At 48.9% G+C, this 55402-nt stretch carries 70 protein-coding genes (2 of these 70 only partly in view); 58 read left to right on the top strand and 12 right to left on the bottom strand.

Going from position 1 to position 55402, the window contains the following annotated elements; genetic code table 11:
- Positions 1-869, bottom strand: partial view of a sensor histidine kinase gene (locus EV209_RS04425; RefSeq protein WP_130433432.1) — the 5' end (the start) only. Its footprint begins 928 nt before the window's first position; the window shows 869 of its 1797 coding nt (coding positions 1-869); the start codon lies at positions 867-869; the stop codon falls past the left edge of the window.
- A gap of 449 nt (positions 870-1318) precedes the next feature.
- On the opposite strand from EV209_RS04425, the gene EV209_RS04420 reads away from it, so the two are divergent.
- From EV209_RS04420 to EV209_RS04210, 43 genes are all read left to right on the top strand, one after another.
- Positions 1319-2665, top strand: a complete 1347-nt coding sequence (locus EV209_RS04420) for an ABC transporter substrate-binding protein (RefSeq protein WP_130433430.1) — start codon at positions 1319-1321, stop codon at positions 2663-2665.
- Between the two features lie 105 nt (positions 2666-2770).
- Complete coding sequence (locus tag EV209_RS04415; protein ID WP_130433428.1) at positions 2771-3709, top strand: carbohydrate ABC transporter permease; 939 nt, start codon at positions 2771-2773, stop codon at positions 3707-3709.
- Between the two features lie 15 nt (positions 3710-3724).
- Complete coding sequence (locus tag EV209_RS04410; RefSeq protein WP_330520816.1) at positions 3725-4585, top strand: carbohydrate ABC transporter permease; 861 nt, start codon at positions 3725-3727, stop codon at positions 4583-4585.
- Positions 4586-4603: 18 nt separating this feature from the next.
- Positions 4604-5458: a sugar phosphate isomerase/epimerase family protein gene (locus tag EV209_RS04405; protein ID WP_130433426.1), complete on the top strand. Its 855-nt coding sequence runs from the start codon at positions 4604-4606 to the stop codon at positions 5456-5458.
- A gap of 14 nt (positions 5459-5472) precedes the next feature.
- Positions 5473-7209, top strand: a complete 1737-nt coding sequence (locus tag EV209_RS04400) for a heparinase II/III family protein (RefSeq protein ID WP_130433424.1) — start codon at positions 5473-5475, stop codon at positions 7207-7209.
- 9 nt (positions 7210-7218) lie between these two features.
- Positions 7219-9246, top strand: coding sequence for a DUF2264 domain-containing protein (locus tag EV209_RS04395; RefSeq protein WP_130433422.1), 2028 nt, complete (start codon positions 7219-7221; stop codon positions 9244-9246).
- Between the two features lie 94 nt (positions 9247-9340).
- Positions 9341-9526, top strand: coding sequence for a hypothetical protein (locus EV209_RS04390; RefSeq protein WP_130433420.1), 186 nt, complete (start codon positions 9341-9343; stop codon positions 9524-9526).
- Positions 9527-9572: 46 nt separating this feature from the next.
- Positions 9573-9827, top strand: a complete 255-nt coding sequence (locus EV209_RS04385) for a hypothetical protein (protein ID WP_130433418.1) — start codon at positions 9573-9575, stop codon at positions 9825-9827.
- Positions 9828-10083: 256 nt separating this feature from the next.
- Positions 10084-10344, top strand: a complete 261-nt coding sequence (locus EV209_RS04380) for a type II toxin-antitoxin system RelB/DinJ family antitoxin (RefSeq protein WP_130433416.1) — start codon at positions 10084-10086, stop codon at positions 10342-10344.
- A gap of 4 nt (positions 10345-10348) precedes the next feature.
- Entirely contained in the window at positions 10349-10609 is a 261-nt protein-coding gene (locus EV209_RS04375) for a Txe/YoeB family addiction module toxin (protein ID WP_130433414.1), read from the top strand.
- A gap of 325 nt (positions 10610-10934) precedes the next feature.
- Positions 10935-12485: an ABC-F family ATP-binding cassette domain-containing protein gene (locus tag EV209_RS04370; RefSeq protein WP_130433412.1), complete on the top strand. Its 1551-nt coding sequence runs from the start codon at positions 10935-10937 to the stop codon at positions 12483-12485.
- Between the two features lie 389 nt (positions 12486-12874).
- On the top strand, positions 12875-13192 hold the full coding sequence (rpsJ, locus tag EV209_RS04365; RefSeq protein ID WP_130433410.1) for a 30S ribosomal protein S10: 318 nt from the start codon (positions 12875-12877) through the stop codon (positions 13190-13192).
- A 121-nt stretch (positions 13193-13313) separates the two neighbouring features.
- Positions 13314-13949 (top strand): 50S ribosomal protein L3, encoded by a 636-nt coding sequence (gene rplC / locus EV209_RS04360; protein WP_130433408.1) that lies wholly within the window; start codon positions 13314-13316, stop codon positions 13947-13949.
- Between the two features lie 25 nt (positions 13950-13974).
- A complete protein-coding gene (gene rplD, locus EV209_RS04355; protein WP_130433406.1) occupies positions 13975-14595 on the top strand; it encodes a 50S ribosomal protein L4 in 621 nt (206 codons plus the stop codon).
- Positions 14595-14894 carry a 50S ribosomal protein L23 gene (rplW, locus tag EV209_RS04350; RefSeq protein ID WP_130433404.1) on the top strand — a complete coding sequence of 100 codons (300 nt, stop codon included), beginning with the start codon at positions 14595-14597 and terminating at the stop codon, positions 14892-14894. Before rplD ends, rplW begins: the two co-directional genes overlap by 1 nt.
- A gap of 128 nt (positions 14895-15022) precedes the next feature.
- On the top strand, positions 15023-15871 hold the full coding sequence (gene rplB / locus EV209_RS04345) for a 50S ribosomal protein L2 (RefSeq protein WP_130433403.1): 849 nt from the start codon (positions 15023-15025) through the stop codon (positions 15869-15871).
- 30 nt (positions 15872-15901) lie between these two features.
- Positions 15902-16177, top strand: coding sequence for a 30S ribosomal protein S19 (rpsS, locus tag EV209_RS04340; protein WP_130433401.1), 276 nt, complete (start codon positions 15902-15904; stop codon positions 16175-16177).
- 28 nt (positions 16178-16205) lie between these two features.
- Positions 16206-16592: a 50S ribosomal protein L22 gene (rplV, locus tag EV209_RS04335; RefSeq protein WP_130433399.1), complete on the top strand. Its 387-nt coding sequence runs from the start codon at positions 16206-16208 to the stop codon at positions 16590-16592.
- 13 nt (positions 16593-16605) lie between these two features.
- A complete protein-coding gene (gene rpsC / locus EV209_RS04330) occupies positions 16606-17262 on the top strand; it encodes a 30S ribosomal protein S3 (protein ID WP_130433397.1) in 657 nt (218 codons plus the stop codon).
- A 2-nt stretch (positions 17263-17264) separates the two neighbouring features.
- Positions 17265-17702 (top strand): 50S ribosomal protein L16, encoded by a 438-nt coding sequence (gene rplP / locus EV209_RS04325; protein WP_130433395.1) that lies wholly within the window; start codon positions 17265-17267, stop codon positions 17700-17702.
- Positions 17692-17898, top strand: a complete 207-nt coding sequence (gene rpmC, locus EV209_RS04320) for a 50S ribosomal protein L29 (RefSeq protein ID WP_130433393.1) — start codon at positions 17692-17694, stop codon at positions 17896-17898. Before rplP ends, rpmC begins: the two co-directional genes overlap by 11 nt.
- Before the next feature lie 17 nt (positions 17899-17915).
- Positions 17916-18173 carry a 30S ribosomal protein S17 gene (gene rpsQ / locus EV209_RS04315; protein WP_130433391.1) on the top strand — a complete coding sequence of 86 codons (258 nt, stop codon included), beginning with the start codon at positions 17916-17918 and terminating at the stop codon, positions 18171-18173.
- Positions 18174-18239: 66 nt separating this feature from the next.
- The gene (gene rplN / locus EV209_RS04310; RefSeq protein WP_130433389.1) at positions 18240-18608 is read left to right on the top strand and encodes a 50S ribosomal protein L14; all 369 of its coding nucleotides are present in this window, start codon (positions 18240-18242) and stop codon (positions 18606-18608) included.
- A 9-nt stretch (positions 18609-18617) separates the two neighbouring features.
- A complete protein-coding gene (rplX, locus tag EV209_RS04305; protein ID WP_130433387.1) occupies positions 18618-18941 on the top strand; it encodes a 50S ribosomal protein L24 in 324 nt (107 codons plus the stop codon).
- A gap of 23 nt (positions 18942-18964) precedes the next feature.
- Positions 18965-19504, top strand: a complete 540-nt coding sequence (gene rplE / locus EV209_RS04300) for a 50S ribosomal protein L5 (protein ID WP_130433385.1) — start codon at positions 18965-18967, stop codon at positions 19502-19504.
- Positions 19505-19518: 14 nt separating this feature from the next.
- On the top strand, positions 19519-19704 hold the full coding sequence (locus EV209_RS04295) for a type Z 30S ribosomal protein S14 (RefSeq protein ID WP_130433383.1): 186 nt from the start codon (positions 19519-19521) through the stop codon (positions 19702-19704).
- Between the two features lie 16 nt (positions 19705-19720).
- Complete coding sequence (rpsH, locus tag EV209_RS04290; RefSeq protein ID WP_130433381.1) at positions 19721-20122, top strand: 30S ribosomal protein S8; 402 nt, start codon at positions 19721-19723, stop codon at positions 20120-20122.
- A 53-nt stretch (positions 20123-20175) separates the two neighbouring features.
- On the top strand, positions 20176-20718 hold the full coding sequence (gene rplF, locus EV209_RS04285) for a 50S ribosomal protein L6 (protein WP_130433379.1): 543 nt from the start codon (positions 20176-20178) through the stop codon (positions 20716-20718).
- A gap of 18 nt (positions 20719-20736) precedes the next feature.
- Positions 20737-21105: a 50S ribosomal protein L18 gene (gene rplR / locus EV209_RS04280; RefSeq protein ID WP_130433377.1), complete on the top strand. Its 369-nt coding sequence runs from the start codon at positions 20737-20739 to the stop codon at positions 21103-21105.
- Between the two features lie 15 nt (positions 21106-21120).
- The gene (gene rpsE / locus EV209_RS04275) at positions 21121-21630 is read left to right on the top strand and encodes a 30S ribosomal protein S5 (protein ID WP_130433375.1); all 510 of its coding nucleotides are present in this window, start codon (positions 21121-21123) and stop codon (positions 21628-21630) included.
- Positions 21631-21643: 13 nt separating this feature from the next.
- A complete protein-coding gene (gene rpmD, locus EV209_RS04270; protein WP_130433373.1) occupies positions 21644-21826 on the top strand; it encodes a 50S ribosomal protein L30 in 183 nt (60 codons plus the stop codon).
- A 26-nt stretch (positions 21827-21852) separates the two neighbouring features.
- The gene (rplO, locus tag EV209_RS04265) at positions 21853-22293 is read left to right on the top strand and encodes a 50S ribosomal protein L15 (RefSeq protein ID WP_130433371.1); all 441 of its coding nucleotides are present in this window, start codon (positions 21853-21855) and stop codon (positions 22291-22293) included.
- A complete protein-coding gene (gene secY / locus EV209_RS04260) occupies positions 22293-23624 on the top strand; it encodes a preprotein translocase subunit SecY (protein WP_130433369.1) in 1332 nt (443 codons plus the stop codon). Before rplO ends, secY begins: the two co-directional genes overlap by 1 nt.
- Before the next feature lie 71 nt (positions 23625-23695).
- Entirely contained in the window at positions 23696-24340 is a 645-nt protein-coding gene (locus EV209_RS04255; RefSeq protein ID WP_130433367.1) for an adenylate kinase, read from the top strand.
- Positions 24341-24343: 3 nt separating this feature from the next.
- The gene (map, locus tag EV209_RS04250; RefSeq protein ID WP_130433365.1) at positions 24344-25111 is read left to right on the top strand and encodes a type I methionyl aminopeptidase; all 768 of its coding nucleotides are present in this window, start codon (positions 24344-24346) and stop codon (positions 25109-25111) included.
- Between the two features lie 11 nt (positions 25112-25122).
- The gene (locus EV209_RS04245) at positions 25123-25389 is read left to right on the top strand and encodes a KOW domain-containing RNA-binding protein (RefSeq protein WP_130433363.1); all 267 of its coding nucleotides are present in this window, start codon (positions 25123-25125) and stop codon (positions 25387-25389) included.
- A gap of 12 nt (positions 25390-25401) precedes the next feature.
- Positions 25402-25620 carry a translation initiation factor IF-1 gene (gene infA, locus EV209_RS04240; RefSeq protein WP_130433361.1) on the top strand — a complete coding sequence of 73 codons (219 nt, stop codon included), beginning with the start codon at positions 25402-25404 and terminating at the stop codon, positions 25618-25620.
- A 101-nt stretch (positions 25621-25721) separates the two neighbouring features.
- Positions 25722-25835 (top strand): 50S ribosomal protein L36, encoded by a 114-nt coding sequence (gene rpmJ, locus EV209_RS04235; protein ID WP_003497809.1) that lies wholly within the window; start codon positions 25722-25724, stop codon positions 25833-25835.
- A gap of 180 nt (positions 25836-26015) precedes the next feature.
- Positions 26016-26384 carry a 30S ribosomal protein S13 gene (gene rpsM, locus EV209_RS04230; RefSeq protein WP_130433359.1) on the top strand — a complete coding sequence of 123 codons (369 nt, stop codon included), beginning with the start codon at positions 26016-26018 and terminating at the stop codon, positions 26382-26384.
- A 37-nt stretch (positions 26385-26421) separates the two neighbouring features.
- Positions 26422-26820 carry a 30S ribosomal protein S11 gene (rpsK, locus tag EV209_RS04225; RefSeq protein ID WP_130433357.1) on the top strand — a complete coding sequence of 133 codons (399 nt, stop codon included), beginning with the start codon at positions 26422-26424 and terminating at the stop codon, positions 26818-26820.
- 17 nt (positions 26821-26837) lie between these two features.
- The gene (gene rpsD / locus EV209_RS04220) at positions 26838-27431 is read left to right on the top strand and encodes a 30S ribosomal protein S4 (protein ID WP_130433355.1); all 594 of its coding nucleotides are present in this window, start codon (positions 26838-26840) and stop codon (positions 27429-27431) included.
- A 96-nt stretch (positions 27432-27527) separates the two neighbouring features.
- A complete protein-coding gene (locus EV209_RS04215) occupies positions 27528-28487 on the top strand; it encodes a DNA-directed RNA polymerase subunit alpha (protein ID WP_130433353.1) in 960 nt (319 codons plus the stop codon).
- Between the two features lie 21 nt (positions 28488-28508).
- On the top strand, positions 28509-29033 hold the full coding sequence (locus EV209_RS04210; RefSeq protein WP_130433351.1) for a bL17 family ribosomal protein: 525 nt from the start codon (positions 28509-28511) through the stop codon (positions 29031-29033).
- 442 nt (positions 29034-29475) lie between these two features.
- Here EV209_RS04210 and EV209_RS04205 read toward each other — a convergent pair whose 3' ends face one another.
- From EV209_RS04205 to EV209_RS04190, 4 genes are all read right to left on the bottom strand, one after another.
- The gene (locus tag EV209_RS04205; protein ID WP_130433349.1) at positions 29476-29688 is read right to left on the bottom strand and encodes a hypothetical protein; all 213 of its coding nucleotides are present in this window, start codon (positions 29686-29688) and stop codon (positions 29476-29478) included.
- The gene (locus EV209_RS04200; protein WP_130433347.1) at positions 29672-29995 is read right to left on the bottom strand and encodes a hypothetical protein; all 324 of its coding nucleotides are present in this window, start codon (positions 29993-29995) and stop codon (positions 29672-29674) included. Before EV209_RS04200 ends, EV209_RS04205 begins: the two co-directional genes overlap by 17 nt.
- Positions 29996-30173: 178 nt before the next feature.
- Positions 30174-30740, bottom strand: a complete 567-nt coding sequence (locus tag EV209_RS04195) for a sugar O-acetyltransferase (RefSeq protein ID WP_130433345.1) — start codon at positions 30738-30740, stop codon at positions 30174-30176.
- Positions 30727-32127, bottom strand: a complete 1401-nt coding sequence (locus tag EV209_RS04190; RefSeq protein WP_130433343.1) for an MATE family efflux transporter — start codon at positions 32125-32127, stop codon at positions 30727-30729. The genes EV209_RS04195 and EV209_RS04190 overlap by 14 nt, the downstream gene beginning before the upstream one ends.
- 158 nt (positions 32128-32285) lie before the next feature.
- On the opposite strand from EV209_RS04190, the gene EV209_RS04185 reads away from it, so the two are divergent.
- The gene (locus EV209_RS04185; protein WP_130433341.1) at positions 32286-33236 is read left to right on the top strand and encodes a helix-turn-helix transcriptional regulator; all 951 of its coding nucleotides are present in this window, start codon (positions 32286-32288) and stop codon (positions 33234-33236) included.
- Positions 33237-33771: 535 nt separating this feature from the next.
- The gene (locus tag EV209_RS04180) at positions 33772-34248 is read left to right on the top strand and encodes a GNAT family N-acetyltransferase (protein WP_330520814.1); all 477 of its coding nucleotides are present in this window, start codon (positions 33772-33774) and stop codon (positions 34246-34248) included.
- Between the two features lie 84 nt (positions 34249-34332).
- Here EV209_RS04180 and EV209_RS04175 read toward each other — a convergent pair whose 3' ends face one another.
- From EV209_RS04175 to EV209_RS04165, 3 genes are all read right to left on the bottom strand, one after another.
- On the bottom strand, positions 34333-34740 hold the full coding sequence (locus tag EV209_RS04175; RefSeq protein ID WP_243647485.1) for an HD domain-containing protein: 408 nt from the start codon (positions 34738-34740) through the stop codon (positions 34333-34335).
- Positions 34741-34802: 62 nt separating this feature from the next.
- Positions 34803-35735: a GNAT family N-acetyltransferase gene (locus EV209_RS04170; RefSeq protein WP_130433337.1), complete on the bottom strand. Its 933-nt coding sequence runs from the start codon at positions 35733-35735 to the stop codon at positions 34803-34805.
- An 18-nt stretch (positions 35736-35753) separates the two neighbouring features.
- Positions 35754-36200 (bottom strand): GNAT family N-acetyltransferase, encoded by a 447-nt coding sequence (locus tag EV209_RS04165; RefSeq protein ID WP_165388807.1) that lies wholly within the window; start codon positions 36198-36200, stop codon positions 35754-35756.
- Positions 36201-36547: 347 nt separating this feature from the next.
- On the opposite strand from EV209_RS04165, the gene EV209_RS04160 reads away from it, so the two are divergent.
- The 6 genes from EV209_RS04160 (at position 36548) to aspS (ending at position 44129) form a co-directional block, all read left to right on the top strand.
- Complete coding sequence (locus EV209_RS04160) at positions 36548-37351, top strand: prolipoprotein diacylglyceryl transferase (protein ID WP_130433333.1); 804 nt, start codon at positions 36548-36550, stop codon at positions 37349-37351.
- A gap of 26 nt (positions 37352-37377) precedes the next feature.
- Positions 37378-38781, top strand: a complete 1404-nt coding sequence (locus tag EV209_RS04155) for an immunity protein Imm33 domain-containing protein (protein WP_130433331.1) — start codon at positions 37378-37380, stop codon at positions 38779-38781.
- 19 nt (positions 38782-38800) lie between these two features.
- The gene (locus EV209_RS04150; RefSeq protein ID WP_130433329.1) at positions 38801-40093 is read left to right on the top strand and encodes an MFS transporter; all 1293 of its coding nucleotides are present in this window, start codon (positions 38801-38803) and stop codon (positions 40091-40093) included.
- A 15-nt stretch (positions 40094-40108) separates the two neighbouring features.
- Positions 40109-40945 carry a glycerophosphodiester phosphodiesterase family protein gene (locus tag EV209_RS04145; protein WP_130433327.1) on the top strand — a complete coding sequence of 279 codons (837 nt, stop codon included), beginning with the start codon at positions 40109-40111 and terminating at the stop codon, positions 40943-40945.
- A 121-nt stretch (positions 40946-41066) separates the two neighbouring features.
- Positions 41067-42329, top strand: a complete 1263-nt coding sequence (hisS, locus tag EV209_RS04140) for a histidine--tRNA ligase (RefSeq protein ID WP_130433325.1) — start codon at positions 41067-41069, stop codon at positions 42327-42329.
- Positions 42330-42338: 9 nt separating this feature from the next.
- Positions 42339-44129: an aspartate--tRNA ligase gene (aspS, locus tag EV209_RS04135; protein WP_130433323.1), complete on the top strand. Its 1791-nt coding sequence runs from the start codon at positions 42339-42341 to the stop codon at positions 44127-44129.
- 182 nt (positions 44130-44311) lie between these two features.
- On the opposite strand, the gene abc-f is transcribed toward aspS, so the two are convergent.
- The 3 genes from abc-f to EV209_RS04120 all read right to left on the bottom strand — a co-directional run bounded on the left by abc-f (position 44312) and on the right by EV209_RS04120 (position 47847).
- Entirely contained in the window at positions 44312-45808 is a 1497-nt protein-coding gene (gene abc-f / locus EV209_RS04130; RefSeq protein ID WP_130433321.1) for a ribosomal protection-like ABC-F family protein, read from the bottom strand.
- A gap of 433 nt (positions 45809-46241) precedes the next feature.
- Entirely contained in the window at positions 46242-46556 is a 315-nt protein-coding gene (locus tag EV209_RS04125) for a hypothetical protein (protein ID WP_130433319.1), read from the bottom strand.
- Positions 46540-47847, bottom strand: a complete 1308-nt coding sequence (locus tag EV209_RS04120) for an AI-2E family transporter (protein ID WP_130433317.1) — start codon at positions 47845-47847, stop codon at positions 46540-46542. Before EV209_RS04120 ends, EV209_RS04125 begins: the two co-directional genes overlap by 17 nt.
- A gap of 178 nt (positions 47848-48025) precedes the next feature.
- On the opposite strand from EV209_RS04120, the gene EV209_RS04115 reads away from it, so the two are divergent.
- The 3 genes from EV209_RS04115 to EV209_RS04105 all read left to right on the top strand — a co-directional run bounded on the left by EV209_RS04115 (position 48026) and on the right by EV209_RS04105 (position 51392).
- Positions 48026-49102, top strand: coding sequence for a Gfo/Idh/MocA family protein (locus EV209_RS04115; protein WP_130433315.1), 1077 nt, complete (start codon positions 48026-48028; stop codon positions 49100-49102).
- 124 nt (positions 49103-49226) lie between these two features.
- A complete protein-coding gene (locus EV209_RS04110; RefSeq protein ID WP_130433313.1) occupies positions 49227-50594 on the top strand; it encodes a citrate/2-methylcitrate synthase in 1368 nt (455 codons plus the stop codon).
- A gap of 18 nt (positions 50595-50612) precedes the next feature.
- On the top strand, positions 50613-51392 hold the full coding sequence (locus EV209_RS04105; RefSeq protein ID WP_130433311.1) for an amidohydrolase family protein: 780 nt from the start codon (positions 50613-50615) through the stop codon (positions 51390-51392).
- Positions 51393-51744: 352 nt separating this feature from the next.
- On the opposite strand, the gene EV209_RS04100 is transcribed toward EV209_RS04105, so the two are convergent.
- On the bottom strand, positions 51745-52029 hold the full coding sequence (locus EV209_RS04100; protein ID WP_130433309.1) for a DUF1294 domain-containing protein: 285 nt from the start codon (positions 52027-52029) through the stop codon (positions 51745-51747).
- Between the two features lie 154 nt (positions 52030-52183).
- On the opposite strand from EV209_RS04100, the gene EV209_RS04095 reads away from it, so the two are divergent.
- The 4 genes in view from EV209_RS04095 to folK are tightly spaced (at most 58 nt apart) and all read left to right on the top strand, a layout consistent with a single transcriptional unit that may run on beyond the window.
- Positions 52184-53521 (top strand): bifunctional folylpolyglutamate synthase/dihydrofolate synthase, encoded by a 1338-nt coding sequence (locus tag EV209_RS04095; protein ID WP_130433307.1) that lies wholly within the window; start codon positions 52184-52186, stop codon positions 53519-53521.
- Positions 53508-54068 carry a GTP cyclohydrolase I FolE gene (gene folE / locus EV209_RS04090; RefSeq protein WP_130433305.1) on the top strand — a complete coding sequence of 187 codons (561 nt, stop codon included), beginning with the start codon at positions 53508-53510 and terminating at the stop codon, positions 54066-54068. Before EV209_RS04095 ends, folE begins: the two co-directional genes overlap by 14 nt.
- Positions 54069-54126: 58 nt before the next feature.
- A complete protein-coding gene (gene folP, locus EV209_RS04085; protein WP_130433303.1) occupies positions 54127-54951 on the top strand; it encodes a dihydropteroate synthase in 825 nt (274 codons plus the stop codon).
- Positions 54938-55402: the 5' portion of a 2-amino-4-hydroxy-6-hydroxymethyldihydropteridine diphosphokinase gene (gene folK, locus EV209_RS04080; protein WP_130433301.1), read on the top strand. It continues 354 nt past the right edge of the window; 465 of the gene's 819 nt are visible here — the first part of the coding sequence; its start codon is at positions 54938-54940; its stop codon lies beyond the right edge, outside the window. The genes folP and folK overlap by 14 nt, the downstream gene beginning before the upstream one ends.

Raw genomic sequence — 55402 nt, 5'->3', positions numbered from 1 at the left:
ACATTGGCAAAAGGCAGGGCGATTCCTGCTTTTGGCAGGGGATTCAGCAGGTAAAGATCCATGGTAGGCGAACCGGACAAGATCATTTCAGTACCATCGGCGGCGGTAATCAGAGGCCGGCTGCCCTGATTGACCATAGCGCTCTTGTAAGCGGAAATATCTTCTTTGATCGGAATCTCTACAGTCTGGAATTGCCCGTCGTGTACATAATAGCAGTAATCCCCCAGGATCAGATAATACTCCTGAAAAGATTCAAAGGCGTCTGCAAAAAAGTCTGTATTCAATGCAATATACAGATCCCCGGCATATTTCGAGTAATTTGTATATACCCGGAATTTGACAGGAAGAACAGTGCTTTCTCTGGAACGATAGATAAAAGGGCTCTCTGATATCTTATAAGGAAAAAGAGACATAGAATCAGTAGGAGGGCAGAGCCGGTAGAAATCATAAATATCGCTCTGGCTGCCGGACAGAGAACCGCTCAGGATACAGTGATAATGGCGCCGGGAAGAAAGCATCATTTTATCAATATATCTGACGCTGTTTGACGAGGAAATTGTCTGAACGGCAGTAACTGCTTTAACTACTTTATAAGTAAAATCTTCTTCATAAATAGACAGGCTGTTCAGGTAAGCGGAAATATCTGCGTCGTTGGACATCAGATATGCGTAACGCTGAAGCTGCTGAAAAGAGGAACTCACGCTCAGCAGAGAATTTTCCTGCGTATATCTGATATGGTCAATCTGCTGGGAACGGTATTGGGTCTGCGTGGTATGGTACAGCCACACCCCAAAGGAAAGAGACAACCCCAGTGTGAGAATACAGCAAAAAAATATCAGTTTAAACTTCAGGCTATGCCACAGTTCCATCCATATCACCCTGTCTGTTCTTTATTTTAACACGTTTTCAATTCAAAAAAAAGTTAAATTTAGTATAGAATAATAATAGAAGAAAGTCAATGAAAAATGCAAGTTTTATAAAGCTCTTTATAAAACATTGAATAATTATATAAAAATATGAAAGAAAGCGGGGCGGACAGGTTAGAATACTGGCAAATTATATCAATAAATTCTTCTACATGAACAGGTTAAAGTGAAAAAGAAACAAACAAAGGAGAATATAACACATGGAAAAATAAAATTTTACATGTAAAAATGAAAAAACAGGTTAGGAAAATAAAATAGGACACAAAATCATATAATATTTCCTTGAGATTTCCTTGTGAAAAATATACAATACTAACTGTAAGAGACGTTCGGGTTTGTGCAAAAAGGTAAGGACCGGACAAAAACATTCAAGAGAGTGGAGGGTAAGAATTATGAAATTCAAAAAAGCAGTAGCGTTAGGCCTGTCTGCTACCATGGGACTTGGTATGCTGGCAGGATGTGGAAGCGACGGAAAGACTGAGAGCACAGCAGCTCCCACGGCATTACAGCCGTCTACCGTTGACACGGCAGAGGAGGTTACACTGAAGGTTTCTCTGTGGGACTATTCCAAGACACAGTACTACAAAACCATGATCGACGGATTTATGAAAAAGTATCCGAACGTGAAGGTTGAAGTTACAGAGTTCGACGCTGACAACTATGAGGACGTTGTTACCACACAGCTCAGCGGCAAGAGCGACCTGGACGTAGTGTTCATGAAGGGTCTTCCCGGACTGTCCGCTCTGATCGAGCAGGGACATGTACTGGCTCTGGACGATCTGCTGGCAGCTGACGAGACATGGGATGCCAAGGCTTATTCCGGTCTGGTTGAGGCTACACAGGTTGACGGCAAGACATATTGTGTTCCTTTCCGTAAGGACAACAACCTGATTTTCTACAACAAGCGCATCTTTGATGAAGCTGGCGTGAAGTATCCTGAAGATGGCATGACCATGGAAGAGTACTATGAACTGGCCAAGCAGGTGACTTCTGGTGAAGGATCAAACAAGGTATACGGACATTTCACACATACCTGGTCTTCCAACGTATATATGTATGCTCGCAGAATCAAAGAGTTTAACCAGATGGATACTTCTACATATGACGCTCTGAAGCCTTACTATGAAGTAATGGTTAAGATGCAGGATGAAGGTGTTGCAATGGACTTTGGTACTGCCAAGGCTTCCAGCGCACACTACAGAGACGTGTTCCAGCATGAGCAGGCAGCTATGATCCAGATCGGTACATGGCAGATCAACAACCTGCTTGAAGAAGAGAAGCTGACAACTGAAGATAAGATCACCTTTGACTGGGGCGTATGCGCACTGCCGAACGACAAGGGCGAAGGCAATACTACTGCAGTAGGCGGCGTTACTCCTGTTGCTGTAGGCGCTTATGGCAAGAACCCTCAGTGGGCATGGAAGTTCGTTCAGTATGTATGTGGTGAAGAAGGTGCTAAGGTTCTGGCCGCTACAGGTATCGTTCCTGGTTATAATTCTCCTGCAGTACTGGATATCTTCGATGGATTTGCTAAAGATTATGAGCATTGCCCTGAAGGCCTGTCCAAGTATCTGGATCTGGAAGAGTATGTTGTAGAGCAGCCTATGGTTAAGAATGGTAAGGCAGCATCTAAGGCATTTGATGACCAGCACAGCGCTATCATGACAGGAAGCGTAGGCATTGATGAAGGCATTGAACTGCTGAAGTCTAAGGTTCAGGAACAGCTGGACGTCAAGTAATAAAAGGAACTTAATTTCCGGAAGGAAATAGATCACAGAGATAATGTTCCGGGAGGCAATTCCGGAACATTATCTTTGAAAAAAAGAAACGAGAGGAGGCAGCTTATGAGCGAAGCCAATGCAACTGCCCTGCAGCCTAAAAAAAAGAAGAATCCTTCCAGCGGAAGCTATAAGAGAAAGAAAGCGCTGGTTGCATATTCTTTTATTTTGCCGAATTTTCTGGGATTCTTAATCCTGACATTCGTGCCGATTGTATTTTCGGTCGCACTGAGCTTTTGCCAGTGGGATTCCAGCAACCCGATTCAGTTTGTGGGTCTGGAAAATTTCGTTTACATGTTTACCAAGGACAGTAGTTTTACTATTTCCCTGCTGAACACCCTGTATTATACGGTTGTAACCGTGCCGATTACACTGATTTTGTCACTGTTACTGGCAATTTTAATGAACTGCAAGATCAAAGGACGCGTGATCTTCCGTTCGATTCTGTTTTTCCCTTATGTAGCGTCTCTGGTTGCAATTGCTGCTGTATGGATGGCTCTGTTTAACCCTACGATGGGTCCGGTGAATGAAATTCTGCGGGCTATTGGTATTGCAAATCCTCCTAAGTGGGCGGCCTCTACGACATGGGCAATGCCTACCATCATCGGTCTGACTGTATGGAAAGGCATTGGTTATTATATGGTAGTGTACCTGGCAGCTCTGCAGGGCGTGCCTGGTGAATTGTATGAAGCAGCGAAAATCGATGGCGCCAACAGTGTAAAACGTTTCTTTAACGTAACCTGGCCCACGGTAACTCCTACCACCTTCTTCGTATTGATGATGCTGATCGTGAGCACCTTCAAGTCTTACGATATCATGTTCATCACTACCCAGGGCGGTCCTGGTGAGGCGACCAAGGTGTTGGCTTATCACATCTATAACAGCGCGTTTGTCAGCTATCGTTATGGATATGCCAGTGCTTTGTCTGTTATTCTTTTGATTATCGTAATCATTGTAACATTGATCCAGTTCCGCGTGGAGAAACGCTTCACGAGCTATTTATAATAGGAGGTGAGGAAAATGGCTGAAACAAAAGTAAGAGTTAAACCAAAAATGACAGCTGGCAAGCTGATAGGAAAAATTTTCCTCTACCTGGCGCTGATTTTAGGCGCATTGGTGATGCTGGTGCCTTTCATCTGGATGTTGTCCGCGTCCCTGAAAACTTCCAGCACAGTATTTGAGATCCCCTTCCGTCTGATTCCGGAAACTCTCCATTGGGAGAACTATTCCCGTATCTGGACCGCACAGCCTCTGGGCCTGGGTTTCTTCAATACTACAAAGCTGACACTGTGTACCATGATCCTTCAGATCACTACTTCCAGTTTTGCCGCGTATGCGTTTGCAAAGCTGGAGTTTAAGGGAAGAGACCTGCTGTTTATGCTCTATGTAATGACCATCTCTATTCCCTGGCAGGTATACATGGTGCCTCAGTTCAAGATGATGACTGCATTCAGTCTGACCAACAGCCATCTGGGCATTATCCTGATGCATGCGTTTACAGCAATGGGCGTGTTCATGATGCGTCAGTTCTATATGGGTATTCCGAATGAACTGATTGAGGCGGCCAGAATTGACGGCCTTAGCGAGTACGGCATCTGGTGGAGAATTATGCTGCCGCTGTCCAAACCCGCAGTTGCCACACTGGCTATCACATCCTTTACCTTTGAGTGGAATGACTTCATGGGTCCGTTGATCTATTTAACAGATTCTAAGCTGAAAACTCTGCAGCTGATGCTGCGTTCCTTTAATACTCAGTATACCACAAGCTATGAGTTGATCATGGCCGCGGCTACTGTAGCCCTGATTCCTGTGTTCATCGTATTCATCTTCACGCAGAGATATTTCGTGGAAGGCGTTGCGACCAGTGGATTGAAGGGCTGATATCAGGAGGCATAATATATGAAATACTCGGTATTTACCGTAGGCGTTCCGGAGATGACTCCGGAAGAAGCATTGGTTAAAATGAAAGAATATGGCTACGACGGCGTGGACTTCCGTGTGACTGCGATCCCTACTGACCCCGAAATTCTGGCAGAAGATCCGTCCTATTGGAGAAATAACCGCTGTACCTATGACATTGAAAAGATCGATGAACTGGCGCCTGAAATTAAAGCGCTGTGTGAAAAGCATGGTCTGGAAATCAATGCGCTGGCTACATATCTGGAATGCTCTGACGATCCTGAGAAGATCGCAAGATGTATGAAGGCCGCCAGGATCATGGGCTGCTCCAGAATCCGTGTGAACTGTCTGAGATATGATCCTGAGAAGGGTTATCAGAAGCTGTATCAGGAGGCTGTAGAAGGTTTTACAAAGGTACAGGAACTGGCCAAAGAGTACGGTGTGAAGGCGGATTTCGAAATGCACATGGGTACGATTACCCCTTCTGCCAGCGCTGCTTACCGTCTGGCTTCCAACTTTGACCCCAGGTATATCGGTGTGATTTATGACACCGGCAACACCATTTATGAGGGTCTGGAAGAATACAAGATGGCTTTTGAAATCCTGGGAGAGTATCTTGACCTGGTTCATATTAAGAACGCCCAGTGGATTAAGAAAGAAGTGGACGGTAAGGAGAAATATGCTCCTGACTGGGCTCCCTTCTCTGACGGGTACGCAGATTTTGAGCGGATCTTTAAGGCACTGAAGGAAGTGGGATATGATTCCTATGTGACATTTGAAGACTTCTCTTCCGAAGAGACCTCAGATGAAAAGCTGAAAAACGATCTGGAATACATCAAAAAGATTGTGGGTTGAGACGGGGAGGCGCCATGAAAAGAATTCTGTTGGAAAGCAATGAGCAAAAATGGAAGGAAATTTCTGAGAACGCCTTTTACCGGAGTTATATTGATGAGATGAAGGAGGCGGCTGACCGCCTCCTTTTTTTACCGGTAGAACCGTTTCGTTACTCAGAATATCACATGTATCAGGTGGATGGAAACCGCCTGATTTATGAAAACAATTATTTTGCGAGGCGCAGGCGTCTGTGCGTGTTCTCTATCATATACAAGATAACCGGAGAAAAGAAATATTTGGAAGCGCTGGAAGACGCAGTGTGGGCTGTATGCGATGAATTTACCTGGTCTCTGCCTGCCCATGTGCCATCGGAGTTACCCGTTCAGCGCCAGGAAGTATTTCTGGATCTGTTTTCCTGCGAAACCGGGGCTGCCCTTGCAGAGATAGACTATCTGCTCCATGAGGAACTGTCCGCTCCTGTACAGGAAAGGCTAAGGTATGAGGTACGAAGAAGGATTGTGGATGCGTTCCTGTTTCAAAACCTGGATAACAGGTGGGAGCACATGGACAATAACTGGGCTGCGGTTTGCGCAGGAGCAGTCGGAATGGCCTTTTTGTATCAGGGATCTGAGCAGGAAGTGGATGCTGCAATGCCCAGGCTGATGGAATGCCTGAAAAATTTCCTGTCCGGATTTACTGAGGATGGGGCGTGTCTTGAAGGATACACATATTGGTGGTATGGGTTTGTGTTTTATACCATGTTCGCCAGCCTGTACCAGCAATATACAGATGGTAAGGTCAACCTTCTGAAAGGAGAAAAGGTTCATAAAATAGCGCAGTTTCAGCAAAAAGTGCTGATCGGCAGAAATCTGAGCCTGACCTTTTCGGATAATAATATTTTGAAATTCAGCCATGACAGGGCGCTGAGCCATTTTCTCTATCACCATTTTGATGATATCCAGGTTCCTCCGGATGAATTTCACAACCATTTTGGGCAGGATCACTGCTTCCGGTACGGGCCGTGTCTGCGCAATTTTCTCTGGACAGATCCGGAACTGTCCAAAGCTGAGTGGAAGAAAAGGAGTTTCTATTTTCCTGACGCCCAGTGGTATATCAAAAATACGTGCTGCTATTCGGTGACTGCAAAGGGCGGAGACAATGGAGAACCCCATAATCATAATGATCTTGGAAGCTTCTGCATCAGCACTCCTTCTGAGTATCTGCTGTGCGATCTGGGGGCCGGGGAATATGTGGCCGATTACTTTAAAGATGAAACCCGGTATTCTTTCCTGGTCAATTCTTCCCGCGGACACAGTGTGCCGCTGATCGGTTCTCATGAACAGGCTGCGGGTAAAAATGCCCGGGCAAAGGTTCTGAATGCTTCAGAGGACTGTTTTGAGCTGGAGCTCGCCGGGGCGTATGGCCTGCCGGAGCTGAAAAGCTTTGTTCGAAAGCTGGAATGTGCGTCCAGCCGCAGTATTGTGTTGGAAGACCGTTTCTGGTTTCCGGATGCTTCCCTCCCTGTTACAGAACGTTTTATTACGACGCTGAAGCCTGTTGTGACCGCCGAGGGTGTGAAGATTGCGGCGAAGGGCCTGGAGAACAACGGTGAAGAGCTTCTGATTGTATGTGAAAATGAAGAGATGTATCCCGTGATCACAGAGGAAGTTTACACGGGACACCATGGCGAGCCTTTGAAGGCTTACAAAATTGATTATGTTGCGGCTGCGTCTGGCGAACTGTCATGCAGATTTTGCTTTGTGCTGAGTTAGGAGTATAAGATGAAATTTTCAGTGAATGATCCGGATTATATAACCAGCCCATATACCGGAATGACAAGAAAGCATTGGCTGGAAGCGGCTAAGATGGTATTGATCGGGGTATTTTCCCATATTCATTCTCTGGATGACCCGGTGATGCCTCCCCGTTCTGAAAACAAAATCAGTTATCCCCGGCCTGATTCAAAGCCCGGCGTAGTGGGGGCCGCCCGGTATGAGGGGCTGGCCCGTACCATGTGCATGGCAGTTCCGCTGATGCTGGAGGATGAGACGCTGGAGCTGGGCGGCATCAATCTCCGGGATTATTATGCCCATCAGATTGTGACAGGCATGCAGGCCGGAACACCCAATACATTTGGAACGCTGCAGGAGCTTCTGAAGGAAAGGCCGGATGGAGGCCCTTACCAGCAGACGGTAGAATGCGGGATTATGGCGATTAATCTGATGAACAGCCGCAGTGTGATCTGGGACCGTTATACCCAGGAAGAAAAAGATATTGTGGCGAAGTTCATGTCTGACTTCGGACATTACAGAACCCATGAAAGCAACTGGAGATTTTTCAACCTGCATGCGCTTACCTTTTTGAAATGTGTGGGGTATCCGGTGGATGAAACGATTTACCAGGACCATCTGGAATATCTGTTTTCTCTCTATGCCGGTGACGGCTGGTACAGGGACGGGAACTTATTCGACTATTATTCCGCCTGGGAATTCATGGTGGACGCCAACTGCTGGTGCGACTGGTACGGTTATGAGCATGAGCCGGAAATGGCGGAAATGATCGAGCGCAATCATGATGCGTTTATCCGCAGCTATTGGAGAATGTTCGGCAGAAACGGAGAAAGCATTCTCTGGGGCCGGAGCGGCACCTACCGTTTTTGTACCTGTTCCCCTTTTGCCGCCAGTTTTTGGCTGAAGCATACCAATTTACATCCTGGGCTTGCGCGCCGTGTGATGTCCGGCAACCTGCTCCAGTTTTTGACCAGGGAAGAGATGTTTATGAATGGCGTGCCCTGCCTTGGGTTCTATGGGCCGTTTTCCGCAATGGTACAGAACTATTCCTGTTCGGGGAGCCCGTTCTGGATGAGCAAAGCGTTTTTGTGCCTTTGTCTGCCGGAGGATCATCCTTTCTGGACGGATAAGGAGGAAGACGGCTGGGACGGGCTGGAGGACAACGAATGTTCTGCTGCAGGGGCGCAGGGCGTTTCATCAGTGACAGTTGACGGTTCCGGAATGCAGTTTGTAAATCACAGGGAGAGCGGGATTACAGAAATTAAGACCTCAAAGTTCATCCTTTCTCCGGAAAGTGATTATCTGCCTGCCTATTCCAGAGTGGCGTTCTCTTCTGCTCTGCCCTGGGAAAAGTTTTCCGGCGGGCCTGCGGAAGCGATGGCATATTTCTGCAAATGTTCCAGATATCCGGATGGCGCTGTGCCTACGTCTATGGCTTATTGCGGCCGGGACGGCGGCGTGCTGTACCGGAGGGCGTATTTTGACCTTCCTGCCACGCGCATGGACCGGGTGGATCTGGCGGATATTGAGGTGCCTTACGGTACAGTCCGGGTGGACCGTTTCCGCATGTCAGACAGGCCTTTTACCGTAACCCTGGGGAACTACGGGCTTCCGGTGGAAGAGAACCAGGTTCAGGTGGAAGAAGGAGAAGTGCAGGGGCATCCTTATCGGATCGCGGTGAGCGGAGGAATGCAGACGGCTGTGGTACTGCTGCAGGGGTGGCAGCAGGTGAACAGTGTGATCAGAGAAGGGGTCAGCGCTGTTTCGGACAAGAGCTGTCTGCTGTATGCCGAAGCTTCCCGCAAGGAGTGGTACGACGCGATGCCGCCTCTGGCCTGCGTGATGCTGCAGAAGCCTGCGGACGTGCCATTTACTGAGGAAGAGCTGCTGCCGGTGGTTTCACTGGAGATGAAGAAATCCTCTAAATGGGATAATCCTTTTGTCTGCGAGTTGAAGATGAGAGATGGGAGATGCCTGACGGTGAATTACAGTGAGCTGGACGGGCGGACGGTGATTTGATTTTCAGAAGAGCCGTATGGTATAGGATATAATAAAAGCCGGAGGCATGGCAGCATGTCTCCGGCTTTTAAGAAGAGAAGCGGGGGAATTCAAGATGAAAAAATACAAGCTGATAACCGGGTGCATTTCAATTCTGGCAGTGATCCTTCTGGGTATTTGTATTGTCCAGGGGTATACTTTGAACCGAATGAAAGAAACTTCAATATCCGGGATTGCGGACAGCTACCAGAATTTCAGGACACTGATATACAACGGGATTCACAGATATCAAAAAAGCTGACACCCACATTGTAGGGCTTGCGTTAGGAAGTGCAGACGGGTGCAGGATGGAAATTTATGCGCATTACAGGTATTTGGAGAAGGGGTACAACAGCAATGCAGTAAGCGGAGATTCTATAGCAGCTTTAGCACTGATTCAGGAGAACGTTGAGCGGCTTGTACAGATGCCATATTCAGAAGAGATATCGGAACAGCTGGGCGAGATCAATAACTGGCTTCAGGACCCTGTACGGAGTGATCTGAACCAGCTTTCCACAGAGGAGATCCGGCAGTTTCTGAAGGGTATAGGAATGGAAGAGTAGTGAGCGGTAAAAGTAACAGCGTTGGGTGATCAGGTATGGATATATTTGTTCTGATCGCCCAACGCTGTTTTTGTGATATAGGTACGCCGGGCATCGTGACGACAAAATTTGACAAAATAGATAATTTAGCATAATTTTCTAATTTGAGGATTTAGAGTTGTGCATGATTTTCGTAAAAGTGCATATATTACTGTAAAGCAATATATTGACTTGTGCTTTACAATGTGCTAAGATAAAAAAGAAGGAGGTGACATTTATGGCACAGACAATGGTTAATTTCCGCATGGACGAAGATTTGAAAAAAGGTATGGAACAGGCTTGTAAAGAAATGGGACTTTCAATGACAACTGCTTTTACCATGTTTGCAACCAAAGTTAGCAGGGAAAAAAGAATACCATTTGAGGTTTCAGTTGATCCATTCTATTCAGAGAGCAATATGAATTATTTGCGCTCTATTGTCGCTGATATTGAATCGGGGAAAGCCAAGTTGGTTGAGCACGATTTGATAGAGGAATGAGTGTATGAGACTACTTTGGGAAGAAAAAGCGTGGAATGAATATTGTGAGTGGCAAACCGAAGATAAAAAAACATTAAAGAGAATCAATGCTATTATTAAAGATATACAAAGAGGCTCTTATGACGGCATTGGTAAGCCTGAACCACTTAAAGATAATCTGAGTAGGTGGTGGAGCAGAAGAATCGACGAAACAAATAGAATTGTTTATTGTGAAAAGGAAGAAGCAATTATTATTGCATCTTGCAAAGGACATTATAATGGTTAAAGAACAGGCGAGGATGATTCCACCTGTTCTTTTTTTGTCGTAGGTTTGACATAAGGGTCCCAATATCGTAAAACCCACAGAAGTCTGCCAACTTTGTTGCATAGGAAACAACGTTCCCTATGAAACAAAACCCTCCGGGGGATCGCACTGCGGCGTAAGGAATTACGTCGCTAAAGCGACACGCCGCAGGCGGAGAATCCCGCCAGCGGGATTCTTATTTCCTGGACTAAGCGTTCTTAAATTCATTATTGATAGAGGCGGTATATTTGTGTATAATACCTCTGATACTCTTAGTAATTAAGGGGAAATGATTGGAGAACGAAAGATGAGTATTTTAACCGTAACAAATCTGAGCCATGGTTTCGGAGACCGGGCGATTTTCAAAGATGTATCCTTCCGGCTGCTGAAAGGCGAGCATGTGGGGCTGGTGGGGGCAAATGGGGAAGGAAAATCCACTTTTATGAATATCATCACCGGAAAGCTTCAGCCGGATGAAGGTAAGGTGGAGTGGGCTAAATATGTGCGGACGGGCTATCTGGACCAGCATACCGTGCTGGAGGCGGGCATGACCATCCGGGATGTGCTTAAGTCAGCTTTTGCTTATCTTTTTGAAATGGAACAGCAGATGAACGAAATCTGTGAGAAAATGGCAGAGGCTTCGGAATCAGAATTAGAGACCCTGATGGAGGAAATGGGGACCATCCAGGATCTTTTGATGGCCCATGACTTCTATATTATAGATGCAAAGGTGGAAGAAGTGGGACGCGCCCTGGGGCTGGATGCGGTGGGCCTGGATACGGATGTTACGGAACTGTCGGGCGGCCAGCGCACCAGAGTGCTGCTGGGAAAGCTGCTGCTGGAAAAACCGGATATTCTGCTGTTGGACGAGCCTACCAATTATCTGGATAAAGAGCATATTGAGTGGCTGAAACGGTATCTTCAGGAATATGAAAATGCGTTTATCCTGATTTCCCATGACATCCCGTTTCTGAACAGTGTGATCAACCTGATCTACCATATGGAAAACCAGCGCCTGGACAGGTATGTGGGGGATTACGATAAATTCCTGGAAGTCCATGAAATGAAAAAAGCGCAGCAGGAAGCTGCGTTCAAGCGGCAGCAGAAGGAAATTGAAGAGCTGCAGGATTTTGTGGCCAGAAATAAAGCCAGGGTGGCCACCAGAAATATGGCCATGTCCAGGCAGAAGAAGCTGGACAAGATGGAAGTGATCGAACTGGCCAGAGGGCGGGTGAAGCCGGAGTTTCATTTTAAAGAAGCCAGAACCCCGGGACGATATATTTTTCAGACAACGGACCTGGTGATCGGATACGATCAGCCTTTGAGCCCTCCGCTGAACCTGTCCATGGAGCGGGGCCAGAAGCTGGTGCTCACCGGGGCAAACGGCATCGGGAAGACCACCTTATTAAAAAGCATTCTGGGACTGATCCCTCCCTTATCCGGCAGCGTGGAGCTGGGGGATTATCTGGAAACCGGGTATTTTGAACAGGAGATTGCGCCGTCCAATAAGACCTGCCTGCAGGAGCTCTGGGACGAATTCCCGTCTTTCACTCAGTATGAGGCCCGGGCGGCCCTGGCCAAGTGCGGGCTTACCACCAAGCACATAGAAAGCCTGGTGCGCGTGCTTTCCGGGGGAGAGCAGGCTAAGGTCCGGCTGTGCAAGCTGATCAACAGGCCCAGCAATGTGCTGCTGCTGGACGAGCCCACCAATCATCTGGATACGGATGCAAAGGACGAATTGAAGCGGGCGCTTTTAGAATACAGGGGCAGCCTGCTGCTGATCTGCCACGAACCTGAATTTTATGAGGGGCTGGCTACGGAGGTCTGGGACTGCATGGAATGGAGCCTGAAAAAATAGAAAAGGAACCGGCCGGGAGAATGATCCCCATTCCGGCCGGGAAAATCCTGCTGTGGCATGATTTTTGAATGCAAGAAACACACGGGAGCGTTGATTAGAGAAAAATCTGCATTTTTTTGAAAAAAGTGCTTGATTTTTTAAAAAGCATATAGTATAGTAAATAATGCTGTGGCATGATAGCGTAGAAGCGAGAGGTTGCTGCCCCATTGTGGCAGGTTTTCCGTGGAGCGAATGTCAAGTTAGGAAACTGGCGACAAGTCACTGTACAGAATGAAACATCTACAGATAACAGTAGGTTCTTGTGTGTGGAGCGATGCGATACACACGGGCAAGTGTACAGTCACCGCTTGTCGTGCTTCGAAAAGTACGAATAGGAGGCGACTTTTTTTATGGCAAGTCAAGTAATGAGAATCACATTGAAGGCGTATGATCACCAGCTGGTGGATCAGTCAGCGGGAAAGATCATCGAAACTGTCAAGAAGACAGGTTCCAAGGTAAGCGGACCGGTGCCGCTGCCCACAAAGAAGGAAGTAGTTACCATCCTTCGCGCAGTGCATAAGTACAAGGATTCCAGAGAGCAGTTCGAGCAGAGAACCCATAAGAGGCTGATCGATATCACAGCTCCTTCCCAGAAGACTGTGGACGCGCTGTCCAGACTGGAAATGCCCGCCGGAGTATTCATCGACATCAAGATGAAGACAAAATAATTTTGAGTGAAATATCCAGAATTGGTTGATATAGAAGCAACATTGAATGTTCCACTTATATCCACTGTTCTAGGATGATTGCAATAAGCAATCCGCTGTAGATTAAACAGGAGGTAGAAACATGAAGAAAGCGATTTTGGCAACCAAAGTCGGAATGACACAGATTTTCGACGAAAATGGAGCTCTGATTCCGGTAACTGTTCTGCAGGCTGGCCCTTGTGTTGTGACACAGGTGAAGACAGTTGAGAACGACGGTTACAGCGCGGTGCAGGTAGGCTTCATGGATAAGAGGGCGAAACTGGTGAGCAAACCGGTGAAAGGCCATTTTGACAAGGCAGGAGTTTCTTATAAGAGATATGTAAGAGAGTTCCGCCTGGAGAACGCAGAAGAGTACTCCGTAAAGGATGAAATCAAAGCTGACATCTTCACAGCCGGCGATAAGATCGACGCAACCGCTGTTTCCAAGGGCAAGGGCTTCCAGGGCGCCATCAAGAGGCACGGACAGTCCAGAGGACCTATGGCTCACGGCTCCAAATTCCACCGCCACCAGGGTTCCAACGGTTCTGCAACCACACCCGGCCGCGTGTTCAAGGGAAAAGGCATGCCTGGCCAGATGGGCGGCGTGAAAGTGACAATCCAGAATCTGGAAGTTGTCAAGGTTGACGCAGAGAACAATCTGCTGCTGGTGAAGGGCTGTGTTCCGGGACCCAAGAAGTCCATGGTAACCATCAAAGAGACAGTAAAGAAGAACAGCTGAGGTTTAGGAAAGGAGGAACACACAGATGGCAAAAGTATCTGTTTATAATATGGAAGGCCAGCAGGTTGGAGAAATGGACCTGAACGATGCAGTGTTTGGCGTAGAAGTCAACGAGCATCTGGTAAAAATGGCTGTTGTGAGCCAGCTGGCAAATAAGCGTCAGGGTACGCAGAAGGCTAAGACCCGTTCCGAAGTTTCCGGCGGCGGAAGAAAGCCCTGGAGACAGAAGGGAACAGGCCATGCAAGACAGGGTTCCACAAGAGCTCCCCAGTGGACTGGCGGCGGCGTTGTGTTTGCCCCCGCTCCCAGAGATTACACCATCAAGCTGAACAAGAAAGAAAAGCAGCTGGCGCTGAAGTCCGCTCTGACCTCCAGAGTTGCGGCGAACAAGTTCATCGTTGTGGACGCGCTGAAGATGGAAGAAGCTAAGACAAAGAAGTTCCAGACAGTTCTGGACAACCTGAAGGTGAACAAGGCTCTGGTAGTTCTGAATGAGAATGACAAGAACGTGATTCTGTCCGCAAGAAACATTCCTGCGGTGAAGACTGCTCAGACCAACACCATCAACGTATACGACATTCTGAAATATGACACTGTGATCGCTACTTCCGATGCAGTGAAGACCATTGAGGAGGTGTATGCATAATGGCTAACGTACAGTATTATGATGTCATCCTGAAACCCGTTATCACTGAGAAGAGCATGAACGGCATGGCCAATAAGGAATATACCTTCCTGGTTCATCCTGAAGCAAATAAGCAGATGATTAAGGATGCAGTGGAAAAGATGTTCACAGGCACAAAAGTAGAGCGCGTGAACACCATGAACTGCCCGGGCAAGAAGCGCAGAAGAGGCATGGTAGTAGGCCTGACCGCAAAGACAAAGAAAGCGATCGTAAAGCTGACAGCCGACAGCGCTGATATCGAGATTTTCCAGGGGCTGTGATCGCTTAACGAACGCAAGCAAAGGGCCATCCCTTCGCAACTCCCCACTCCGGGGAAGAACTTATACGGCGATCCGCGCCGTGAAAAACAGCAGCATTTCCGAGGCTGCACGAGAAAGGAGCAACACTCATGGGAATTAAAAAATATACCCCATATACACCATCCAGAAGAAACATGACTGGATATGATTTCGCAGAGATCACAAAGAGCGTTCCTGAGAAGTCTCTTGTGACAAGTGTAAAGAAAAATGCCGGCCGCAATAATCAGGGCAAGATTACTGTAAGACATCAGGGCGGCGGTTCCAAGAGAAAATACAGAATCATCGATTTTAAGAGAAATAAAAATGATATCCCTGCAACTGTTCAGTCTATCGAGTACGATCCGAACAGAACCGCAAATATCGCGCTGATCTGCTACGCAGACGGTGAAAAGTCCTACATCCTGGCTCCTGAAGGGCTGAAGGTAGGCATGAAAGTGATGAATGGTGAAAACGCTGAGGCTAGAGTCGGCAACTGCCTGCCTCTGTCCGCTATCCCCATCGGCGCTCAGGTACACAACATTGAATTGTATCCCGGCGCAGGCGCACAGATGGTACGTTCCGCAGGTGTTTCCGCACAGCTGATGGCGAAGGAAGGCAAGTATGCAACGCTGCGTCTGCCCTCCGGCGAAATGAGAATGGTTCCGATCTCCTGTAAGGCAACCATGGGCGTTGTTGGCAACGGCGAGCACGCGCTGGTTAAGATTGGTAAAGCTGGACGTAAGCGTCACATGGGCATCCGTCCCACAGTCCGCGGTTCCGTGATGAACCCTAACGACCATCCTCACGGTGGTGGTGAAGGAAAGACTGGTATCGGCCGTCCGGGTCCCTGTACCCCTTGGGGCAAGCCCGCTCTGGGTCTGAAGACCAGAAAGAAGAACAAGAAGTCCAACAAGCTGATCGTGAGAAGACGCGACGGCAAGACAATCGCAAGCAAGTAATCATATACACCGATAAGGAGGTTATAACCTATGGCTCGTTCATTGAAGAAAGGACCTTTCGCTGACGAATCATTGTTAAAGAAGGTAGATGCCATGAACGCTTCCGGAGACAAGTCTGTAATTAAGACCTGGTCCCGCCGTTCAACGATTTTCCCGCAGTTTGTAGGCCATACATTTGCAGTGCATGATGGCAGAAGACATGTTCCGGTATATGTGACCGAAGATATGGTAGGCCATAAGCTGGGCGAGTTCGTTGCCACCAGAACCTACAGAGGTCATGGCAAGGACGAGAAGAAGTCCCGCTGATTGCGGATATTGAAAGGAGGTAACATTCATGGCTAAAGGACATAGATCCCAAATTAAGAGAGAGAGAAATGCACAGAAGGATACAAGACCGTCTGCTAAGCTGTCTTACGCGAGAGTATCCGTTCAGAAAGCATGTTTCGTATTAGATGCCATCAGAGGCAAGGACGTACAGACCGCGCTGGGTATTCTGACTTACAGCCCCAGATATGCGTCCAGCCTGGTGAAGAAGCTGCTGGAGTCCGCCATTGCGAACGCTGAAAACAACAATGGCATGAGCGCTGAGAAGCTGTATATTGAGGAATGCTACGCAAATCAGGGCCCGATTATGAAGAGAATCAAACCGAGAGCACAGGGTAGAGCTTACAGGATCGAAAAGAGAATGAGCAATATCACCATTGTGCTGAATGAGAGATAATAAGGAGGAAAATATGGGACAGAAAGTTAATCCTCATGGTTTAAGAGTCGGCGTGATTAAGGACTGGGACTCCAGATGGTACGCAGAAGCAGATTTCGCTGACAACCTGGTAGAAGATTACAAGATCAGAACATTCCTGAAAAAGAGACTGTACAGCGCAGGCGTTTCCAAGATCGAAATTGAAAGAGCATCCGACCGTGTGAAGGTGATCATCTTCACCGCAAAGCCCGGCGTTGTGATCGGCAAGGGCGGCTCTGAAATTGAGAAGCTGAAGGCTGAAGTGCAGAAAATGACTGCAAAGAAGCTGTTTATCGATATTAAAGAAATTAAGAGACCTGATAAGGACGCTCAGCTGGTTGCTGAGAACATCGCGTCTCAGCTGGAGAACCGTATTTCCTTCAGGCGCGCTCTGAAGTCCAGCATGTCCAGAACCATGAAGGCCGGCGCGCTGGGTATCAAAGCTGCGGTAGGCGGCCGTCTGGGCGGAGCTGATATTGCCCGCACCGAGTTCTACAGCGAGGGTACGATTCCGCTGCAGACCCTGAGAGCTGATATTGATTATGGTTTCGCTGAAGCAGATACCACCTACGGCAAACTGGGCGTAAAGGTGTGGATCTACAAGGGCGAAGTTCTTCCAACAAAGTCTGTAAAGGAAGGGAGAGATAGATAATTATGTTAATGCCTAAGAGAGTAAAACGTCGTAAGCAGTTCCGTGGCACCATGAGAGGAAAAGCTCTCCGCGGCAATACCATCTCCAACGGTGAGTATGGTATTGTGGCAATGGAGCCCTGCTGGATCAAGTCCAATCAGATCGAGGCAGCCCGTGTTGCTATGACCCGTTATATCAAGCGTGGTGGTAAAGTATGGATCAAGATCTTCCCGGATAAGCCGGTAACCACCAAACCCGCTGAAACCCGTATGGGTTCCGGTAAAGGTACTCTGGAGTATTGGGTAGCAGTTGTAAAGCCCGGCCGTGTTATGTTCGAAATTGCTGGTGTTCCCGAGGAGACCGCAAAGGAGGCATTGCGTCTGGCTATGCACAAATTACCTTGTAAATGCAAGATTGTTTCTCGTGCAGACTTAGAAGGCGGTGATAACAGTGAAAATTAATGAATATGTAAAGAATCTGAAGCAGAAATCTGCCGCAGAGCTGAATGATGAATTAGTAGCTGCTAAAAAGGAGCTTTTCAACCTGAGATTCCAGAACGCGACCAATCAGCTGGACAATACCAGCAGAATCAAGGAAGTTCGCAAGAACATTGCCAGAATCCAGACCATTATGACAGAACAGGCGAAAGCTGAGTAAGAGCGGAAAGGAGAGCTATTGTGGAAAGAAATCTGAGAAAGACCCGTGTAGGCAAGGTCGTAAGTGATAAAATGGATAAGACCATCGTAGTAGCTGTCGAGGATAATGTAAAACATCCGCTGATCGGCAAGATTGTAAAGAGAACCTACAAACTGAAAGCTCATGATGAAGAGAACACCTGCAAAACAGGCGATAAAGTAAGAGTAATGGAAACCAGACCGCTGTCCAAGGACAAGAGATGGAGACTGGTGGAAGTCATCGAGAGAGCAAAATAATCTGTTTTTTCAATACGGCACACGCGGCAGCGTGTGAAGAATGGTAAAGTTGAAAGGAGTTTAGGCATGATTCAGCAGGAAAGCAGACTGAAGGTTGCTGATAACACCGGTGCAAAGGAATTGCTGTGCATTCGTGTTATGGGTGGATCAACAAGAAGATATGCTAATATCGGCGATATAATCGTTGCTTCTGTTAAAGATGCTACACCCGGCGGTGTTGTAAAGAAGGGCGATGTTGTGAAGGCCGTTGTAGTTCGTACTGTCAGGGGCGCACGTCGTAAAGACGGTTCTTACATCAAATTCGATGAGAACGCAGCAGTGATCATCAAAGATGATAAGACCCCCAGAGGAACCCGTATTTTTGGACCGGTAGCAAGAGAACTGAGAGAAAAGCAGTTCATGAAGATTGTTTCTCTGGCACCAGAAGTATTATAAGGAGGCGTCATCGTGGCAAATAAGATCAAAAAAGGCGACACCGTTAAGGTGATTACCGGTAAGGATAAAGATAAAGAGGGTAAAGTGCTGGCCGTGAAGGGCGATAAGGTCCTGGTAGAAGGCGTTGCAGTAGTGAGCAAGCACACAAAGCCCAGCGCTGGAAATCAGCAGGGCGGAATTGTTACCAAAGAAGCTTTCATTGATATTTCCAATGTGATGTACTGCGAGAACGGTAAAGCAGCACGTGTTGGATTCAAGGTGGAAGATGGTAAAAAGTTCCGTGTAAACAAAAAGACCGGCGAAGTCATTGATGAAGTGACCAGCGCGAAATAATCCGGGAGAGGAGGTTCAAGGCATTGGCTAGATTAAAAGAGACATATCAGAACGAAATCGTAAATGCAATGATGAAGAAGTTCGGATATAAGAATATTATGGAAGTTCCCAAGTTAGAGAAAATCGTCATCAACATGGGTGTCGGTGAGGCGAAGGAAAACGCGAAGGTTCTGGACGCAGCTGTAAAAGAGCTGGAAACCATCACCGGACAGCATGTGGTTACAACGAAGGCAAGAAAGTCTGTCGCCAACTTCAAGATCAGAGAAGGAATGCCCATCGGCTGCAAGGTCACGCTGCGCGGCGAGAGAATGTATGAGTTTGCAGACCGTCTGATCAACCTGGCTCTGCCCCGCGTTCGCGACTTCAGAGGCGTGAATCCCAACGCGTTTGACGGCAGAGGCAACTATGCACTGGGTATCAAGGAACAGCTGATTTTCCCTGAAATCGAGTACGATAAGGTTGACAAGGTAAGAGGAATGGATATTATTTTCGTAACTACCGCGAAGACCGATGAAGAGGCCCGCGAACTGTTGACATTATTTAATATGCCGTTTCATAAATAATCAGGAGGAATATCATGGCAAAGACTTCTATGAAGATTAAGCAGTCACGTCCGCAGAAATTCTCTACCAGAGAATACAACCGCTGCAGAATTTGTGGCCGCCCGCATGCATATCTGAGAAAGTACGGAATCTGCAGAATCTGCTTCCGTGAGTTAGCATACAAGGGCCAGATCCCTGGCGTAAAGAAAGCAAGCTGGTAAAAAGGAGGCAATCAAGATGACAATGAGCGATCCCATTGCAGATATGCTTACAAGAATCCGTAATGCGAATACTGCAAAACATGATACAGTAGATGTACCTGCATCCAAGATGAAGCTGGCTATCGCTGACATTCTGGACAGAGAAGGATATATCACAAAGTATGAGGTGGTGGAGGACGGCTCTTTTAAGACCATCCGCATCACTCTGAAGTATGGCAAGGATAAGAACGAAAAGATCATTACCGGCCTGAAGAGAATCTCTAAGCCCGGCCTGCGTGTATACGCAAACACCGAGGAACTGCCGAAGGTACTGGGCGGCCTGGGTATCGCGATCATCTCCACCAATAAGGGTGTGATGACTGACAAAGAAGCGAGAAAAGAGAATGTCGGCGGCGAAGTGCTGGCATTTGTATGGTAATAGGATAACCCGAAAAGGACCGGAAAGGTTCACAATAAAAGGAGGTACACGGCATGTCACGTATCGGTAGAATGCCTATCGCGGTTCCCGCAGGCGTTACTGTGGATATCGCAGAAAATAACAAAGTGACTGTAAAAGGCCCCAAGGGCACTCTGGAAAGAGTCCTGCCCGAGGAGATGACAATTAAAATGGAAGACGGCCAGATCCTGGTGACAAGACCCAACGATCTGAAGAGAATGAAATCTCTGCATGGCCTGACCAGAACCCTGATCAACAACATGGTAGTTGGCGTGACCCAGGGCTATGAGAAAGTCCTGGAAGTAAACGGCGTAGGTTACAGAGCACAGAAACAGGGCAAGGTCCTGACACTGTTCCTGGGCTACTCCCACCAGGTAGACATGACTGATCCGGAAGGAATCGAGACAGTGATGGATGGTCAGAACAAGATCATCGTTAAAGGTATTGATAAAGAAAAAGTTGGCCAATTCGCCGCTGAAATCAGAGACAAGAGAAGACCGGAACCTTACAAGGGCAAAGGTATCAAGTATGCCGATGAGACAATCAGACGTAAAGTTGGTAAGACTGGTAAGAAATAATAGGAGGAGAAGGTCGATATGGTTAATAAAGTATCAAGGACAGAAGTCCGTCATGAAAAGCACAGAAGACTGCGTAACCACATCAGCGGCACGGCTGAGAGACCTCGTCTGGCTGTGTTCAGAAGCAATAATCATATGTATGCACAGATCATCGATGACACCGTTGGCAAGACTTTAGTATCCGCTTCTACTCTGCAGAAGGATGTAAAGGCTGAACTGGAAAAGACCAACAACGTGGAAGCAGCTGCAAAACTGGGCGCTGTGATCGGCAAGAGAGCCGTTGAAGCAGGCATTTCTGAAGTTGTTTTCGACAGAGGCGGTTTTATTTACCAGGGTAAGATCAAGGCACTGGCAGATGCAGCAAGAGAAGCTGGTCTGGTATTCTAGTCAAGGAGGAATAAGATGAAACATACAATTATTGACCCCAGCCAGTTTGAGCTGGAAGATAAGGTAGTGTCAATCAAGCGTGTATCCAAGACTGTTAAGGGCGGCCGTACCATGCGTTTCTCTGCACTGGTGGTTGTAGGAGACAAGAATGGCCACGTTGGCGCAGGAATGGGCAAAGCGGCTGAGATCCCGGAAGCGATCCGCAAAGGGAAAGAAGACGCTATGAAGAAGCTCATCACTGTTCCGATCGATGAGAACGGCAGTATCCCGCATGATATCTATGGAAAATTCGGCAGCGCATCCGTACTGCTGAAGAAGTCTCCGGAAGGTACCGGTATCATCGCAGGCGGCCCCGCGCGTTCCGTATTGGAGCTGGCAGGCGTAAAAAATATCCGTACAAAGTCCCTGGGTTCCAACAACAAGCAGAACGTTGTTATGGCTACCATGGAGGGTCTGAACTGCCTGAAGACTCCTGAAGAAGTTGCCAAGAACCGCGGCAAGTCTGTGGAAGAGATTTTAGGCTGAGGAGGAGAAAAACATGGCTGGTAAGTTAAAGATTGAATTAGTGAAATCTCCGATCGGTGCAGTTCCGAAGCATAAAAAGACCGTTGAGGCGCTTGGCCTGACCAAGATGCACAAGGTTGTTGAGCTGCCTGACAACGAGGCTGTCAGAGGAATGATCTGGCACGTAAAACACTTAGTGAAAGTAGAAGAAATCTAATCGAGAAACAGCAAGGAGGTGCAACCATGGATTTATCAAATTTAACCCCTGCAGCAGGTTCCGTACACAGCGATAACTTCAGACGCGGCCGCGGTCATGCGTCCGGCAACGGAAAGACTGCTGGTAAGGGTCACAAAGGTCAGAAGGCACGTTCCGGCGCTCCCCGTCCCGGTTTTGAGGGCGGCCAGATGCCTCTGTACAGAAGAATTCCTAAAAGAGGCTTCACAAACCGCAATTCCCTGAACATTGTGGGCATCAACCTGTCCGCTCTGGAGAGATTCGAGGACGGCGCAGAAGTAACAGTTGAGATTCTGATGGAAAACGGCATTGTTAAGAATCCCCGCGACGGCGTAAAGATTCTGGGCAATGGCGAACTCACAAAGAAACTTAACGTAAAGGCAAATGCATTCAGCGAGGGCGCAAAAGCTAAAATCGAAGCACTTGGTGGGACTGCTGAGGTGATCTGATGTTTAAAACCTTTCAAAACGCATTGAAGGTAAAAGAGGTAAGACAGAAACTTTTATTCACTCTGTTTATTCTGGTAATTGTCCGTCTGGGTTCCGGTATTCCGGTACCTGGTACGGACTCCAGCTATATTGCGACACTGCTGGCAGGCCTGAAGGATAATATGGGATTTTTGAATGCCATTACCGGAGGCTCCTTTGAGAAATTTTCAGTGTTCGCCCTGGGTATTAACCCTTACATCACTTCATCCATTATCATGCAGCTTCTGACCATTGCGATTCCGAAGCTGGAAGAGATGCAGAAGGATGGAGAAGAAGGCAGAAAGAAAATTGCGGAATTCACCCGCTATCTTACTGTGATTCTGGCTCTGATTCAGTCTGTGGCCATGGCGATTGGCTTTGGCAACAAGGGGCTGATTGACAATTATGGCGCCATGTCCATTTTCGGAAAGATCTGTGCAGTTGCGGCAGTGGTAATTGTTCTGACCGCAGGCAGCGCGGTGCTGATGTGGCTGGGCGAGCGGATTACCGAGAAGGGAATCGGCAACGGTATCTCCATTATCCTGGTAATCAATATCCTGTCCAGGATTCCGAATGATCTGTACTCTCTCTATGAAGCCTTCATGCAGGGGCAGAGCATCGCGATGCAGGTGTTCGCGGCGCTGGTGATTGCAGCCATTATCATCGGTGTGGTGGTCCTGACCATCATTCTGCAGGATGGTGTGCATAAAATACCGGTACAGTACGCAAAGAAGATGCAGGGGCGGAAGATGGTAGGAGGGAACAGCAGCTTTATCCCTCTGAAAGTAAATACAGCAGGCGTAATCCCTGTGATTTTTGCTTCTTCTATTTTGTCGCTGCCGGCGATTTTCGCCAGCTTCTTTACTATTAAGTCCACATTCTGGAATCATATTCTGGCGGGTATGTCCTCCAGCAACTGGTTCCGTGCCAGCGCTCCCTGGTATTCTATCGGCCTGATCGTATATCTGGCTATGATTATTGTGTTTGCATATTTCTATACCTCAATCACATTTAATCCGGTTGAGATTGCAAATAACATGAAGAAACAGGGCGGCTTTATTCCGGGTATCCGTCCCGGCAAGCCCACGTCAGACTACCTGAACAAGATCCTGAACTATATCGTGTTTATCGGAGCAGGTTTCCTGGCTGTGATCGCGGTAATCCCGATTTTCTTTGCCGGTGTGTTCAGCATCCAGCAGGTGTCCTTCGGCGGAACTTCCATCATCATTATTGTGGGCGTGGCTCTGGAGACGATCAAGCAGGTGGAATCCCAGATGCTGGTGCGTAATTATAAGGGTTTTTTGAATGACTGATCCAGGAATCCGGTCGGCGCTGGCTGTGCCGGCCGGCCCTGTATGACCGACCGTGGACGGAGGTTCTTAATATGAAAATTATTATGTTAGGAGCGCCTGGAGCTGGAAAAGGCACCCAGGCGGATAAGATCGCTGAAAAATACCGGATCCCTCATATTTCCACCGGAGATATTTTCCGCGCCAATATCAAAAACGGCACGGAGTTGGGAAAAAAGGCGAAAACCTATATGGATCAGGGGATGCTTGTGCCTGATGAGCTGACTGTAGATCTGCTGATGGACCGGATCGCACAGCCTGACTGTGAAAAGGGATACATCCTGGATGGTTTCCCCAGAACAATTCCCCAGGCGGAATGCCTTGATGAGGCGCTGTCTTCCCGGGGAGAGAAGATTGATTATGCGGTGAATGTGGAAGTTCCTGATGAAAATATCATTAACCGTATGTCCGGAAGAAGAGCCTGCCTGAGCTGCGGCGCCACCTATCATGTGGCATATCATGCGCCGGCGAAGGAAGGGATCTGTGACAAATGCGGCAGCGATCTGGTGCTGCGTGACGACGATAAGCCGGAGACAGTAAAAAAGCGTCTGAGCGTTTACCACGAGCAGACACAGCCTTTGATTGATTATTATAAGAAGGCGGGCGTTCTGAAGGAAGTGGACGGAACAAAGCCGATGGATACTGTTTTTGCTGACATCGCAGAGATTTTAGGAGCATAAAGAATGGCAGTAACAATTAAATCTGCAAGAGAAATTGAACTTATGCGGAAGGCCGGAAGCCTGCTGGCGGAAACTCTAGATGAGCTTTGCGCGGGCATTCGTCCCGGTATGAGCACGAAAGATATCGACCGGATGGGAGAAGCGAAGATCCGCAGCTTTGGCTGCGTGCCTTCATTTCTAAATTATAACGGGTATCCCGCTTCGATCTGCGTATCTGTGAACGATGAGGTGGTACATGGGATTCCCAGCCCGGACCGTATTGTCCAGGAGGGCGACATTGTCAGCCTTGACGCGGGCCTGATCTATCAGGGGTTCCACGCGGATGCCGCAAGAACGGTGGGAGTCGGGGAGATCAGCAGAGAAGCGCAGCAGCTGATTGATGTGACCAGGCAGAGTTTTTTCGAAGGTATTAAATATGCCCGGGCCGGGAATCATCTGCATGACATCTCGGCAGCCATTCAGCAGTATGCGGAAAGTTTCGGATATGGCGTGGTCCGTGACCTGGTGGGGCACGGGATCGGCACACATCTCCATGAAGATCCGGAGGTGCCTAATTTTAAAACAGTGGGCCGTGGAATCCGGCTTCGTCCAGGCATGACGCTGGCCATTGAACCCATGATTAATGAAGGGCGTTATGACGTGCTGATTCTGGATGACGACTGGACGGTGGTGACCGGAGACGGTTCTCTGTCCGCTCATTATGAGAACACGGTGCTGATCACGGAAGGCGATCCGGAAATCTTTACGCTGAAGTCCCAGGGACAGAACTGACGGGGTGCTTCATGAAATTGGAAGCAGGAAGCATTGTCAGAAGCCTGGCAGGTCATGACGCGGACTGTCTTTATGTGGTGATGCATGCGGAAGAAAAATTTCTTTGGGTGTCAGACGGCAGGCTGAAGCAGGCGGCAGTCCCCAAGAAGAAGAACCGGAAGCATGTGGAACCGGCCGGCAGGGATGAAGAGCTGGCGCGGAAGTTTGCAGAGGGCCGGACGGTACGCGATGAAGAAATAAAACGTGCATTGAAGTTGTGGAAGGCATATCACGCATAGGAGGTTTCCAGAATGTCGAAAACAGATGTCATTGAAATTGAAGGAACAGTAGTGGAAAAGCTGCCCAACGCCATGTTCTCCGTAGAACTGGAAAACGGGCACAAGGTTTTGGCGCATATCAGCGGCAGGCTGCGTGTGAATTATATTCGTATTCTGCCCGGAGATAAAGTGACTTTGGAGATGTCTCCTTATGATCTGTCCAAAGGAAGGATCATTTGGAGAGATAAGTAAGGTTTTGCTTGACTTCTTCACCCTGGTGGTGATATAATGAAAAGCGGACTTTTGTTAGCACCCGTGCGGACTTGTCTGTGCGGAGGAAAGGAGAATGTACTGTGAAGGTTAGATCTTCTGTAAAGCCGATTTGTGAGAAGTGCAAAATCATCAAGAGAAAAGGCAGTATCAGAGTAATCTGCGAGAATCCCAAACATAAGCAGAGACAGGGCTGATTTACCCTGCAGTAATGGAAAATGGCGTTTCACGGGGCGTGTATCCGTGGAAAAGTATGCCATAATGTAAGGCGGCTGCGGTATGAACCACCAGGAGGTGTTGTTCATATCATTTAAGCAATAAATAAGTTTTATGTATGTTGACTAGGAAAATTATACTAATGGAGGTGTAACACACACATGGCTCGTATTTCAGGCGTTGACTTACCCAGAGAGAAGCGTGTAGAGATCGGATTGACCTATATCTATGGAATTGGCAGAGCAAGCTCTAACAGAATTCTGACAGAAGCAAATGTGAATCCGGATACCCGCGTAAAGGATCTGACGGACGAAGAAGTAGCGAGAATCCGTGACGTGATCGACGCGTCTCAGACGGTGGAAGGCGATCTCCGCAGAGAAATCGCAATGAACATCAAGAGACTGCAGGAAATCGGTTGCTATCGCGGCATCCGTCATAGAAAAGGCCTGCCGGTTCGCGGTCAGAAGACTAAGACCAATGCAAGAACCAGAAAAGGTCCGAAGAAGACTGTGGCTAACAAGAAGAAATAATTCAGGAAGGAACCCATAAGGGAGGTTAGTTTAGAAAATGGCTAAAAAAGTGTCAACAAAAAAAGTGACAAAAAAGCGTATTAAGAAAAACGTTGAACGGGGACAGGCGCACATTCAGTCATCTTTCAATAATACCATTGTAACACTGACTGATACACAGGGTAATGCTTTATCCTGGGCAAGTGCTGGCGGTCTTGGTTTTAGAGGTTCAAGGAAATCTACTCCTTATGCAGCTCAGATGGCAGCTGAAACTGCTACGAAAGCAGCTCTGGTACACGGACTGAAATCTGTTGATGTAATGGTAAAGGGACCTGGTTCCGGCCGCGAGGCAGCGATCCGCGCCCTGCAGGCATGCGGACTTGAAGTGACAAGCATCAAGGACGTTACCCCCGTACCGCATAACGGATGCCGTCCGCCCAAACGTAGAAGAGTTTAATTAGGAGGTTAAGAATCGTGGCAGTAGATAGAGTTCCGGTATTAAAGAGATGCAGATCTTTGGACTTAGATCCGATTTTCATGGGAATTGACAAGAAATCCAACCGCAATTCCAAGAGAGCCAATAAGAAGATGAGCGAGTACGGCCTGCAGCTGAGAGAAAAGCAGAAGGCAAAGTTCATCTACGGTGTGTTAGAGAAACCGTTCCGTAATTATTATAAAAGAGCAGAGCGCATGAGCGGCATGGTAGGTGAAAACCTGATGATCCTGCTGGAGCGCCGTCTGGATAATGTGATTTTCAGACTGGGTTTTGCCAGAACAAGAATGGAAGCAAGACAGATCGTTGACCACAAGCATGTGCTGGTAAACGGCAAGTGCGTGAACATCCCGTCTTATCTGATCAAGGCTGGCGATACCATTGAAATCAAGGAGTCCGTGAAGGACAGCCAGAGATATAAAGATATCCTGGAGACCACAGGCGCAAGAATGACGCCTAACTGGGTGGAAGCTAACCAGGAGAATCTGAGCGGCGTGGTGAAGGCGCTGCCCACCCGCGAAGAGATCGACGTTCCGGTAAACGAAGTGTTGATCGTCGAGCTGTATTCCAAATAATGATCGCATGACAATGCGCAGGCTTATGCCGGACAAGATGTCCGGCAAAGGCCGGTATATCCCCCAACAATCATACCCAAAAGGAGGGGCTTATAAGTGTTCGATTTTGAAAAACCGAAGATCGAGATCGTTGAGATTTCAGAAGATAAGAAGTATGGCAGATTTGTTGTCGAGCCTCTGGAAAGAGGATACGGCATCACACTGGGCAATTCTCTTAGAAGAATCATGTTGTCGTCCCTGCCGGGCGCAGCAGTGAGCCAGGTCAAAATCGATGGCGTTTTGCATGAATTCAGTTCCATCCCCGGCGTTAAGGAAGATGTGACTGAGATTATCATGAACATCAAAAGCCTTGCGATCAAAAATACCAGCGAGACCAATGAACCGAAAATTGCATACATCGAGTACGAGGGCGAAGGCGTTGTGACTGCCGCGGACATTCAGGCGGATCAGGATATTGAAATCCAGAATCCGGACCAGGTGATCGCGACTTTGAGCGGCGGTCCTGACTGCAAGCTTTACATGGAGCTGACCATCACAAAAGGCCGGGGCTATGTGGGCGCGGACAAGAACAAGAACGATGAGCTGCCGATCGGCGTGATTCCGATTGATTCTATCTATACCCCCATCGAACGTGTCAATATGTCGGTTGAAGATACCCGTGTCGGCCAGACCACTGACTTTGATAAACTGACGCTGGATGTGTTTACCAACGGCACTCTTGCGCCTGATGAGGCTGTCAGTCTGGCTGCAAAGGTGCTGAGCGAGCACCTGAATCTTTTCATCGATCTATCCGAAAATGCCAGAACCGCTGAGGTGATGGTGGAGAAGGAAGACAATGAGAAAGAAAAAGTGCTTGAAATGAATATTGACGAACTGGAGCTGTCCGTTCGTTCTTACAACTGCCTGAAGAGGGCAGGAATCAACACCGTTGAGGAATTAACCAACAAGACTCCGGAGGACATGATGAAGGTCCGCAACCTGGGCCGCAAGTCTCTGGAGGAAGTCCTGGCGAAGCTGAAAGAACTTGGCTTGCAGCTGAATTCCAGTGATGACTAATCAGACGGAGGAAAGGTAGAAATGGCAGGATATAGAAAGTTAGGCAGAACCACCAGCCAGAGAAAGGCGATGCTGAGAAATCAGGTAACCAGCCTGCTGTGCAACGGCAAGATCGTTACAACCGAAGCGAGAGCAAAGGAAGTAAAGAAGATCGCAGAAGGCCTGATTGCAATGGCTGTGAAGGAAAAAGATAATTTTGAGACCGTTACCGTAAAGGCAAAAGTTGCCCGTAAGGATAAAGACGGCAAGAGAGTGAAAGAAGTAGTAGACGGCAAGAAAGTAACCGTATACGATGTAGTGGATAAGGAAATTAAGAAAGATATGCCTTCCAGACTGCACGCAAGAAAGCAGATGATGAAGGTGTTCTACAACGTGAAAACCACAGGCGCGAAGAAGAAGGACACAAAGGTTGTGGATATGCCCGCTAAGATGTTCGACGAAATCGCTCCTAAGTACGTAAACCGCAACGGCGGCTATACCAGAATCATTAAGATCGGACCCCGTAAGGGCGACGCAGCGATGGAAGTGCTGCTGGAGCTGGTATAAAGACAAAAATGCTGCAAACTGTCATGATGAAAAGAGGCGGTTTGCAGTTTTTTATGCAATGAACCCCCCTGATATAAAAAATAGTATTCTTTTGCGTCACTTGCAAAAGGTTTAACGTACTTTATACAATCGCATAAAGTGCCGGAAAGCCGCATGAACACTTGGTTTGTGCGACTTTTCTTTTTCTTTCCCGCCATCGTTTTATGAGGGATTATCGAGGTCAAATCGTGAAATAGTGCCCAAAATGGTGCCCGGATTTTAAAAGGGGTTGTAAGGACTTTTAAGTAAAGATAAGGGCTGCCGTCCGCTTGGCTTTCCAGCATAGTAAAAAGAGCCTCCTATCCAAGGTTGTACATGCGGCATTGGGGTACAGTGCCCCAATGATAAAAGACGTTATGGAGCGTCTGAAACGATGGTGTTTCCAGAAAAAATTTCAAAAAGTTTAGGCCTCCCCGCAAGTGCAGGGAGGCCCGCCCGGCCATTCAGTTTTTCCATGTTGCAGATAATCAATCTTTGCGTGAGTGACGACCTTTTCCAGATAGCCCGTAAACTTAGCAGTTCGTTCAGCTGCACCAAATAATTTATATTCACGGGCGGACGACTCCGCCGCAGCTTTTTCAGCAAATTCTCGAGTTCTTTCATTCTGTTTTTCCATTGAGCTTGCCTCCATGACGCGCCGCCCATAGCGACACGCCATGTACGGCGTGTTTCAAAATTGATTTAGGTTTACGAGTGTCGGATTTTACGGCAGCCAAAAGAGGCTTTTCAAGTAGCCCAATGGAATCCCCCCCTTTCCCGTGGAATAGGGGGATATGAAAAGAACCGGCCTCTGCCAAGACAGAGATCGGCACATACCCGAAAGCGCAGGAGCGCGCGGCGAAGGACACCCCGTTTACTGGCTGGAAACGGAATGAGAAAACACGATACGGTTGTGCGAAAGTTACGGCATAGGCTCCCGGCATGTGGCGTCCTCCTTGCGCCGCCGTTGCCGTTGGGGTCTAAAAAAGGGCGCAGTTACCACGCCCCCCGTAAGTCCTTTTTCAAAAAAGAAAACGGCGGCTTGACTGGCCGCCGCTGAAAGCTCAATACCCGCTAAAGCAGCGGAATTTTAACTTTTTTGTGTTAGTACCGGAAGAAAATTTATTCAACGTCCTGTTCTAATTTCTTGATGATTTTTGCCGGTACGCCTGCCACGACGCAATTATCCGGCACATCTTTCGTTACAACCGCTCCGGCGGCCATGACCACGTTATTTCCAATCGTAACGCCGGGGAGTATGGTACAGTTACCGCCAATCCACACGTCATTTCCTAACGTCACAGGCTTGCTATATGCCTTTTTCTCCCGTCTGCCCCTTGGTGTGAGTGGGTGTCCGACAGTCGTGATTAGAGTATTCGGCCCAATCATGCAATAATCGCCAATATGTACCGGGGCAATATCCAAAATCGTAACATTGTAGTTCGTCAAAAAGTCCTCACCAACATGGATATTCTTGCCGCTGTCACAGTTGAAATTGGGCTGGATATAGACGTTTTCTCCGGTGGAGCCGAACAGCTCCTTGATTGCCGCAAGCTGGGCCGCGTAGTCGGCGGGGTCAATGGCGTTAAATTTCGCACAGCCTTTTAAGGCGTTCTCTTTGCGGGCGACAACATCAGCGTCAAAAAAGCAGTATTCCAGCCCGGCATCCAATTTTTCAAGTTCTGTCATGTTCAAACCTCCTGTTTCTCTCTCCTAATTCTCTTGTAATATTCTTTAGCCAGCCGTATTTTCGATAATGGATAATTGCGGCGGGCAGCTTGACGACTTCATCTAAGTTGATAATCAGGAACACGACGACAACGGGCAGATTCCAATAAAACGCCGCAAGGAAACCGACTGGAACAGCAAAAATCCACATGGTAATTACGTCGCAAACCAAGCCAAACTTAGAATCACCGCCAGCGGGGAAAATCCCGGCTATCGTTGTCATGTTAATTGCCTTTGCAACCATATAGCAGGCACAAAATAGTAACATCCATTTTAAGTATTCGGTCGCTTGGGAGCTTAAAACCGTTACATTCAAAATCAACGGGGACAGCGCAAGCAGGAGCAGGCCGGACGCCACGCCCCCGATGATCGCCATTTTCCAGAGCAGACCGCCGTACTGCTTTGCTCGGTTCAAATCTCCCATGCCCAACTCGTTGCCCACAATAATGCCGCCGCCGTTGGCAAGGCCGGTACAAAAACTAACAATCAAATTCTTTACGATATTTGCAATTGAATTAGCGGCCACGGCGTCGCTGCCTAAATGTCCCATAATGACGGAATACATGGTGAAGCCACACCCCCACACCAGATAATCCCCCATCATAGGCACTGTATATTTCCAGTAGTCCATAACCAAAAGCCGATCTACTGCAAAGCAATACTTCATACGCAGTCTGATTCGATTTTCCCGCAAGGATTCCACATAGGCCCAAAGCATTTCAATAAGCTTTGAAATAGAGGTGGCAAGGGCAGCGCCCGCAATCCCCATTTTAGGGAAAAAGAGCAGCCCAAAGATCAGCGCGGCATTTAAGAAAATATTGATAACAACGGCGCTTGACCCAATCGCCATGCTTTTCATGGCATACCCTGTATTTTTCAAGATACAAAGATAAATTTGCGAAATACCGGTGAACAGATAAGACGCTGCTACAATCCGAAGATAAATACTGCCGCCCGCGATCAGTTGCGGCTCGCTGGTAAAAATCCGCATTAACTGATTGGGCATGAAAAGGGACGCCAGAAAGAAAACGGCTGAAATGAGGAAAGAAACCCTAGTGACATACGCAAAGATTTTTTCAATCGCGGTCACGTCGCCCTTGCCGTAGTATTGTGCGGCTAAAATGCTCGTCCCCATGGTCAGCCCGCCCATAAACAGATTGAACACAAAGGTGATCTGTCCGGCCAACGAAACCGCCGACAGAGAATCCTGATTGACAAAGCCCAGCATGAGAGCGTCCGAAGCACTCACCGCCGCCAGCATAAATTGTTGAAATGCGATTGGCAGTACAAGGGAAAACAGCTTTTTATAGAAGATAGTTTTCTCACCGCCTAACTCTTTTTCCTCCATTGAATAACCTCCCGTCTGTTTTTCATAACAATCTTTAGTATAGAAGATCGTGGTTAAAGAAACAGCGCCAAATCTTAATATATACAGTGGTATTTTCTCATGTAGCGTGGTATAATAAAATTAAAAATCGGAGGGCATTTGAGTAAAGGAGTGGCAAGGTGGGACAAGAAACTTTATGTGCAGCGGTCGAGAGATTGCGGGAAGAATTTGGGGTGTTGGACTGGACGTATCATAATTGTGCTGGTGAAAATCCGGAGGAAAAAATGTTTTATTGGCCCGGTGCGCCGGAAGATGAAATTATGGTTGTCGTCCATCAGAGCAGAGGACGGCAAGAGCTGTTTCATCGGCACGATTATTTCTATTTCAATTACACCTATCAGGGTGAATATGATTCCATTAGCTTTAAGTACGATAACCGTATTACGATTCGGGAGGGAGAGCTGTATGCGGGCCAGCCCTTTGCCGGTCACGCTCTTTGCGTCCACGACGACAAGGAAACAACGATTATCGGCGTACTGATTCAGAAAGACACGTTTTGTCGGGCCTTTTTGCCAATGCTTTCTGCAAATACAAAGCTATTTCATTTTCTGCTTGACCCGTCAACCAATCAATTTTCTGATGAATATATCCATTACAAAGTTGAGGACGACTGCAACATACGGGCGCTCCTTGAAATGATGGTGGTAGAGTATGCCAACCGGCAGGAGGATACACAGGTTGTCTTGAAGTCGCTCACACTATCGTTTCTCATTCAGATTGCACGTCAGTATGTCCATGCAAATCGGGAGCCTGCAAACGAAAGCCCTTCGGAAAAGATCGTACAGTATATTGGGGAACACGTTGACACCGTAACACTCAAAGAAATTGCAAAGCATTTTTCGTATCACCCGAATTATGTTTCAACCTTGTTGCACCGGGAAGTTGGGAGGTCCTTTTCAGAAATTTTATTAGCGTTACGAATGGAACGGGCGGTAATTCTTTTGAAAGGGACAAGCCTGCCAGTAGAGGAAATTTCCTCGGTATTGGGGTATAGCAACAGCAGCAATTTTTACAAAGCCTTCCGGGATTACTACCATGTTTCCCCGAGGGAATACATAAAGGTCAGGTAATCGTTTGAAAGACAAGGAATGGAAGTCTCCACCGACCTTGATTTTTCACGCCTCTCCGGAGGGCTGGAAATGAAGGACAAAGTGGCAAGCAATGCCCCGTGGTACACATGGGGCCATTTTTTCCGTTTTTCGCTGCTGCGCAAAACGGAAAAATCTGCTTGTTGGTGGCCCGCCCCCAATCCCCCGGACAAGTGCGCTGCGCGCCCCTGCCGAAACGCCCCTGCGGGGCGGCTGCGCGTCCTGTGGACGCTTTGAGCGGTATAAATCGATACTTCCGGGCATATAGGCAAAAAGCAGCAGTTCGCTCCGGGCATAAATCGGACTACATTTCCGGCATGGGAAAAGATACCGACTACCCCAAAAGGGGTGACAAGCCCGGAGCGAACCGTTAAAAATATAGCTGTTGTGCGCTATGTGACAATCAATTTGTGGTGCCCAAATGGTGCTCAATGTTGCTTTTGCCTCTTATCTGATAGTCCTCAAAAATAGAGGGATGATGGTAAATTTCAAAAGATGATGGTAAAATACATAAGTGATGGAAATCGACAAAAATTTAAGCTGGAGGGTGTTTTTTGTGGTGGTTAGAGAAGTTAAAGAAAATGATTTAAACGGGTTACTTCATTTGTACGAACAATTGCATAACAGCGAAGTCGCCATAAATTTTGATGAGTTATCAAAACTTTGGAATCAAATTATACAAGATAATAATCATCATATTATTGTAGTTGAGGAAGACGGTAAAATAGTTTCTTCCTGTGTCTGTGTAATTATTCCTAATCTAACGCACAAACAACAGCCATATGCATTTATAGAAAACGTCATTACAGATGAAGCATATAGGAAAAAAGGATTTGCTACGAAATGTCTTAATTATGCGAAAGAAATTGCGATAAATGAGAAATGTTATAAGATTATGTTGTTAACTAGTTCCAAGAAGGATACAACCTTAAAATTCTATCAAAATGCAGGCTATAATAGTAAAGATAAGACGGCATTTATACAATGGATTTGACGCATTCCCAACAAGCAAAAATGAAAGGCATTTTTGCTTGTTGGGAACCCCAAACCCTTTTCATTTTTATTTATTATGAAGATTCTACTGAAATTCTGCTTTTAGTTTTTCGTATCTTTCCTTCTCATAATCCATCACCTGAAACAAAGGGCTGTACAGGCAATGCTGCAAAACATCCCCATCAATCAATACTTCGCCAAAAGCAGAATGTATTTTCTCTTTATTGCTGTGATGATAAATGGCGGTACAGATTAAGTGTATTTCCCCCGCTGTAAATAATTTTAAGGATTCTAAGATTTCTTTTGCCATAACAGAGCTGTGTTGGGCGTGATTTTGGCTGTCTTTTGCCGTATAAGTATAAATATCATGCAGCATGCCTGCAATTGCGGCTAATTCCACATTCTCTTCCCTTTTCATGGCGATCATTGCGCTGGCTTGTGATATGCCATATAAGTGTATATAGCCGCTGCGCCGTAAAGAGGAATCATCCATATTTAAAAGGAGTTCATCAACTTTTTCCCGGACGTTCTCCATTCTGTTAATTTTTTTCCAACCTAATTAATATGTGCAAAGGTTGCGCCGAGGCGTATATCAAATCCAAGGGCTTGATACATTTTCTCATCGCAGGGAGCGCAGCATACGGTGAGGCTGGCAACATGATTTTCTGAGCACCAGTCCATCGCCGCCTGCGCCAGCATCCGGGCAATGCCTTTTCTTCGGAATACCGGCTCAACAAAGAAATCCTCAAAAACACCGGTGTCAGTGCAGGCAAAAGTAGAAAAGCATTTGCTCACGCTGCACATCCCCACAAACCGGTATCCGCGTTTTGCGATAAAAAAGGTGATTTTCCCATCTCTAACCGCCTGCCCGAGCTGCTCCTGTTTTTCTTCAGTCATAGGCTCTTCTCCAATTTCAGCCAGGTAGCTGTTCTCTAATTTGAAAAGCTGACAGTCCTCGGGATCGCCGAGGATCTCTACTGTAAATGGAACTGTTCCCTCCGGGGGCAGGATCATCAGCGGTTCCCCCCATTCGTCCATACCGTTTTTCACAAATCCCATGCTTTGCCAGAAGCGCAGACGCCGTTCATTGCCGCCGTAGTTCAGTTCCACGTAGTCAGCTCCATTTTTTTCTGCCCAGTCCAGGAATACTCGGGCGCACTGTTTCCCCGTTCCGCCGCCGCGAAATTCCGGAAAAACGCAAAACTCCATGAGGAAGCATTTTCCGTCCTCAGTTTTGTAGATAACCGGCAGAGCCAGGCCGATATCCTGCCCGTTTTGGCTAAAAAACAAATAGTGGCAGCGGTCCTGTTCCCTGTCGTGCAGCCGCTGAATCTGTGCCTTATACTGCGCATCATCCAGAAAGTAGGCCAGATCTTCATCTTCCGGGTTGGGAAAAATATCTCTCCTGTGATAAGTGTGGAGCTGATCCCAAAACAATGCTGCATCCTGAGCAGTAACAGCCTCACGGACAGTAATTTGATTTTCCATTTACATTCCCTCCATAGATTAAAATTCCTGTACATCCAATTCATACAGAGCTGTTGACCTGCCATTTGGATGGTCAATAATATCAACGATTTTAAAGCCGGCATTCAGATAAATTTTTCTGACCACTTTTTCATCCAGAGCGGTATCCAGACGGATATATCGAATCCCGCGCTTCAGGCATTCCTGCTTGACGGCATTCACTACAATTTTCGTCATTCCTGTTCCTGCAAAATTACGGCGCACACATAATTTATGCAGATACGCGGCCTCATATCTTGGCGCCTGAGGCCAATAATCTGGATCTGCCCATTGCAAAATAAAAGCGCAGGTAATCGTTCCATTCACAGACCCAATACAAAAATTTTCCGGCTGCGCGTTGGGAGTGATCAGCTGTTCCGGAGTCAGCCATTCATCAGGCCATAGAGTGAATCCCCTTTTCCGCCCCCAGGCAGCAACCTCTTTCATGATTAGAATAGCCGGATCAAGCATATTAAACTCAATCCTAAGCGTCTTTTCATCCATATCATCTAAAATCCCTTTTTTATTTATTTTAGTTGATTATATCACAAAACATAAAAATCTTCACTACATATCAGTAAAATCCACAGAAGTATAACGCAATGAAACAGTTCGCAAAAATAAGAGATAAAAAGATAGAAAACAAAAAGCAGATATGGTATAATGTCCACGCAGGCAATAAGCAGTGCGAAAATGTGGGGACAGCAGTTTTCAATGTACCGGCACAAAAGAAGATACCCCAGCCGATTCCGGCCAAGGCGTATCATAAACCAATTCCAAAAAAGGAGATCAAAATGAGATTAGAGCTATTCAAAATAGGTCCATTTACCATCTACAGCTACGGCCTGATGATTGCCATAGGCGTGATCGCAGCATTTATTCTGGGCATGCACCGGGCCCGCAAGCGCGGGCTGGATCCGGACCAGCTGTTCAATATGGGACTGGTAGGCGTGATCGGGGGAATTATCGGCGCCCGCCTTCTGTATTATATCACCGTACTCCCTGATATCATCAAAGATCCGTCCATCCTCTGGGATTTTAGCGAAGGATTCGTCGTTTACGGCGGCCTGATCCTGGGAATCCTGGCTCCCCTGTTATATACCAGAATTAAAAAAATACCCTTCTGGCAATACCTGGAAGTTGCTATTCCGTCCATACCACTGGCCCAGGGATTTGGCAGAATAGGCTGTTTCCTGGCAGGCTGCTGCTACGGCAAGGGAACTGACTGCTGGATCGGGGTGACTTTTCCCGAAAACAGCCTTGCAGTATCAGGAACCCCTTTGATTCCAACTCAGCTGATTTCCAGCGCAGGCGATTTCCTCATCGCAGCATTTCTGCTGTTCTGGGGAAGAAAGAGAAGGGACCGCGGGCAGATGACCGGGCTGTATCTGTCGCTGTACGCGATCGGAAGATTTGTGATCGAATTTTTCCGCGCAGATTACCGGGGCTGGGTCGGGCCGTTATCCACCTCCCAGTTCATTTCCATCTTCATGCTGATCGCAGGAATCGGCCTGATCGTAATATCCCGCAAGCTGGGCCCGGGAGTTATCGCTGAAGCAAATACAGAAGAAGAAAATTCTGAAACAGAAGAAAAATAAATCATGGCCGAAAGGGCAGGAAAGAGATGAAAAAAGAACTGTTGGATCAATGTAACCGCTGGCATGAGGAAGATGAGTTCCAGCGGATTGCGGATGCGGTTTCAGAGGTGCCGGAGGAAGAGTGGGATTATGAACTGGTATCCCAGCTGGCCCGGGCTTACAATAACCTGGGAGAATACCAAAAGGCTCTGGAGCTGCTGGAATCTGTGAAAGCTGAAGGTGAAACAGATCCTCTCTGGCATTTCCGTATCGGATATTCTTTATATTATCTGGACCGGGATCAGGAAGCCAAAGAGGAATTTGAGCGGACCTGTGAGATGGCGCCGGAGGACCGGGACGCCTGGTATCTTCTGGCCTGCTGCTGCGAGCTTCTGGGAGAGGAGCCGCGGCTGGAAATACCAGAAGCAGTGCGGGAAGAGGCCAGAAAGGATATTGCGGTTGCAAGCTGCCGCCCAGAGGTATATACCGAGGAGGAGATGGAGTTAGTGGAGGCGCATATCAGCCATTCCTTCGGGGAATATGAGAGCGTGTTCCACGAGATATATTCCCCTGACATCCATGTGGATATCTGTATTATCCCGCCTGTTCCGGAGAGAAACTATTATACTTTGGTGACAATGGGGATGGGGGCCCACAGAATGCAGGTGCCGGAAGAACTGCAGGACGCCCATGTAGACAGGGCGGAACTTCTGATCTGCCTGCCGCCGGATTGGGAGATCACTTCCAATGAAGAAATCTGGTACTGGCCTATACGGCTTCTGAAGGTTTTGGCAAGGATGCCAGGGGAGGAGAACTCCTGGCTTGGATGGGGTCACACAGCGGATATGGGTGAAAACCTGGCGGATAATGTATCCTTTACAGGCGCGCTGCTGGCCTCCCCGGCTGCCTTTGGAGCCGGAGCGGGAGTGTGTCCCATGCCCGACGGAAGCGAAATCAATTTCTATCAGGTGCTTCCTCTTTACCGCCAGGAAATGGATTATAAGCTTTCACACAGTTCAGAAGAACTGCTGGAACGCATGGGGGACAACATATTCCTCCCTCTGGATATCGGCAGAAAAAATGACTGCGATTTTTCAGGAGAGAAGAAATTCGCCATTCCCGGAGAGAAAATACAGGCAGTGCTGACAGACTGGGAAGGACCGGAAGGGTGCATGGCGACGGACCGGATTCTGGTGGACGGCTGCCGGGTAGGTTATATGTACAGAGAGGAGCCGCAGGCAGATTATCCGGACAGCGGCTGGCGCTTTCTGGCGGGAGATGAATCTAAGGAATATATGGATGATCCTGAGAATACCGGAGTCTATCAGCTTAACACAATATGCAACTATGACCCTGATATTTTGCCGCTGTTGAAATCTCCTTACGGCACTGCATATTTCAGGGACGAAAATGGAGTACTGCAGCCGGAAGAGACCAGCTTCCTGGCATAAATAAAAGGGGGATTTACGAATGAAACTGAATACAAAGAGAACTATATTTGTAGGCTTTGCATTTCTTTCCATCTGTGCGTTCTGGCAGCTGTATGACAGCATTGTGCCGCTGATCCTGAAGCACACATTCGATGTGAGCGATACAGTGGCCGGCGGGATTATGGCGATTGACAATGTGCTGGCGCTGTTTATGCTGCCGCTGTTCGGGGCTCTGTCGGATAAAGTCCACAGTCCTATCGGCAGGCGTACGCCGTTTATTGTGGTGGGAACCGTGGTGGCAGTGATCTCTATGCTGATGCTTCCGCTGTCTGATAATATGGTTTCTCTTCCTTTTTTCATCCTGGCGCTTATGGTCACTCTGATCGCCATGGGGAGCTACCGTTCCCCGGCAGTATCTCTGATGCCTGATGTGACGCCAAAACCGCTGCGCTCCAAGGCGAATGCAATTATCAATCTGATGGGAGCGGTAGGGGGAATCATTTCCCTGATTCTGATTTCAGCGCTGGTTCCGAAAACGGGAAAGCCTGATTACTTTCCCATTTTCCTGATCGTGGCTGCGGTGATGGGCGCCGCCGTGGTGCTGCTGTTATGGAAAATCCAGGAGAACCCCATGCGGCAGGAACGGGAACGGCTGGAGAAGGAATGGGGAGAGGAAGAAAAGGAACAGGAAGAAAAGGTTTCAGGAAAGCCTGCTCCTATGTCCGGCCCGGTAAAAAAGAGTTTGATCCTGATCCTGATTTCCGTGTTCTGCTGGTTTATGGGATACAATGCGGTGACTACGGCATTTTCCAAATATGCGCAGATCCAGTGGGGCATGCAGGGAGGCGGATTTGCCAACTGCATGATGGTGGCTACCGGAGCCGCAATCCTGTCCTATATCCCGGTGGGGGCTCTGGCCTCCAAAATCGGGCGCAAAAAGACAATACTGGGCGGCGTAGTTCTGCTGGGCGCCATGTTTGGCCTGGGCGGCCTGATTCCGGAATACCATTTCTGGGTGAATGCGCTCTTTGCTCTGGTTGGCGTAGCCTGGGCGGCGATTAATGTGAATTCCTATCCCATGGTGGTGGAAATGAGCAAGGGAAGCGATATCGGCAAATTCACCGGTTACTATTATACATTTTCCATGGCAGCCCAGATTGTGACGCCCATTCTTTCCGGCTTTCTGCTGGATCAGGTGGGGTACTGGACGCTGTTCCCTTATGCGGCTGTATTTGTGGTTCTGGCCTTCTTTACCATGCTGTTTGTAAAGCACGGAGACAGCAAGCCTCTGCCGGCGAAGAGCAAGCTGGAAGCATTTGATGTGGACGACTGAGAAAGGAAGAGAGAGATGGCAAAATTTGTGAGGAATGTACTTGGAACTGTTCTGACAGGCGCTGCAGCCTGGGCGGTGCTGATCAAGCCCCGAACGGCGGGAAGGCCGGACCTGGAAGGGCTTCAGATGTATGATTACGCCCACCGGGGCCTGCATGATGCAGCGGCAGGGGTGCCGGAAAATTCTCTCGCAGCTTTCAGGAAAGCAGTGGAAAACGGCTATGGAATGGAGCTGGACGTCCATCTGACAAGAGACGGAAAGCTGGCTGTGATCCATGATTCCAATCTGGAGAGAGTCTGCGGGGCTGAAGGGCGCGTGGAGGATCTGACCTGGGAAGAGCTGCAGAATTTCAGGCTGCTGGGCACGGAAGAGAAAATTTCCAGCCTGTCCCAGGTTCTGGAACTGGTGGATGGCCAGGTGCCTTTGATTGTGGAAGTAAAACCTGTTCAGGAAAACCATGCGGTGCTGTGCCGCCGGGTCAGCGAGGCTCTGGAAGGCTATGCAGGCCTTTTCTGCGTGGAATCCTTTGATCCCAGGGCTGTATTCTGGTTCCGCAGGAACCGTCCGGACTGGATTCGGGGACAGTTGTGCGAATACTATAACAGAAACGGGGAAAAGATGAATCCTGTGCTGGATTTTATTCTTCATCATCTGCTGACGAATATTGCCGCGTCTCCTGATTTTGTGGCATATCATGTGAAAGACCGGGATGCGGTGAGCCTGAAGCTCTGCCGGAAGCTGTATCAGGTCCAGGAAGTGAGCTGGACAATACGCAGCCAGGAGGAATATGACATGGTGAAGAACGACGGGGCCCTGGCAATTTTTGAAGGTTTTATTCCAGAAGTAAAATAAGACTTGCAAAATCATAGAAAATGTTTAAAATAAAAGGGAGTATTGCAAATTTCGCAGCTGATCATTTGCGGCCTGATTTTGCAGCGCTCCCTTTTAGATTGAAAACAAGTGAGGAAAAAACATGGCGATGACAAAAAAGCCGGTTACCGGCATGAAGGATATCCTGCCTGCGGAGATGCAGATCCGCGATTATGTGATCGGGCAGATCAAAGATACTTACAGGGGCTTTGGCTTTACCCAGATTGAAACGCCCTGTGTGGAAAGCATTGGGAACCTGAGCAGCAAACAGGGCGGCGAGAATGAGAAGCTGATCTTCAAAATTCTGAAAAGAGGAGAAAAGCTGAACCTGGAGACGGCGCAGAACGAAGCGGATCTGGTGGACGGAGGGCTGCGTTACGATTTAACAGTTCCGCTGTCCCGCTTTTATGCCAACCACGCTGCGGAACTGCCTAAGCCCTTTAAAGCGCTGCAGATCGGGCCGGTATGGCGGGCGGACAGGCCTCAGAAGGGCCGTTTCAGGCAGTTCTACCAGTGCGATATCGATATCCTGGGCGATACCACCAATCTGGCGGAGATTGAGCTGATCCTGGCTACCACCACGCTGCTGGGAAAAATCGGCTTTTCCGGTTTCACCGTGCGTGTGAACGACCGCCGCATTCTGAAAGCCATGGCGAAGTACAGCGGCTTTACAGAAGAGCAGTATGACGAGGTGTTCATTATTCTGGACAAGATGGACAAAATCGGTCTGGAGGGCGTGGAAGAAGAGATGAAGAAGTACGGTTTTCCTGAGGAATCCGTGAAAACTTATCTGGAAATGTTTCAGGACCTTCAGAATACAGAAGACGGCCTGGGTTATGTGGGTGAAAAATTGAAAGAAGTGATGGAAGGGAATGCGCCCGAAAACCTGCAGCAGATTTTCGGGGCCGTGCAGTCCACCACAGAATCCAGCTTTCACCTGGTGTTTGACCCGACGCTGGTTCGGGGAATGTCTTATTATACCGGGACCATTTTTGAGATCGGCGTGGATGGCTTTCCGGGTTCCGTCGCGGGCGGCGGGCGCTATGACGGCATGGTGGGGCGGTTCACAGGCCAGGAAACTTCTGCCTGCGGATTTTCCATTGGATTTGAGCGGATTGTCACGATTCTCCTGGAAGAAGGATTCCAGGCGCCGGGCGGCAGCGGGCGCAAGGCATATCTGCTGGAAAAGAACATGGGCGCTGAGCGGATGGGACAGATCCTGAAAGAGGCGATGGCAGAGCGCGCCGCAGGGGTCCAGGTGCTGGTGACAGTGATGAATAAAAATAAAAAATTCCAGAAAGAACAGCTGGAAAAAGAAGGGTATACAGAGTTCCGGGAATTCTACAGAGAAGAACTGAAACGCTAGGAGGCAGAGATGGCAGAATCAATGAAGGGTCTGCGCAGGACCCACAGATGTACGGAGATATCCAATGGAAATATAGGGCAGCAGGTGACTGTGATGGGATGGGTGCAGAAGCGCCGGAATCTGGGCAGCCTGATTTTTGTGGATCTGAGGGACCGCAGCGGACTCCTGCAGATTGTGTTTGATGAAAATGATATTGGAGCAGCGGGCTTTGAAAAGGCCGGCACATTGAGAAGTGAATTTGTAATTGCAGTGGTGGGGGGCGTGGAAAAGCGTTCCGGCGCGACCAATCCCAACCTGAAAACCGGGGATATCGAGATCCGGGCCACTGAGCTGAGGATTCTGTCAGAAGCCCAGACTCCGCCTTTTCCGGTGGAAGACGGCATCAATACCAAGGATGAGCTGCGACTGAAATACCGCTATCTGGATCTGCGCCGTCCGGAGCTGCAGAAGAACATTCTGATGCGCAGCAAGGCCTGCCAGGTGGTCCGCGATTTCCTCAGCCAGGAGGGTTTTCTGGAGATTGAGACGCCCATGCTGACCAAGAGCACGCCGGAAGGGGCGAGAGATTACCTGGTGCCCAGCCGGGTGCATCCCGGCAATTTCTACGCGCTGCCCCAGTCTCCCCAGCTGTTCAAGCAGCTGCTGATGTGTTCCGGATTTGACCGTTACTTCCAGCTGGCAAGATGTTTCCGGGACGAGGATCTGAGAGCGGACCGCCAGCCGGAATTCACGCAGATCGATATGGAACTGTCTTTTGTGGACGTGGACGATGTAATTGATGTAAACGAAAGGCTTCTGGCAAAGCTGTTCCGGGAAGTGATCGGCGTGGAAGTGCCTCTTCCCATTCCCCGCATGACCTGGGCGGAAGCTATGAACCGTTACGGTTCCGATAAGCCGGATACCAGATTCGGCATGGAGCTGGTGGATGTTTCCGAGGAAGTAAAGGGCTGCGGTTTCGGCGTATTTACTGGCGCGCTGGAGGCAGGCGGCACGGTTCGCGGTATTAATGCAAAAGGTCAGGGAGCTATGCCCAGAAAGAAAATTGACGCTCTGGTGGACTTTGCTAAGGGTTACGGAGCAAAGGGCCTGGCATATCTGGCGGTTCAGGAAGACGGAAGCCTGAAGTCTTCCTTTGCTAAATTTATGACAGAAGATCAGTTGAAGGCTCTTGTGGAAAAGATGGAAGGACGGCCGGGAGACCTGCTGCTGTTCGCCGCGGACAAGACCAAGCTGGTATGGGATGTGTTGGGCGGCCTTCGGCTGGAGCTGGCGAAACAGCTGGGCCTGCTGGACAAGAATGTGTATAAATTCCTGTGGATTACAGAATTTCCCCAGTTTGAGTATTCAGAAGAAGAGAACCGCTATGTGGCAATGCACCATCCCTTTACCATGCCCATGGAGGAAGATCTTCCCCTCCTGGAAACGGATCCGGGAAAAGTGCGGGCCAAGGCTTACGATATCACCCTGAACGGCACTGAAATCGGCGGAGGAAGCGTCCGTATTTTCCAGGAAGATGTGCAGGAAAGAATGTTTGAGGCGCTGGGATTTACAAAAGAAGCAGCCTATGAGCGTTTCGGTTTCCTGCTGAACGCATTTCAATACGGCGTTCCTCCTCACGCGGGGCTGGCTTATGGGCTGGACCGTCTGGTCATGCTGATGGCTAAGATGGACAGCATCAGGGATGTAATCGCGTTCCCCAAAGTGAAGGACGCCTCCTGCCTGATGACGGACGCGCCAAACGTGGTGGATGAAAAACAGCTGGATGAGCTGGCGCTTCATATTGTGGAACAGGAAAATTAAAATCAGCTGAAAAGAGGGTATTCATCGGGACAGATCACACTGGAAAATTTATTTCTGTGGGACTGTCCCGACTTTTTTTATTTTATTTTTTCATAGGAAACTGCTTTCCCGGTACAACAAAACCCACCGGTGGATCGCACTGCGGCGTAGGGAATCACGCCGCAGGCTGCTTCCCTGACCGTTCAGCCCAGGTCCAGGAAGCTGGTTCCAACCTGATCCGTGAAAGCTCTGTCATGCTCCACCAGAACCATGGTGGGGCGGCTGGAGAGCAGCACCTCCTCCAGCTGGATCCTTGAAAACAGATCGATATAGTTCAGGGGTTCGTCCCATAGATACAGATGGGCCTGCTCACACAGGCTGGCGGCGATCAGAACTTTTTTCTTCTGTCCGGCGCTGAAGGCTTCCAGAGGTTTTTCAAATTGAGGGCGTTCCAGGTCCAGCTTGCGCAGCAAAGCCAGCAAAAGGGTGAGATTCAGCCCCCTGGCCAGCGCCAGGTCCGCCAGGCTCCCTTTTAAAAAAGAGGTATCCTGGGAGAGGTATGAGATCTTCAGGCCGCTGCCAGAAGAATATAATCCAGTATACGGGACAGAATCTCCCAAGAACAGCTTCAGCAGGCTGCTTTTCCCGCTGCCGTTGCTTCCCCGGAGGACCAGGCGCTCCCCCTGTTTCAGCCTGAAATTGAGGGGAGGGAAAAGGGGGCGGGGGCCGAAGGAAATCTGCAGGTCTTTGGCCTCTAAAAGCACCTCTTTGTGGTACTTTTCGGGAAAAAGCTTCAGCGGTTCTGCTGTTTCAAGGTTTTTCAGCAAAGCAGATTTTTCTTCCAGAGCTTTCTGCCGCCGGCGTTCCAGATTCTTACGCCGTTGTTCCATCCTGCGGCTCTGCTCTCCCACATAATCCCGGGAAGGGCTGTCCGCCTTGTCATGGTGGCTGGCATAGCCGATTTTATTTTTTTCTGAACTGCCGGCCCATGACGCGGACTGGCGGGCAGCGGAAGTGAGCCGGCTGATTTCTTTGCGCAGACGCAGGTTCTGAGCCAGCTCAAAGGAATCCTGCCGCTGCTTGTTCTCCTGCCAGGTGCTGAAATTTCCCTTCTCCAGCGTGATTCCTGCCCGGTTGATAGCAAGGATATGATCGGTACAGTCATCCAGCAGGCGACGGTCGTGGGAAACCAGGATAAAGCCTTTTTTGCGGCGGAGATATTGACCCAGCAGCTTTCTGGCGGGCTCATCCAGATGGTTTGTGGGCTCGTCGATGAGCAAAAAATGATTGTCCCGGGAAAAAAGGACAGCCAGCATCACTCGGGTCCGTTCCCCAAAGCTGAGGGTTTCATAGGGCTGCCAGAGCAGAGCGGCGTCCATCTGCAGGGCGTCCAGTTCCCTGCATACCTGCCACAGTTCACAGTCAGGGACCGCTGCTTCCAGAATATCCCAGGCAGTCCTGCTTCCTGTGCGCTCCGGAACCGGAAAGGGAAAATAATCAAAAGGGACGGGAGATGATATGTTCCCCTGATATTCATATTTTCCCAGCAGGAGATTCAGCAGAGTGGTTTTCCCCCGCCCGTTGCGCCCGATCAGCCCCAGCTTCCACGTTGTATCCAGCTGAAGGGATACCTGTTCAAAAACAGGGTCATAACTGCCTTCATAGGTGAAAGATAAATTTTGTATTGTAATTGTGCTCATTCTCAGACCTCCTTTTTCAGAAGCGCCTGCCTGCAGGAACCCATTTGAATTTTATGCTGGGTTCTTTTCTGTGAATCAACAAAGAGCCCGGCTCGCCGGACTCTCGCGCCGAAGAGCGGTCGCTTTAGCGGCCATATTTCCTTAGCGCGCAGTGCGCATCCACCGGAGGATTTTGTTTCATAGGGAACGAAGTTTCTTATGAAACAAAAAAGGAACACAGGGAAGCCCTGTATTCCTCTCTTTACTTTAATCAAAGCGGATATCAGCTGTTTCCTGCAAACAGGCGCAAAAACCAATACAGATCAATCTGTATTCACGCCTCATCATGTAATTGATTATTTGCAAGAAACTGTAAACATGTATCTGCCTCCTGTCATTTGATAAGGTCAGTATAATAAATTCCAGAAGGTTTGTCAAGGCGGGAACGGGAATTTCACCGCAGAAGCATGAGAATGCTGATAAAAACTGCGGCTCCCACATCCATGGTCACCATCACCCGGCGGTAATTGTCCTCTGCTTCCTTTGGCGTTTTGTAACGCATTCGCTGTTTTTCAGACATCTGCCAGACATTTGCCGGATATTTCGCGCAGATAAAAAATACGAAAAACATGACCAGCCCGAAGATTGTCAGGCCGATATGCTCCTGCCGGCCTTCCACGTTGATGATGCTGGTGACCGCGCCGCATACTGTCATCAGAATGAGGGAGAGCCCCAGCATAATCTTCTGTAACTTACTGAACTTCTTCATGTATATCCTCCTCAGATTTGGTTTGCATATCCTCAGGCTCCGGCGGATTTTCCCCGTCATCTTCCGGGAAGCCCTGCAGAGCAACGGCTTCATGGTAAATATCGGTGTTTACCGGCAGATTTCTTTTGCGCAGCAGGTATTCCGCGGTCCGCTTTACCAGATAGTAAATTACCGCAAAACTGGGGACGCCGAAGACCATGCCCAGGAACCCGAACAGCCCTCCGCCAAGCAGGATGGCGAATACTACCCAGAATGCTGAAAGACCGGTGGAATTTCCCAGTATCTTGGGGCCGATAATGTTTCCGTCTAACTGCTGAATTGCCAGAATAACCAGTCCGAAAATGATGCCCTGCTTCGGATCCACCATAAAAACAAGAAGCGTACAGGGAATCCCGCCGATAAACGGCCCGAAAAACGGAATGATATTGGTGACGCCTACCACAACGCTGATCAGCATGATATAGGGCATTTTCAGTATGGAAATAATAATGAAACAGAGAATGCCGATGATCAGGGAATCCAGAAGTTTTCCGGTAATGAAACCTCCGAAAATCCCGTTGGTATGGCGCACCACATCCAGCACAGTATTGGCGTAACGGGGCTTGATCAGGGCATATAACAGTTTTTTGGCCTGGCCGCAGAACACTTCGCGGCTACTCATCACATAAGTGGAGACGATGAGGCCTACCACCAGATTCAGAAGCTCCTTAAAGAAATCAATCACGCCGGTGGTAAGATTGGAGATAAGAGAATTAAGCTCCTTGAGCAGGTCCCCCTGCATAAAATTACCCAGATTCTCCTGCAGTCCGGTGCTGATTTTATTGATCATATCCATCACCAGAGACTGCATGTCAGGATTGTCCTCCAGGAACTGGGAAATCCAGGTTTCCGTGTTGGCGGCGTAATCCGGCAGGCTTTTATACAGCTTCGCAATGCTGGCTCCGATTTCAGGAAGAATCATGGAAAGCAGCAAAGCTACGCAGGCCACCAGCAGGCCGAGGGAGATCAGAATGCCTGCCCAGCGGGAGGCCATCAGAAGCCGCCGCTTATTTTTTACTTTTCCGTCAAACAGCCGGCATCCGATCTTTTCCACACGCTTGACAATGGGGGTAAGCAGATAGGCCAGAGCCAGTCCCCACAGAATCGGGGTCAGAAGCTTCAGGACCCGGCCCAGGAATCCCATGATGTCGGGAATATAAAATAATACGAAGAAAAAGGTAATGCATGCGATGATAACCAGAAATGCAGTAAAACCCCAATTAAAATAATTCTTATATTTTTTGCGGAACATCTGATGCCTCCTCAAACATGATACCTCTATAGTATTGCGAAATTGTCTTCCAGTCAACCCGGATTACAGAAAAAACGTGCAAAATAATGAAAAATATGGTATTCTTATTATAATACGGCCTGGCGGAAGGAGTCCGCCGAATGAAAAATTTTTGGGAAAAGGACGGGAGGCGGATTATATGAGGAAATTGCGTTTTGCGATTATTGGTTCGGGATGGAGAGCATGTTTCTATATCAGAATCGCCAAGGCTCTTCCAGAGCGCTTTGAGCTGCTGGGAATGGCGGTGCGCCGGCGGGAGAGGGCGGAGGAGATGCAGGAACAGTATGGGATCAGAACTGAGGAGGATCAGGAAGTTCTGCTGGCAGAAAAACCGGATTTTGTTGTGGCGGCCGTAAACAGAGCCGCTAATTATCAGGTGTGCAGGGAACTTTTGGAAAGAGGATTTGCGGTTCTCGCGGAAACGCCGCCTTCAGATGACCCTGAGGAGCTGCGCATTCTCTGGGATCTGGTCTGTCAAAAAGGCGGAAAGCTGCAGGTGGCGGAGCAGTATTTCCTGTATCCCTCTTATGCGGCCAGGATCAGAATATCCAGAAGCGGGATTCTCGGGGATATCTGGAATGTAAATATTTCTGCTCTTCATGAATACCATGCATTCAGCATAATCCGCAAGTTTTTAAATAACGGGCACTGCCCGGTGAAAATTACAGCCAGAGCGTACCGCTACCCAGTGGCGGAAACGGACAGCCGGGATGGGATGATCCTGCACGGAGAACAGAAGACCCAGGAAAGAGTGCGGGCGGAATTGGAGTTTGAAGACGGAAAAACTGCGTTTTATGATTTTTCCGGCGTTCAGTACCATTCCTTTATCCGTTCCCGCCATCTGAACGTGCAGGGGACCCGGGGAGAAATCGACGACCAGATGATTTCTTATCTGGAAGAAGATAGCCATCCCCATCAGGAATCCATCCTCTGCGAACGGGCTGAGGATAAAAAAGGCGTGCACCGGGTTCTGTTCGGAGGTAGGGCGGTATATGAAAATCCCTATCCCATCGGCCTGCTGACAGAGGATGAAACAGCTGTGGCCTGTCTGATGGAATCCATGGATTATTATCTCGAGACAGGGGAGGAGCTGTATCCTCTGGCGGACGCCATGGAGGACGCCTATCTGACCGCACTGCTGAATGAAGCGGTAAAGACAGGGAAAACAGTGGCAAGCACACCCCAGCCCTGGAATAATTTAACAGAAAATTTATAACTTTTTCATAGACTGTCAACAAATCGTAAGAAAAATGTGGTATAATAAATAATTATATCATTTTTATGCCTGCATGCTCCAGCTCGCTGGAGTGAAAATAAAATAAGAAAGTGAGGACTTGCCGATGGGAGAAAACATTTATTCTAAGATCACGCCGGAAATCCTGGAAATGACAGAGCTCTGCAGAAGGAACGGGAAGATCGATCCTGAGCTTTATGCAAAGCTGGATGTAAAACGGGGACTTCGCGATATTAATGGTAAGGGCGTATTGGCGGGTCTGACCGAAATTGCAGATGTGCATGCCTATAATGTGGTGGACGGCAAAACTGTTCCCTGCGACGGCCAGCTCTTTTACCGGGGCTATGATGTGGAGGACATCGTAAAAGGTTTTCCTGCCGGTGCGCATAATGGCTTTGAAGAAGTGACCTACCTGCTCCTTTTTGGGGAGCTGCCCACGCAGAATGAGCTGAATAATTTCTGTGATGTCCTGGGCTATTACCGTTCGCTGCCGCCTAATTTTGTCCGTGATATTATTATGAAGAAAGCCAGCAAGGACATGATGAATACGCTGGCCCGCAGCGTGCTGATGCTCTATGCCTACGACGACAACCCGGACGATATCTCCGTCCCCAATGTGCTGCGCCAGTCTCTGCAGCTGATCGCCCAGTTCCCCATGCTGGCGGTATACGGATACCGCGCGTATCAGCATTACTGGAACGATGACAGTCTGATTATCCATAATCCTGACCCTAAATTATCCACTGCGGAAAATATTTTAAAAATGCTTCGCAGAGACGAGAAATATACGCCTCTGGAAGCGAAGCTGCTGGATCTTGCCCTGGTGCTCCACGCGGAACACGGCGGCGGCAATAACTCTACATTCACCACTCATGTGGTGACCTCTACCGGCACTGATACATATTCTTCAATTGTCGCATCTCTGGGCTCTCTGAAAGGACCCCGCCACGGCGGCGCCAATATCCGTGTAATGAAGATGATGGCGGATCTGAAGGATCATGTGCATGACTGGAAAGATAAGGACGCCCTGCGGAATTATCTGGATGGCCTGCTGAACAAACAGGGCTTTGACCGCAGCGGCCTGATCTATGGCATGGGCCATGCGGTATATTCTCTGTCCGATCCCCGGGCCCGGGTTCTGAAGCGCTTTACAGAACGGCTGAGCCAGGAGAAGGGCTGCGAAGAAGAATATCATCTGTACTGTGATGTAGCGGAAATCGCGGCGGACCTGATTTCCAGGCAGCGTAAGATCTATAAGGGCGTCAGCGCAAATGTAGACTTTTACAGCGGCTTTGTATATCAGATGCTGGATCTTCCGATGGAACTGTATACCCCCATCTTCGCCATCGCCAGGATCAGCGGCTGGTGCGCGCACCGGATTGAAGAACTGGTGAACGATGGGAAGATCATCCGTCCGGCGTACAAGAACGTGCTGGAAACCCGGCAGTATGTGGAGATGAAGGACAGAAAATAAGGGATTCGGGGTAAAATAATGTATTGTGCGGAAGATTTTGAAATTATTGATTTCCATACCCATCCTTTCCTGCGGGATACCTGCAACTGGTGCATGTATCCCGGGGCTGTTCCCGATATGGAGCGGTTTCAGGAGGATTTGACGGCTGCGGGAATTTCAAGGTTTGCGGGGAGCGTGATTGAACGGGTTTCAGGGGCGGAATTTGCAGAGATTCACCGTTTGAACCAGGACGCTCTCTGCCTGAAGAAAAGGCTTGGGGACAAATATATTCCGGGAGTGCACATTCACCCGGGCTTCGTGGAGGAGTCCTGCGGGGAGCTGTTCCGGATGCACGATGCAGGCGTGCGTCTGGTAGGCGAGCTGGTACCCTACGCGATGGACTGGAAACATTATTATGACGAAGAACTGCGTGTAATCTACCAGTGCATCGAAGCGCTGGGCATGGTGGTGAGTCTGCATACCCAGGAAGAGGATTCCATCGACCGGGCGCTCCATGCCTTTCCGGGAATCACCTTTGTAGCGGCTCATCCGGGAGAAAAAGAAGTGTTTCTGCGCCATCTGGAACGGATGAAGCGGTATCCCAACTACTATCTGGATCTCAGCGGCACGGGAATTTTCCGGTATGGGTCCGTCGCTTACGGGGTAAAAGAAGTGGGGAACAGCCGGTTCCTGTTTGGAACGGATTATCCGATCTGCAATGCCGGAATGTATGTAAACGCGGTGCTTCATGAACATTTGGAGAAGGATGATCTGGAAGCAATTTTCTCCGGCAACGCAAAACGGCTGTTGGGGCTGTGAAATGGATGGGATGAATCTGAAATCAGAAAATTTGTTAGGCTGGAAGCTTTTTTAATTGGTTTCCAGCCTGGTTATTATTGGGGGATTGAATGAAAAAAGGTTTTTATGCCTTCAGAGGAAGAACAATTGAAGATTACCGGTTTTTTATGCACTGGGAGGACGGTAGCTGGAGAGTTCAGGGGTATGGATACTAAGAGGTGAGAAGAAATGAAGAAGGCCCATGGCGAAATTACCATCGGTCTTTTTTGTTTCCCGTGCAACAAACCCTCTGGGGGATCGCACTGCGGCGTAAGGAATTACGTCGCTAAAGCGACACGCCGCAGGCGGGAAACCCCGTGAGCGGGATTCGTTTTCATTTCAGGAAGCCCCAAAGCAAGAGCGCTGCCTGCAGCATCAAAATCCCGGGAATACCAGTCACAAAATACCAGTGCTTTGTCTTGTGCCGGAAGGTCCACATGCCCAGGAATACCCCCAGGCTGCCCCCGGCTAAGGCGGTGAGAAAAAATCTCTTCTCAGGTATCCGCCATTGGTGCGCCCGTGCCTTACGTTTATCCGACCACATGAAAAGAAATCCCGCGAGATTGACAGCCGCCAGATAAACCAACATTATAATAAGAAAATATTTTTTGAAATCCATATTGCCTCCCTGTTTTTACCAGCCCTGCAAGTCAGATGTATTATAACAATTTCATTATAATTATACAAGTTTTTTTCTGGACAAACGGAGGATATGGTATTATACTACCTTCAGAATCATTGAGCAGAAAAAAGGGCAGGCAGACGGACAGAATATGACAGAAACAGAGAAATTTTTAGAGCGGTGCAGAGGGGCCGGGATCGTGATGGGACTGGGTCAGATGCGCCGCCTTTTGAAAAAATTGAATCAGCCACAGGACTCCATGGATTTCATCCAGGTAGCCGGAACCAACGGAAAGGGGTCCGTGACCTCCTGCCTGGCTTCCGTGCTGTCCAGGGCCGGCTACAGGACTGGCAGCTTTGCGTCCCCGGCTGTTTTTTCACCGGAAGAAACGGTAAGGGTGGATGGTGTGGAAATCACGGCGGCAGAGATGGAAGCGGCCTACCGCCAGGTAGAGCTGGCTGCCAAACAGATGGAGGCGGAGGACGGCAGCTGGCCTACCGCCTTTGAGGCGGAAACTGCTGTGGCGCTGTGCTGCTTCCGGGAAAAAGGCTGCCGGATCGCGGTGCTGGAAACCGGGCTGGGGGGCGATTTAGACGCCACCAATGTGGTAGGGCGCACCTTGTGTTGTGTGTTCACTTCCATCAGCCGGGACCACTGCAGAATACTGGGGGGCACGGTGGCGGAAATCGCCGGGCACAAGGCCGGGATACTGAAGCCGGGAGCCCTTGCGGTCAGCTGCACGCAGACGCCGGAGGCGGAAGCGGTGCTGAGACAGAAATGCCTGGAAGCCGGGACGGAACTTTTGACGGTGAAGCCAGAAAGAATTTCCCATTGCCGGATTTTACTGGAAGAGTTTGCCCAGCGCTTTTGCTACCGCAGCAGCAAGGGGACAGATTATGAAATTTTCCTGAGGCTGGCCGGGGATTTTCAGAGGCAGAACGCTGCCGCGGTTGTGGAAGCGGCGGAAGCGCTGGCGGGCAGGGGTTATCCTGTGAAAAAAGAGCATATTGAAGCCGGGCTGTCTGAGGTATGCTGGCACGGCCGCCTGGAAAGGGTGCGTACAAACCCTGTGGCGGTGCTGGACGGGGCGCATAATCCCGGGGCAGCGGCAGAGCTGGCCGCGGCCCTGCAGGCATATCTGCCTGGAAAACGGCTGTACTTTATCATGGGAATATTCGCGGATAAAGATTACCGCCAGGTCATCAGGCTGACCGCGGGCCTGGCGGCGGGAATTGTGACAGTGACAGCGCCCGGCCCCAGAGGCCTTCAGGCCCCGGAGCTGGCCCGTGCAATCAGGGAAGAGACAGGAGCGCAGGCCCGGGCCGCTGTATCTATGGAAGAAGCGGTGCAGATCCAGCTTCAGGCTGCGGGGCAGGACGGAGCTGTCATTGTGTTCGGCTCTTTCAGCATCCTGAAAGAAGCCAGAGAACTGCTGCTGACAGCACAGGACGGGACAATACAGAAAGAGAGCTGCAATGGTAAATCATGAAAAAATAGAAACAGCGGTGAGAATGCTGCTGGAAGGAATCGGCGAGGACCCTGAGCGGGAAGGGCTGAAAGATACGCCTGCCAGAATCGCCAGGATGTACGAAGAAATTTTTGGGGGTATGGAAGAAGATGCGGGGGCATACCTGTCCCGGACGTTTACAGCGGAAAACAATGAAATCGTGCTGGAAAAAGACATCACGCTTTTTTCCACCTGTGAACATCACCTGATGCCGTTTTATGGAAAGGCCCATGTGGCCTATATCCCTGACGGAATGGTTGTGGGCCTGAGCAAGCTGGCGCGGACTGTGGAAGCCTATGCCAGGAGGCTGCAGCTGCAGGAGAGGCTCACCGCCCAGATCGCGGATGCGCTGATGGAATACCTGAAGCCCAGAGGGGCCATGGTTGTAATAGAAGCGGAACATATGTGCATGACCATGCGGGGAGTCAGGAAGCCTGGCGCCAAAACGCTGACCTATGTGTGCAGAGGCGCGTTTGAAGAGAATCAGGCGCTCTGCGACAGAGTGTTCCGGATGATCGGCCGCGATTGAACCCTTAGAAATGCAAAAATACAGACAGGATGAAGAATGACAGGAGGCTGGATTTGGAATGAAAATCGGAAACAGAGAATTTGACCTGAAGCGTGGGGCATATATTATGGGAATACTGAATGTGACGCCGGATTCGTTTTCAGACGGGGGAAAATGGAACAGCAGGGAAATGGCGCTGTCCCACGCCAGACAGATGGCGGAGGAGGGGGCGGATCTCATCGATGTGGGCGGAGAGTCCACCAGGCCGGGGCACAGTCCCGTGTCCGCAGAAGAAGAGCTGGAGCGGGTGGTCCCAGTCATACGCCTTTTAAAGCAGGAACTGGATATCCCGGTTTCTGTGGACACCTTCAAAGCAGAGGTGGCAGAAGCGGCTCTGGAAGCCGGCGCTGATATGGTCAATGATATCTGGGGACTAAAGGCGGATCCTGACATGGCCGCAGTGATCGCGGCAGGGAATGTCCCCTGCTGTCTGATGCACAACCGGAAAGAAGCGGTGTACCAGTCTTATCTGCAGGAAGTGAAAACAGATCTGGAAGAGAGCCTTGAAACAGCCCGAAAGGCAGGCATAAAGGAAGACAGGATCATTCTGGACCCTGGCATCGGATTTGGGAAGACACTGGAACAGAACCTCTGCCTGATGAACCATCTGGAAGAACTATGCGCTCTGGGTTTTCCAGTGCTGCTGGGAACCTCCCGAAAATCCATGATCGGCCTCACCCTGGATCTTCCGGTGACGGAGCGGGAAGAGGGAACGCTCGCCACCACGGTGATGGGACTGATGAAAGGATGCCGGATTTTCCGTGTGCATGATGTGAAGAAAAACCGCCGGGCCATGCTGATGGCAAAGGCGATTATGGAGGAGACGGCCTATGGACAGCATTAAAATTACTGATCTGGAAATTTTCGCGAATCACGGAGTATATCCGGAAGAAAACAGGCTGGGCCAGAAATTTGTAGTGACTGCAGAGCTGTTTCTGGATACCAGGAAAGCAGGAAAGACAGACAGCCTGGAGCTGTCCGTGAATTATGGAACTGTCGCGGGTTTCATTACGGAATATATGCAGCGGTATACCTGGAAGCTGATTGAGGCGGCAGCGGAACATACGGCGGAAGCGGTTCTGCTGGAGTTTCCTTTGGTCAGGGAAATCCGCCTGGAAATCAAAAAACCCTGGGCGCCGGTGAAGCTTCCGCTGAAAACGGTATCCGTATCTTTGAAGAGAGGATGGCACAGGGCCTATATTGCTTTTGGCTCTAATCTGGGAGAGAAAGAAGCTTATTTGAGACAGGGGATCAAAGCGCTGGAGGAACATCCGCTGATCCGCATGGGAAAAATA

It is taken from the genome of Cuneatibacter caecimuris (assembly GCF_004216775.1).
GTDB lineage: Bacteria > Bacillota > Clostridia > Lachnospirales > Lachnospiraceae > Cuneatibacter > Cuneatibacter caecimuris.
The sequence above is the reverse complement of the archived record's forward strand: the minus strand, read 5'-3'. Positions and strand labels throughout refer to the sequence as shown.

Coding starts and splice junctions, on each gene's coding strand:
- EV209_RS04420 (WP_130433430.1), top strand. CDS start 1,319: ATGAAATTCAAAAAAGCAGTAGCGTTAGGCCTGTCTGCTACCATGGGA.
- EV209_RS04415 (WP_130433428.1), top strand. CDS start 2,771: ATGAGCGAAGCCAATGCAACTGCCCTGCAGCCTAAAAAAAAGAAGAAT.
- EV209_RS04410 (WP_330520816.1), top strand. CDS start 3,725: ATGGCTGAAACAAAAGTAAGAGTTAAACCAAAAATGACAGCTGGCAAG.
- EV209_RS04405 (WP_130433426.1), top strand. CDS start 4,604: ATGAAATACTCGGTATTTACCGTAGGCGTTCCGGAGATGACTCCGGAA.
- EV209_RS04400 (WP_130433424.1), top strand. CDS start 5,473: ATGAAAAGAATTCTGTTGGAAAGCAATGAGCAAAAATGGAAGGAAATT.
- EV209_RS04395 (WP_130433422.1), top strand. CDS start 7,219: ATGAAATTTTCAGTGAATGATCCGGATTATATAACCAGCCCATATACC.
- EV209_RS04390 (WP_130433420.1), top strand. CDS start 9,341: ATGAAAAAATACAAGCTGATAACCGGGTGCATTTCAATTCTGGCAGTG.
- EV209_RS04385 (WP_130433418.1), top strand. CDS start 9,573: ATGGAAATTTATGCGCATTACAGGTATTTGGAGAAGGGGTACAACAGC.
- EV209_RS04380 (WP_130433416.1), top strand. CDS start 10,084: ATGGCACAGACAATGGTTAATTTCCGCATGGACGAAGATTTGAAAAAA.
- EV209_RS04375 (WP_130433414.1), top strand. CDS start 10,349: ATGAGACTACTTTGGGAAGAAAAAGCGTGGAATGAATATTGTGAGTGG.
- EV209_RS04370 (WP_130433412.1), top strand. CDS start 10,935: ATGAGTATTTTAACCGTAACAAATCTGAGCCATGGTTTCGGAGACCGG.
- rpsJ (WP_130433410.1), top strand. CDS start 12,875: ATGGCAAGTCAAGTAATGAGAATCACATTGAAGGCGTATGATCACCAG.
- rplC (WP_130433408.1), top strand. CDS start 13,314: ATGAAGAAAGCGATTTTGGCAACCAAAGTCGGAATGACACAGATTTTC.
- rplD (WP_130433406.1), top strand. CDS start 13,975: ATGGCAAAAGTATCTGTTTATAATATGGAAGGCCAGCAGGTTGGAGAA.
- rplW (WP_130433404.1), top strand. CDS start 14,595: ATGGCTAACGTACAGTATTATGATGTCATCCTGAAACCCGTTATCACT.
- rplB (WP_130433403.1), top strand. CDS start 15,023: ATGGGAATTAAAAAATATACCCCATATACACCATCCAGAAGAAACATG.
- rpsS (WP_130433401.1), top strand. CDS start 15,902: ATGGCTCGTTCATTGAAGAAAGGACCTTTCGCTGACGAATCATTGTTA.
- rplV (WP_130433399.1), top strand. CDS start 16,206: ATGGCTAAAGGACATAGATCCCAAATTAAGAGAGAGAGAAATGCACAG.
- rpsC (WP_130433397.1), top strand. CDS start 16,606: ATGGGACAGAAAGTTAATCCTCATGGTTTAAGAGTCGGCGTGATTAAG.
- rplP (WP_130433395.1), top strand. CDS start 17,265: ATGTTAATGCCTAAGAGAGTAAAACGTCGTAAGCAGTTCCGTGGCACC.
- rplN (WP_130433389.1), top strand. CDS start 18,240: ATGATTCAGCAGGAAAGCAGACTGAAGGTTGCTGATAACACCGGTGCA.
- EV209_RS04295 (WP_130433383.1), top strand. CDS start 19,519: ATGGCAAAGACTTCTATGAAGATTAAGCAGTCACGTCCGCAGAAATTC.
- rpsH (WP_130433381.1), top strand. CDS start 19,721: ATGACAATGAGCGATCCCATTGCAGATATGCTTACAAGAATCCGTAAT.
- rplF (WP_130433379.1), top strand. CDS start 20,176: ATGTCACGTATCGGTAGAATGCCTATCGCGGTTCCCGCAGGCGTTACT.
- rplR (WP_130433377.1), top strand. CDS start 20,737: ATGGTTAATAAAGTATCAAGGACAGAAGTCCGTCATGAAAAGCACAGA.
- rpsE (WP_130433375.1), top strand. CDS start 21,121: ATGAAACATACAATTATTGACCCCAGCCAGTTTGAGCTGGAAGATAAG.
- rpmD (WP_130433373.1), top strand. CDS start 21,644: ATGGCTGGTAAGTTAAAGATTGAATTAGTGAAATCTCCGATCGGTGCA.
- rplO (WP_130433371.1), top strand. CDS start 21,853: ATGGATTTATCAAATTTAACCCCTGCAGCAGGTTCCGTACACAGCGAT.
- secY (WP_130433369.1), top strand. CDS start 22,293: ATGTTTAAAACCTTTCAAAACGCATTGAAGGTAAAAGAGGTAAGACAG.
- EV209_RS04255 (WP_130433367.1), top strand. CDS start 23,696: ATGAAAATTATTATGTTAGGAGCGCCTGGAGCTGGAAAAGGCACCCAG.
- map (WP_130433365.1), top strand. CDS start 24,344: ATGGCAGTAACAATTAAATCTGCAAGAGAAATTGAACTTATGCGGAAG.
- EV209_RS04245 (WP_130433363.1), top strand. CDS start 25,123: ATGAAATTGGAAGCAGGAAGCATTGTCAGAAGCCTGGCAGGTCATGAC.
- infA (WP_130433361.1), top strand. CDS start 25,402: ATGTCGAAAACAGATGTCATTGAAATTGAAGGAACAGTAGTGGAAAAG.
- rpsM (WP_130433359.1), top strand. CDS start 26,016: ATGGCTCGTATTTCAGGCGTTGACTTACCCAGAGAGAAGCGTGTAGAG.
- rpsK (WP_130433357.1), top strand. CDS start 26,422: ATGGCTAAAAAAGTGTCAACAAAAAAAGTGACAAAAAAGCGTATTAAG.
- EV209_RS04210 (WP_130433351.1), top strand. CDS start 28,509: ATGGCAGGATATAGAAAGTTAGGCAGAACCACCAGCCAGAGAAAGGCG.
- EV209_RS04205 (WP_130433349.1), bottom strand. CDS start 29,688: ATGGAAAAACAGAATGAAAGAACTCGAGAATTTGCTGAAAAAGCTGCG.
- EV209_RS04200 (WP_130433347.1), bottom strand. CDS start 29,995: ATGCCGGGAGCCTATGCCGTAACTTTCGCACAACCGTATCGTGTTTTC.
- EV209_RS04195 (WP_130433345.1), bottom strand. CDS start 30,740: ATGACAGAACTTGAAAAATTGGATGCCGGGCTGGAATACTGCTTTTTT.
- EV209_RS04190 (WP_130433343.1), bottom strand. CDS start 32,127: ATGGAGGAAAAAGAGTTAGGCGGTGAGAAAACTATCTTCTATAAAAAG.
- EV209_RS04180 (WP_330520814.1), top strand. CDS start 33,772: ATGGAAATCGACAAAAATTTAAGCTGGAGGGTGTTTTTTGTGGTGGTT.
- EV209_RS04175 (WP_243647485.1), bottom strand. CDS start 34,740: ATGGATGATTCCTCTTTACGGCGCAGCGGCTATATACACTTATATGGC.
- EV209_RS04170 (WP_130433337.1), bottom strand. CDS start 35,735: ATGGAAAATCAAATTACTGTCCGTGAGGCTGTTACTGCTCAGGATGCA.
- EV209_RS04165 (WP_165388807.1), bottom strand. CDS start 36,200: ATGAAAGAGGTTGCTGCCTGGGGGCGGAAAAGGGGATTCACTCTATGG.
- EV209_RS04160 (WP_130433333.1), top strand. CDS start 36,548: ATGAGATTAGAGCTATTCAAAATAGGTCCATTTACCATCTACAGCTAC.
- EV209_RS04155 (WP_130433331.1), top strand. CDS start 37,378: ATGAAAAAAGAACTGTTGGATCAATGTAACCGCTGGCATGAGGAAGAT.
- EV209_RS04150 (WP_130433329.1), top strand. CDS start 38,801: ATGAAACTGAATACAAAGAGAACTATATTTGTAGGCTTTGCATTTCTT.
- EV209_RS04145 (WP_130433327.1), top strand. CDS start 40,109: ATGGCAAAATTTGTGAGGAATGTACTTGGAACTGTTCTGACAGGCGCT.
- hisS (WP_130433325.1), top strand. CDS start 41,067: ATGGCGATGACAAAAAAGCCGGTTACCGGCATGAAGGATATCCTGCCT.
- aspS (WP_130433323.1), top strand. CDS start 42,339: ATGGCAGAATCAATGAAGGGTCTGCGCAGGACCCACAGATGTACGGAG.
- abc-f (WP_130433321.1), bottom strand. CDS start 45,808: ATGAGCACAATTACAATACAAAATTTATCTTTCACCTATGAAGGCAGT.
- EV209_RS04125 (WP_130433319.1), bottom strand. CDS start 46,556: ATGAAGAAGTTCAGTAAGTTACAGAAGATTATGCTGGGGCTCTCCCTC.
- EV209_RS04120 (WP_130433317.1), bottom strand. CDS start 47,847: ATGTTCCGCAAAAAATATAAGAATTATTTTAATTGGGGTTTTACTGCA.
- EV209_RS04115 (WP_130433315.1), top strand. CDS start 48,026: ATGAGGAAATTGCGTTTTGCGATTATTGGTTCGGGATGGAGAGCATGT.
- EV209_RS04110 (WP_130433313.1), top strand. CDS start 49,227: ATGGGAGAAAACATTTATTCTAAGATCACGCCGGAAATCCTGGAAATG.
- EV209_RS04105 (WP_130433311.1), top strand. CDS start 50,613: ATGTATTGTGCGGAAGATTTTGAAATTATTGATTTCCATACCCATCCT.
- EV209_RS04100 (WP_130433309.1), bottom strand. CDS start 52,029: ATGGATTTCAAAAAATATTTTCTTATTATAATGTTGGTTTATCTGGCG.
- EV209_RS04095 (WP_130433307.1), top strand. CDS start 52,184: ATGACAGAAACAGAGAAATTTTTAGAGCGGTGCAGAGGGGCCGGGATC.
- folE (WP_130433305.1), top strand. CDS start 53,508: ATGGTAAATCATGAAAAAATAGAAACAGCGGTGAGAATGCTGCTGGAA.
- folP (WP_130433303.1), top strand. CDS start 54,127: ATGAAAATCGGAAACAGAGAATTTGACCTGAAGCGTGGGGCATATATT.